Raw genomic sequence first — 54,401 nt, 5'->3', positions numbered from 1 at the left:
TCATGGCGGCAAGGGCCTCACGGCAGCGGTCGTGGTGGGCGCGTTCCTGGTCGAGGGCGTGCTGCGGTACGGAAACGTCAGACGTCATTCACCCGAGCGTAGCAAGAAAAGCAATCGAGTAACGTTTTTTACTCGGTCACCCATGCGGGCAGGCCCCGCGCCAGCGCCCCGAACGCCCGCTCCGCCGCGGTCACCGCCTCCTCGCGCACGTCGTCGAGGCGCTCGCCCGCCGCGATCCGCCGCCAGTTCTCCTGCGCGAGGATCCGCCGCACGGCGATGATCTGCCCGGCGGCCAGCCGGGCGTCGAGCCCGCCCCCGAGCGCCTCGGCCAGCGCCTCCTCGGTCCGCTCCAGTTGGCCGTACAGCCGGGCGACCAGGGAGGGTGTGCCGTACAGCAGCGTGTGAAAGGCGAGCACCTCGGGATCGTCGTTGAGCCCGGTGACGGGATCGCACCGCTCCAGCCCTTCCAGGAAGTGGCGCCGCAGCGCTTCGAGGGGCGTCGGCCCCTCCCGCACGACCCGCGCGGGCTCCTCCTCGTGGTCCGCGATCCGGTACAGGACGAGGTCCTCCTTCGCGGGGAAGTACCGGAAGAGCGTGGGCTTGGAGATCTCGGCCGCGGTGGCCACCTCCGCCACGGACACCGCGTCGAACCCCCGCTCCAGGAACATCCGGATCGCGATGTCCGACACCGTCCGGTACATCCGCCGCTTCTTGCGCTCCCGCAGGCCGATCTCGCTCATGCGGCGAGCCTACGCACCGCCAGGGCCGTGCCGGCCTCAGACCAGGGCGCGGGCAAGACAGGGATCGGCCGTGGCCCGGACCGGAAGGCCGAGCGCCCCGCTGGCGACCGCCAGGGTCACCGCGTACGAGGCGACCGCGCGGCGGACGTTCGGGGCGTCGAGGCTCGCTCCGGTGACGATGCGGTCGAGGTCGACGTAGGCGGAGCGGACGGTCTCCAGCCGCCGGTACACCTGCCAGTCCTTCCGCCAGCCGCGCGTGTACGCGGCCGGGAGGGTGCGTTCCCAGCGGCGGAACATGCGGTCCCGGATCTCCGGGCGGGTCGGGGTGAGGTGCATGTGCCGGACCAGGTCGTACAGGGGGTCCCCGATCAGCGCCATCTCCCAGTCGATGATGGTCAGTCCGCCGCCCCGGCGGACCAGGTTCCACGGGTTGAGGTCGCCGTGCAGCAGGGAGGCCTCCCGGTGGCTGACTTCCTGCCGGGACAGGATCTGGTGCAGCCGCCCGGCGTCCGGGAGCCCCAGTCGCCGGGCGATCCGCTGCGTCTTCTCGGGCAGTTCGTCCACGAGGCGGACCAGCTCGTCCTTGAGCCAGCGGTGGAAACCCGGCTCGCCCGCCGTCGGATCGAGCTGTCCGTAGTCCACCCGGGTCAGGGCGCAGAGCTGGTCCACCAGCCCGTCCGCCTCGTGCGGCAGCAGGCCGTGCACGGGGTGGTCCGGGGGACGGTCGACGTCCTCCGGGCCCATGTAGGTGTGGATGGCGAAGTGGTCGTTCGGGTACGTCTCACCGAGCGCCAGGGCCCTGGGCGCGTGCACGGCGACACCCGCCCGCTCGATGCCGCGCAGCACGGCGTGCTCGCTGAGGAAGTGCGGCTCCCGCCGGGTGACGTCGGGCAGCCTGCGCCGTACGACGACGGGGTGACGGACCCCTGGAACGCGCACGACGGTGTTGAGGTGGGCCGTGCCCTTGAACACCCGGCCGGCCGGCGCCGCGCCCTCCACCGACAGGGCGTCGAGGACCGCGCCCTCACCGAAGTCCTCCGGCAGAGGCAGGCGCCGGTCCGGGGACCACCCGGCGACCTCCGCGCCGCGCACCCCGCGTGACGCCAGCCAGCGGAACAGCGCCCGCTCGATCTCCTTCGGCCCGGGCACGCTCCGCAGGCCGAGCGGACGCGCGGCCGCGCGCAGCGCCCGGTCCACCTCCGCCGTCGCCTCGTCCAGGTTCTTCCGCGTGTACGCCTGTTCCAGGGACTGCGCCGCCCGCATCACGTCCGGGAACACGGACTGCGCGCGCTCGAAGTCGAGGTAGTGCGGGAGATCCTTGGCCAGCCCGTTGACGGCTGCCGGGCGGACACGGCGCACGGCCTCCTCCCAGGCGCCGATGACCTCCGGCCACTGACCCTCGGGGTAGTGCATGCGCACGAGGTGGGTCGCCAGGTCGTGGAGGGGATCGCCGTACGTCGCCAGCTCCCAGTCGACGCAGACGAGGGGGAGCGAGCCGCCGTAGGAGACGATCACGTTGTCGCGGTGCAGGTCGGCGTGGAGCAGGCTGTACGGCCGCCGTGTCATGGCGGGGGTGCGCTCGGCGAGCCGGACCAGGGCGTCCTCCGGGATGCCGAGCGCCGCGAACAGTCCGCCGAAGGCGGTCCAGTTGGGCCGGCGGATCTGCCGGTCCGCGAGGTGGGCGAGGGTGCGCAGGAAGGCCTGGCTGTCGGTGTCGTTACCGGGCCAGTGAGGCGGCAGGGGCGGCAGGGCGCTGCGTCTGACCCGTGTCAGCCGGGCGAGCTGTCCGACCAGCGCCCGCATGAGCAGGGTGTCCAGGGGCTTTCCGTTGGCGCAGACGCTGGACAGGGGAACGCCTTCCACATAGCTGTGGACGGCGAAGCCCGGGCCCTTCGCGAGGCACTGCGGCACGTGCGGCAGCACGCCCTCGAGCGCCCCGAGGATCTCGTCCTCGTCGTCCCAGGTCCTGATCACCACCGGCAGGGCCTCGGCCCGGCGGACGCGCACCGTCACCGGCGTCCCCGGCTCACGGCCCAGCAGGCGCGCCTCCGGCTCCCGCACCGGCAGCACGTGGTTCTGGTTGTGGTGACCGCTGGTGGTCGTACCGCACCAGGTGGCGCGTTCCACGAAGCTGCGGAGCCGCTCGTCCGGCGTGGTGGGCGCCCCGGGGGCCGGTCGGGGAAGAGGTGGTGCGCCCACTGGCCGCTCCGTGACGTACGAGGGAGACACAAATGACGGTAGGCACGCGGCCTCCGTTCCCGCACGCGGAAGTCAACCGCATGCTGTCCGGCGCCGGGCCGGGGGGTGTCACCCACGTGCCCGAAGGTACGGAAGCCCGTTCCGGTCGCCGATGTGCTCCCTGGTACGAACGGGGGAAGGGCTGGGCTCGATCGGTGGCCGGATCGTACAGCACCTCCGTCACGCGGGGAGGAAGCCGCGACGGACGCGCTCCGGCCGGAGCCGGACACGGGCGCCCGCCGCGCTGGTGCTTCAGACCCGGCCCGCCTCCCGCACCGCCTTCAGCACCGGCTCCAGCGAGCCGACGATCGCCCCCGCCCCCGCGTCCCGCAACAGCTTGTGCTTGCGGTCGTTGCGGGCGTAGCCCAGGAACGGCACGCCCACCGCCCGCGCCGCCTGGAGGTCGGACGGCGTGTCGCCGATCATCAGGGCGGCCGACGGGGCGGCGCCCATCGCGTTCAGGGCGCGGCGGAGGCAGTGCGGGTGCGGCTTGAGGTACTGGAGTTCCCGCGTGCGGCCGTAGAGGTGCGGGGCGAAGCACGGCAGGGCACCCCGCGAGGTGAGGTACTCACGCACCACGCGCGGGGAGTTGTTGGTGGTGACGGCCAGGCGGGCGCCCACCGCCGTCCAGGTGCGGACCAGCGGATCGGCATAGGGCGTGGGCCTCGCCGAGGCGGCGGCCTTCAGCTCCTCCTGGGTGAGACGTTCCTCCAGTTCCGCGACGAGGTCGCTGCCGGGGTGCCGGCGGTCCACGGCGCGCAGGACGGCGTGCGGGTCGAGGGACTCGCGTTCGGTCTCGTCGAGCAGGCCGTGCAGCCCCTGCCCCTCCAGCCACTCCACCAGGTCCCGCGCCACCCGCTCGGCGGAGTGGCCCGCGAACAGGCGGCAGACGGGGCCGTCGAAGTCCCACAGCACGACGCGGGCACCTTCGATCAGGTTCCGCAGGTCGTTCGGTTCCGTCTCGGTCCCGGCTGTCACCGCTTCGGTCTGCTGCGTCTCAGAAGTCACCAGGAGAGTGTCAGGTCCGTCGTGATGGTTTCCCAGAGGGCGTCGAACCACTTCTGGGATTCCTCCACGAACGCCTGGTCCCGCCGGCCGGCCCGCTTGGCGAAGGAGAAGAGGAGGGACGCGGAGCCGAGGGCGTCGTACATCTCCAGGGTCTGGCTCTCCCACTCCTCCTCGCGCCGGGTCAGCATGTAGTAACCGATCAGCGCCTCCTCGTCGTTGAGCAGGTACAGCTTGACCGGCGGGGTGAAGGGCAGCGCGCGGAAGGACACGTGCACATCGATGCCGTGCGTGGCGCGCAGGGCCTGCAGGTTGTGCTGGAGCACGCGGGCCTGGGAGTTGCGCTGGGCCAGCCAGCGCTCGTGGACCGGGTCCTCGTCGCCCGCGTCGCGGCCGTCGACCGGCACGGGGAAGGCGAGGTTGATCCGCCGGGACGGCAGCATGATGCGCACGTCGATCGCCTCGGGGCGGATGCGGCCCTCGTGGATGTGCCGGACCGGTTCGCCCACCGCCAGCATGAAGCTCTCCGCGGTGAGGCATACGGCGTCGATCCGCACGCGGGGCGTGGAGAACGCCTCCGTCAGCCGCGGCGCCAGCCCCGCCATCGTCGGCTGGGGCTCCTCCCGTGCCGGTGCGGGCGCGGCGATCCGGGGCGGGCTGCCCTTGCTGACGTTGCTGAGGAGCCCGTCGTCCTGGAGGGCGCGCAGGGCCTGGCGGACGGTGCCGCGCTCCACGCCGAACTCCTCGGCCAGCTCGGCCTGTGTGGGCAGCCGGTCGCCCGCCTTCAGGTCACCCCTGCGGATGCGTTCCCGCAGGATGTCGGCGATCTCCTGGGCCGAGAGCCTGCTGCTGCCGTTCACTGACACGTTCTCCTGGGCCACGGCCAAACGCTACAACTGTGATCCATCTAAAGGGAGTTGTTTGAAAGTTGTTTATGAGCAGGGGCCAAGTGGGGACAACTTCAGTGAAGTTGGTTGCCAACTTGGCGGAGTTGGCGGAAGTTAGCGTTCCGTTTGCTCGGCCGTCGGCCGTCGGCCGTCGCCGCCACGGGGCCGCCCGCACCGTCACCCCGTTCCACCGTCTCTGCCCGAAGGGGGTACACCATGCCCGTCATCGCCCTGATCTCCGCCGTCGTCGTCGTCACCGTCGAGCAGCTCGTCCAGTGGAGGTACGGCGCGGCCGGCCTCCTCGGCCTGCTGCTGGTCACCGTGGGCATCCACGCCAACCGGCCCGGCGTCAGCTCCGCCGGAGCGGTGCTGCTCGCACTGCTCGTGACCCGCCCCGCCCTGTGACCGGGCCGCCCCGGCCACCAGGGGGCCGCGGCCGGCCCGGCCGAACCGCTGCGGGAGACGTCAGTCCGTGAGCTCCAGCTCCGAACTGATCGTCTCCCACAGTGCGTTGAACCACAGCCGGGACTGCTCGACGAAGGCCGTGTCGCGCCGCCCGGCGCCCCGCTCGAAGGCGAACAGCATCGACCGCATGCCCTGCGTGTCGTACGTCGGCAGGCTCTCCCGGCCGATCTGCGCCTCGCTGCGGGCCACCGTGTAGTAGGCGAACAACGCCTCGGCGTTGTTGAGCAGGTACAGCTTCACCGGCGGGGTGAAGGGCAGCGCGCGGAAGGTCACGCGCACGTCGATGCCGTGCGTGGCGCGCAGGGCCTGCAGGTTGTGGCGGAGCACCTGCCCCTGGGCGTTGCGCTGGGCCAGCCAGCGCTCGTGCACCGGGTCCTCGTCCCCCCGCCGCCCGCCGACCGGCACCGGGAAGGCCAGGTCGATGTTCCGGCTGGGCAGCAGGACGCGGACGTCGACCTTGGCCGGTTTCAGTCGCCCCGTGTGGATCTGCCGCAGCGGTTCGCCGATGGCGAGGGTGAGGGAGACGGCGGTCAGGCAGACGGCGTCGATCTCCACGTGGTCCGCCTCGAAGGCGGCCGTCATCCGGGGCGCGAGCGCCACCGTGGTGGGCTGCGGCGGGGCGGCGGGGCCCGCCGGGGCCCGGTCGGCGCGGTCCGCGACGGTCGCGGGCGCCCCCTTGGAGACGTTGGTCAGCAGGTGTTCCGACTGGAGGATGCGCAACGCGCCCCGCACGGCCTGCCGCTCGACGCCGAACTCGGCGGCCAGCTGTGCCTGCGTGGGCATGCGCTGGCCCGGCCGCAGCGCTCCGGACCGGATCCGGGCGCGCAGCTCGTCGGCCACCTCACGATGCGTCCGCTGTGGCCGCTGCGGCTTCTTCCGTCCATGGACGGAGGCGTGTTCCGGCTCCACGGCCAAACACTACAACTTCCCGCCATCTTCCGGCAGTTCCTCAGAGGGTGGTTATAGGACTCCTCCAAGTGGAGATAACTAAAAGCAAGTTGGTCACCAACTTGCCCAACCTGGCAGACCCACAGAGGGGTTGGCTCACCAGGAGGGCGAGGGGGGAGGCCACCGGACAAAGGGGGACCGCCATGCCGCTCGCCGCCGTCGTCGTCGCCGCCCTGGCCATCGGGTTCGAGCAGCTCGTCCAGTGGAGGTACGGCCCGATGGGGATCATCGCCTTCGTCGCCCTCACCGTGGGCATCAAGGCACGGAACACCATGATCGGCGGCATCGGCGCGGTCATCCTCGTGATGCTCTTCGCCCAGTCCGGCTGACGGCACTCCGCACGGACCGCCGGCCGGGCTCCCTTCCGGAGGGGAGCCGGGAGCCCGCCGACGGCGCACCACCACCACAACCACAACTGAACAGCTCGCTACGGATGCACGACCACGCCCACCCGTCACCGGCGGAAGGAGGAAGCGGCAGCAGGAGCGCGCACGCGACCACGCACCGCGCGGCCACGCGACCGCGCCCGAACAACAACAGCGACAGCACTCAGAAGATGTCCGGGCACCACGGTCGCCTGGACGTACGCAGCAGGGCGTCGGCCTGACGGGCGGCGCCCGCTCGTCCTTCCCGGACCCGGCCCAGCGCAGCGAGCCGCACCGCCGACTCGTCGCCGAGCCACAGCGTCGCCAGGTCCGCGACGTCCAGGGAGAGATCCGGGTCCTCGGTGGTCGGCGCACAGGTGCCGGAGCCGTCCGCCGACGCCTCCAGCCGGTACCGTCCACCGGCCAGTCCGCCCGCGTCGGCCACCTCCAGCACCAGCGGCCCCGCCGCCCCGTACGTCCGCGCCTCCAGCGCCCGGACGACATCGAGGATGCGCACCCACAGCCAGTCGGCCTGTGTGGTGACGGCGGCGGCGCGCGGGTCGGGCAGGAAGTGCGGGAGCAGGTCGTCGGGGGCCCGGTAGCCGGTCCGGACCGCGACCACCCAGTCGATCGAGCAGAGGTACCGCCACAGCGCCCGCTCGGCGGCCGGGGTCACCCCGGTCAGCCACTTCACCCGGACCGTGTTCAACGGCTGCTTGCCGTCGCCCCACTTGCCGTCCGTGGTGTAGGCGGCCATGCCCTCGACCTCGCCGCCGGCCGAGCGGTGGATCACGTAGTACGGCTCGTGGAACGTCGCGTGGGAGCGCACGGCGCCGGTGGTGGTCCTCCACCACAGCTCGTCGCGGCTCACCGCGCCCGGCTGGGACCGGCGCAGCCGCTCGTGCAGTCCGGGGCCGTGCTTGCGGACGTCCTCGGCGTCCGCCAGGTCGATGCGGCCGCCGTCCTCCGGGCCCGCCCAGCGCGGGTCGAGCCCGGCGCGCGGCACGTCGACCGTCCACTCGGTGGTCCAGGTGGCCGGGCCGAAGCCGTACCGCCCGTAGATCGGGTACTCGGCGGCGATCAGCGTGGCGACGACGTCCCCCCGCTCCTTCGCCGCGGCGAGGTCCTGGGCCATCATCCGGGTCAGCAGCCCGCGCCGGCGGTGGGTCGGGGAGACGGTGACGTTGGTGACCGCGTCGGCCGGCACGACCGCCCCGCCGGCCACCGTGAGCTCCTGCGCGAAGGAGCGGAAGGTGGCGACGCAGCGCCCGCCGTCGAAGGCGCCCACCGAGCGGCCGGGCGTGAACTGCGCCCGACGCGCGTCGAGCACCTCCTCGGGCGTGGTCGGCTCGTGCAGGAAACCGATGTTCATGGCCCGGTTCCAGTCGGCGAACTCGGACTCGTCGATGGGGCGCACGTCGATGTCGGCACGGGAGGTCATGGGGCCACGTTAGGTCGGTCTCGCGGCGGGTGTCGACGCGGTTTCCCGGGCCTCGGACCTCACACCAGCAGGTCGTCGACCTGCGCCTCCCCCTCCCGGTACCGCCGGGTGATCTCCGCCCCGCACGCGTCGGCGGTGCGCTGCAGCCGCTGCCGCCGCCGCGACACCTGCTGCTCGTACCCCGTCAGCCGGGCCATCGCCGTGTGCAGCTCGCCGTCCGTGCGCGCGCCCAGGTCGGACAGCTCCACCTCGCCGAGCATCTCGGCGGCCAGCCGCCGGTACTCCTCGCCGCGCGGCGTGCCCAGCGTGAGGTGGCGGGCGGAGGACCGGTGGCGTGCCGGGGTGTCGCGCAGGATCTCCGGCAGCCGCTGCACGACGGAGGTCTCCCCCGGCGCGACGGCCGCGGGCGCCCCCGCCGGCAGGTCGCGCCGGGCCAGCTCCGCGCGCAGGATGTCGATCCGCCCCTGCAGCAGCCGCCGTACGTAGCTGAGGTCGGCCTCGTCGCGCTGCGCGTCCCGCCGTGTCGCGCGCAGCTCCGCCAGGCTCAGCCCGGTCAGACCGTCCTCCGTCCCGTCCCCGGGCAGCGCGGGGCTGTCCGTGCGTTGCGTGGGCGGCCGGCGGAACTCCCGTTCCCCCGCGCCCTCTTGGGTCAACGCGACAGCCGCAGACGGCTGCCCGGTCCCCGGTGTGCTCATGTGCCTCAACCGTCCCCTCGACCGGCATGTGCCAGCATGGTGCCACCCTGAGCGGCCGCAATGTATCCGAGTGGCCCCGATCCGCCCCAGATGGGCGCTAAGGAGTAAAAATAGCCCGACCGGGTCGTCCCGCGGGCCGCCGTCGGTCGTCTGTTCGCGGACCGGCATCATGGGCGTATGCGTGCGGTGGTGCAGAGGGTGGACGGCGCGAGCGTCGTCGTGGACGGCGAGACCGTGGGGGAGATCGAGGGCGAGGGTCTGTGCGTCCTGGTCGGCGTCACCCACGAGGACACCGAGGAGAAGGCGGCGCAGCTCGCCCGCAAACTGTGGTCGGTCCGGATGCTGAAGGACGAGAAGTCCTGCAGCGACGTCGGCGCCCCGCTCCTGGTGATCAGCCAGTTCACCCTCTACGGAGACGCCCGTAAGGGCCGCCGCCCCACCTGGAACGCGGCCGCCCCCGGCGACCTCGCCGAGCCGCTGGTCGACGAGGTGGTGGCGCAGCTGCGCGCGCTGGGCGCGACGGTGGCGACGGGCCGGTTCGGCGCGCAGATGCGGGTGTCGCTGACGAACGACGGCCCGTTCACCGTGCTGCTGGAGATGTGAGCTCCGCGTCCTGAGCCGCGCGGGTCAGGGTTCGACGACGGTCTCCTGCGCGGCGGCCGTGTCGCCGGCGAGCAGCCGGGCGTCCACCGGGACGTTCCGCTTCACCAGCGCGAGAGCGACCGGGCCCAGCTCGTGGTGGCGTACGGAGGTCGTGATGAAGCCGATCCTCCGGCCGTCCGGGCCGTCGTCCGCGAGGCGCAGCTCGGTGCCCGGCGCGGGCAGGTGCACCTCGCTGCCGTCCAGGTGCAGGAAGACCAGCCGACGCGGCGGCTTGCCCAGGTTCTGCACCCGGGCGACCGTCTCCTGGCCCCGGTAGCAGCCCTTCTGCAGATGCACGGCGGAACCGATCCAGCCCAGCTCGTGCGGGATGGTGCGGTGGTCGGTCTCGAAGCCGAGCCGCGGCCGGTGCTGCTCGACCCGCAGCGCCTCGTGGGCGAGGAGTCCGGCGGCCGGTCCCGCCTTCCGCGCGTACGCCTCCAGGTCACCGCGGGGCAGGAACAGGTCCCTGCCGTACGGCGTCTCGCGCACCACCGCGCCCTCCGGCACCTCGGCGATGGACCCGGCGGGCAGGTGCACCACCGCGATGTCCTCGGTGCGGTCGGCGACCTCGACCCGGTAGAAGAACTTCATCGACTCCAGGTACGCGATCAGCGCCTCCTGGGTGCCGGGCTCGACGTGCGCCCAGGTCGTCCCGCCGTCGTCGACCAGGTAGAGCGCGTGCTCGATGTGGCCGTTGGCGGACAGGATCAGCGCCTCGGTGGCCTGGTGCGGCGGCAGCTCCTGGACGTGCTGGGTGAGGAGCAGGTGGAGCCAGCCGAGCCGCTCGGGTCCGGAGACGGTGACGACCCCGCGGTGGGACAGGTCGACGAAGCCGGTGCCGTCGGCGAGGGCGCGCTGCTCGCGGAACAGGTCGCCGTAGTGGGCGGCCACGCCTTCGTCCACGCCCTCGGCGGGGACGGCGCCGGGCAGGGTCAGCAGAGGGCTTTTCATACGCCTAGCCTACGACTCGGCAGGTGACGCCTTCAGGGAGCAGTCCTGGCACCGGCCGAAGATCGCGAAGTGCTTCATGTCGGTGTCGAAGCCGAAGACGTCCCGCAGCTTCTCCGTGAACTCGGCGGCCACCTCCACGTCCGCCTCGATCACCTTGGTGCAGTCCCGGCAGACCAGGTGCAGGTGGTGGTGGCGGTCGGCGAGGTGGTAGGTCGGCGCGCCGTGCCCGAGGTGGGCGTGGCTGACCAGGCCCAGCTCCTCCAGCAGTTCCAGCGTGCGGTACACGGTGGAGATGTTGACCCCCGACGCCGTCTTCCTCACTTCCACGAGGATGTCGTCGGGGGTCGCGTGCTCCAGGGTGTCGACGGCTTCGAGCACGAGCTGGCGCTGGGGCGTCAGCCGGTAGCCGCGCTGCCTGAGGTCGCTCTTCCAGTCGGTGCTCACCACACCACGAGTCTAGGGCCTGGCCCCCGAAGCGTTCGGGGGCCGGGCCGACCGGGTCCGGACGCGTCCGGTGCGGCCTACTTGAAGAACGCGATGCCGTCGTCCGGCAGGTCGTCGGGCAGGGCCTTGGCCCAGCGCTCGACCTCCTCCGGGGTGACGACCTTCTTCAGGTGCGCCGACATGTAGGGACGCAGCTCCACCTCGGGGGTCTGCTTCTCGCCGACCCACATCAGGTCGCTCTTGACGTAGCCGTACAGCCGCTTGCCGCCGGTGTACGGGCCGGAGGCGGCCGTGCGCGCGACGGCGTCGGTCACCAGGTCGATCTGCGGCTTCTTGTCGGCCATCTCGCCGTACCAGACCTCGACGACGCCGTCGTCGCGGACCATGGTCACCTCGACCTTGCGGTCGGCGTCGATGCGCCAGTAGCCGTGCTCCGACTCCAGCGGGCGGACCTTGTTGCCGTCGCCGTCGAGCACCCAGGTGCGCGAGGAGTACTCCAGGAAGTCCCGCCCGTCATGGGTGAAGGTGACCTCCTGGCCGAAGTTGCACTTCTCGGCGCCGGGGAAGTCGTGCACGCCCGCACCCGCCCAGTTGCCGAGCAGGAACGCGAGCGGGACGAGGTCCTTGTGCAGGTCGGACGGAATTTCGATCATGAGCGGAACTTCCTGGCGTCGGTGATCAGCGCTGGCCCTGGTACAGCTTCTTCACGGTCAGCCCGGCGAAGGCGAGAACGCCGACGGCGACGAGGACCAGCAGAATTTCGAAGAAGAGGATCACGGGGTGCTCCTTGAGCGGGGGTGCGAGGGTGTGCACAGGACCGGCCCCCAGCTTACGCGGCGGGGGACGGCACCCGTCGTGGGAGGTGGTCCCCTGACTACCATGCGGTCATGGCGAAGAAGCTCGTGATCAAGGTGACCGCCGGGGCCGACGCACCCGAGCGCTGTTCTCAGGCGTTCACGGTGGCCGCGGTGGCGGCGGCCAGCGGCGTCGAGGTGTCCCTGTGGCTCACCGGGGAGTCGGCGTGGTTCGCGCTGCCGGGGCGGGCCGCCGAGTTCGACCTCCCGCACGCCGCTCCGCTGCCCGATCTGCTGGACTCCGTCCTCGCGGCCGGCCGGGTCACGCTGTGCACCCAGTGCGCGGCCCGCCGGGACATCACGGAGCAGGACGTCCTCGAGGGCGTGCGGATCGCGGGCGCGCAGGTCTTCGTGCAGGAGGCCATGACGGACGGCGTCCAGGCGCTCGTGTACTGACGGGCCTACCGGGGCCCCTTCTTCCCGTCCAGCTCGTCCCACCACTCGTCGGACTGCGGGTCGCCCGAGGGGGCGTCCCACCAGCGGTCCTCGGGGCCCCGCCGGTTGGCGACCACCGCGGCGACCGGCGGGATCACCATGGCGACCAGGCACATCGCCACGGCGGCCGGCACCGACCAGAGCCGTACGACGCCCCAGGCCAGGACGAACAGCCCGATGCAGCCGCCCATCAGCACGAAGTAGGCGTGGCGCCTGCGCGCGTACATGTCTCCAGCGTAGATCCGGACATGCCGAAGGGCCGCGTCCTCGAGGACGCGGCCCTTCGTACGAGCCTCGCTCAGACCGCGATCGCGACCTCGGCCAGGCCGCCCTGCTGGGCGACGACCGTGCGGTCGGCGGTGCCGCCGGGCACCAGGGCGCGGACGGTCCAGGTGCCCTCCGCCGCGTAGAAGCGGAACTGTCCGGTCGCGGAGGTCGGGACCTCCGCGGTGAACTCGCCGGTCGAGTCGAGCAGGCGGACGTACCCCGTCACCGGCTCGCCGTCGCGGGTCACCTGACCCTGGATGGTGGTCTCACCGGGCTTGATCGTCGAGGCGTCCGGGCCGCCGGCCTTCGCACCGCACATGTCTTAACTCCTGAAGGGGTCGGGAGGGTTACTTGCCGGGGCCGAGCTCGATCGGCACGCCGACGAGGGAGCCGTACTCGGTCCAGGAGCCGTCGTAGTTCTTGACGTTCTCCACGCCGAGCAGCTCGTGCAGCACGAACCAGGTCAGCGCGGAGCGCTCACCGATGCGGCAGTAGGCGATGGTGTCCTTGGCCAGGTCGACGTCCTCGGCGGCGTAGAGCTCCTTGAGCTCCTCGTCCGACTTGAAGGTGCCGTCGTCGTTGGCGTTCTTGGACCACGGGATGTTCTTGGCGCTCGGCACGTGGCCCGGGCGCTGCGACTGCTCCTGCGGCAGGTGGGCCGGGGCGAGCAGCTTGCCGGAGAACTCGTCGGGCGAGCGCACGTCGACCAGGTTCTGCGCGCCGATGGCGGCCACGACGTCGTCGCGGAAGGCACGGATGGACGTGTCCTGCGGCGTGGCCTTGTACTCGGTCCTCGGCCGCTCCGGCACCTCGTCGCCGGGGACCAGCTCGCGGGCGTCGAGCTCCCACTTCTTGCGGCCGCCGTCGAGGAGCTTGACGTTCTCGTGGCCGTACAGCTTGAAGTACCAGTACGCGTACGAGGCGAACCAGTTGTTGTTGCCGCCGTAGAGGACGACCGTGTGGTCGTTGGCGATGCCCTTGTCGGACAGGAGCTTCTCGAAGCCGGCCTGGTCGATGAAGTCACGGCGGACCGGGTCCTGCAGGTCCTGGGTCCAGTCGATCCGGATGGCGTTCTTGATGTGGTTCTTGTCGTAGGCGGACGTGTCCTCGTCCACCTCGACGATCACGATGGTCGGGTCGTCCAGGTGCTCCTGGAGCCAATCGGCGTCGATCAGGACGTCGCTGCGGGCCATGCTGTTCTCCTCCGGGGCAGGTGCGGGGGGCGTGCGGGTACGAGGGTGCGTACGCGCCCGGACCGGGGCGGCGCACGGGTCCCCTCGACGGGAATGCGGACGGAAGACGCGTCCGCTCAGAAAGTGCGACAGAGCATGGCGGCGACACGGCACAGGTCCACTGCCCGCCGCTTCGTGAGATCCGCCTGTCCCCTCGAACGGAGGACGCTCGTCTGACACTGCATGGGGACGATCGTAGGGACGGACCGGTGCCCCTGTCACCGACGTGTCGCATGCTGAGACGAGATCGTCCACGGGTCGATACCATGACCGGAAAAACCGCCCGCCGCACCGGGACCGCGTCCACCGTCCACGCCGTCCCATCTGTCCAGCGGACGTCTCCGTCTCGCCCACCGGACACCCGTCACCCGGCCAGCCGCACGTCCGTCCCCGTCACCGTGACGTCCACGCCGTCCGCGGCCGCCTGCACCTTCTCCAGCCGGATCCCGCCCGGCAGCCCGTCGATGCTCTGCTCGAAGTCGGTGATCCGCCGCACTCGCGACTCGGCGGCCTCCACCCCGCCCAGCACCGGCAGCGCGTCGGCCCGCACGCGCACCGTGTTCCCGTCGACGACGGTCACCGAGCTGAGCACGGGCACCGGCCCGGGCAGCTTCTTGCCGAACACGGTGGCCTCCAGCGTGACCTCGATCTTCCCGTTCCCCCCGTCGGACAGCGCCACCACCTCGGCGGTGATGCCGGGCGCCACCTGCCGGGGCTCGGCCTTCGCGGCCTTCAGCAGCTCGTCGTAGGCCAGGGTCGCCGTACCGGTGGCGCTGTCCGCGACGGCGGAGCCGAAGTCACCGGAGAACTCGACGCCCCGCAGATCGGCCCGCAGATCGGCGATCCGGATCGTCCCGCTTCCCTCCCCGGTGCCGGCCTCGTAGTCCGAGATACCGACCCGCACCTCGTCGAACGAGCCGCCGAGCACCTGGGTGAGGAAGGGGAAGCCCGTGATGTCCACGTCGGGGGTGGAGGCCAGGCCCTCGGTGGCCCGGAGGCGGTCGGCGACCTCGCCCTCGGCGACGTGAACGGCGACGCGGTCGACGGCGACGAAGATGCCGCCGAGTATCACGGCGATGACGAGCAGTGTTCGCAGTGCGCGCATGCGGAGTTCCCCACCTGACGTGTGCCCGGCGACCGGCGGCCGCCCTCACGCGAGCGTAATGCGGGGACCGTGGGGGAGCGGAGGATTGTGGATCACCTGTGACAGGGACGCCTCAGACCCGCTCGACGCGAGGCACGAAAGCCCACGGAGGGCCGGGCCGGCGCACACCATGCACGGTGGTGCGGGCGCGCGCGGCGGGGAGGGGACGGGGGCGGAGCGGGCGCCCGCACAGCGGCCGGCGCGTCCCCGCCCCCGGCATCGGGCGGCCTCAGGCGAACAGGCGGCCCAGGACGTGGACGGCCGGACCCGCCGCTGCCAGAGGCAGGGCGACGCCCGCTGTGAAGTGGACGAAGCGGGACGGGTAGTCGTAGCCGGCCACCCGGTGGCCGATCAGCGCGCAGACCGCCGCCCCGGCCCCCGTCAGGGCCCCGTCCGTCGACATCCCGCCGGCCACGTATCCCGCACCGGCCGCCGCCGCCAGCGCGACCACCACCGACGCCGCCGTCGCCACCGGCAGCGCCCGCGCGACCATCGCCGCCGCCACCGCGACCGCCCCCACGACCACCGCGTCCGCGTCCGCCGCGAGGTAACCGCCCGCCGCGATCGCCAGCGCCGCCGCGACCACCGTCGCCATCAGGCCGTACATCCGCTCGTCGGGGTCCGCGTGCGACCGCAGCTGCAGCGCCAGCGACAGCAGCACCCACACTCCCAGCGCCCCCAGGATCGCCGCGGGCGACCGGTCCGCGACCAGCATCGCCGCGTCCGCGACCAGCGCCCCCAGGAACCCGAGGGCGATGCCCTGCCGCGCCGGCCACATCCCGTTGAGCCGGAACCACCCCGCCGCGGTCACGCCCTGCAGCACCACCAGCGGCACGAGCAGCGCGTACGTCCCCAGCGCGGCCCCGCCGGCCAGCAGCAGACCGAGCACCGCCGTCAGCACCGCGGGCTGCATCCCGGGCTCGATGATCGGCGACCGTCCCTCGGCCCGAGCCCGCTGCGCGTCGGTCACGCGGGAGTTCCCGGCGAGGGTGGCCGGACCGTATTCGGGCTCGCCCTCCCCCACCGGAGCGGGCTCCGGCGCCTGCGCGGGAGCAGCCGCAGGAGCGGTCGCGGGAGCAACCGCGGGGGCGATCCCCTGCGGAGGCAGACAGGACGTCTCCTCAGCCGCCGCCACCGGCGGCTGCATCTGCGTCTCCCACGTCTGCCCCTGCCACTGCTGCGTGTGCTGCTGGTCCACGTACGGATCGTCGTACTGCTGCCCCGGCCACGCCTGCGGCTGGGACTGCGGCTGCTGGTAAGGCGCGTACGGATCCGGCGCCCCGTAGGTCCCGTAGGTCCCGTGAGTCCCGTGAGTCCCGTGAGTCCCGTAGGCCCCGTGGCCCTCCGGAGCCTCATAGTCCCCCTGGCCCCCGGGAACCTCGTGCCCCCCGTGGCCATGGCCCTCATGGCCCCCGTACGACCCGTACGGCTGGTTCGTCATCCCTCACCCTCCTGCGAACGGCGGAAGCACCTCGACCGTGCCGCCGTCGGCCAGCCGTACCGTCTCATGCGCGCGCTTTCCCACGGGATCACCGTCGACGAGGAACGAGCACCTCAGCAGCACGCGAGTGAGCTCGCCGGGATGCCGTTCGCGCACGGCGGCGAGCGCGTCGGCGAGCGTGCCCGCCTCGTACGGCTCCTCGGCCACCCCCGCCGCGGCCTTGGCGGCGGCCCAGTACCGCACCGTGACCTTTGCCATCTGCTGGTTCCTCGATCGGTTGACGGTGAACACGGTCAGGCTAGCCCGCCCGGGCGGCCGCCCAGTCCCCGATGCGCCCCAGCAGCGGCTCGGGCGCCGCGTTCTCCGCGTGCCCCATGCCGTGCTCGACCCACAGCTCCCCGTGCTCCCCGGCGGCATCCGCCAGCATCCGGGGATGGTCGAGCGGGAAGTAGGCGTCCCGGTCCCCGTGCACGACCAGCAGCGGCGTCGGCGCGATCCGGGGGACGGCCTCGACGGGGGACAGCGGCACGGGGTCCCACTGCCGGTGGTGGATGCGGGTGCGCAGCCCGTACCGCCCGACCAGCCGCCCGGAGGGCCGCGTCACCAGCCAGTGCAGCCGCCGCATGGGCGGGGTCCCCCGGTAGAACCAGCGCGCCGGCGCGCTCACCGAGACGACGGCGTCCACCCCGCCGGCCTCCAGCGCGGCGTGCCGCAGCACCACCGAGCCGCCCATGGAGAACCCCACGGTCACCACCCGTGTGTGCCCCAGCTCCCGCGCCCACCCGACCGCCGCGGCGAGGTCGAGCACCTCACGGTCGCCCACGGTGGAGTGTCCGCCGGACCGCCCGTGCCCCCGGAAGGAGAACGTGACGACGGCGCCGTACCGCGCGAGGACCCGTGCGACGCGCCGCACGTGGGGCCGGTCCGCGTCCCCGGTGAACCCGTGCGCGACCACGAGAGCGAGCCCCGGGGAATCATCCCGGACCCCCTTCCCGTCACCGTTCCCGGAACCTTTTCCGGAACCGTTCGGTGAACCGCCCTCTCCCCGTTCGTATACGGAATCGATCGCCACGCCGTCCGCCGTGCGCAAGAACGTCCGCATCGACGCACCACCCTGCGTGACACTCCGCGTCCCGGGATGTGGACCCGTGGTGGATCGCGCCACATGACCTGCCGCATCGGTGCCCATGTCAGCTATTCTGCTGCGAAGAGGACTCGGGCAGTGAAGCCCCCGGGTCCTTTTGTGCTTTCGGAAGCGTTGTATACGAAGGCGGGAAACCGCCCGGTGTACGGGCCGTCGAACGCACGCGGCAAGGCCGTGAACTCCCCCGCTGCCTCCATGGCGCGGGAGGTGCCCCATCGCAGGGACCCAGGAGGAACCAGACGTTATGGGCGAGCGAACCGTGCACGAACGCAGGACGGCCGCGTTCCGGGAAACCACGATCCGAGCAGGTGAGACGACCCGATGAGTTCCCTGCTGCTCCTGACCAACGCGCTCCAGCCGTCGACGGAGGTGCTCCCCGCCCTCGGTCTGCTCCTGCACAACGTCCGGGTGGCGCCCGCGGAGGGCCCGGCGCTGGTGGACACCCCCGGCGCCGACGTGATCCTCGTCGACGGCCGCCGCGATCTTCCCCAGGTCCGCAGCCTGTGCCAGCTGCTGCGCTCCACGGGCCCCGGCTGCCCGCTGCTGCTGGTGGTGACCGAGGGGGGCCTGGCCGCGGTCACCGCGGACTGGGGCATCGACGACGTGCTGCTGGACACCGCCGGCCCCGCGGAGGTCGAGGCACGGCTGCGCCTGGCGACGGGCCGCCGGCAGATCGTCGACGACGACTCGCCGATGGAGATCCGCAACGGCGACCTCTCCGTGGACGAGGCGACCTACTCCGCGAAGCTCAAGGGCCGGGTCCTGGACCTGACCTTCAAGGAGTTCGAGCTGCTCAAGTACCTCGCGCAGCACCCCGGCCGGGTCTTCACCCGCGCCCAGCTGCTCCAGGAGGTCTGGGGCTACGACTACTTCGGCGGCACCCGTACGGTCGATGTGCACGTGCGGCGTCTGCGCGCCAAGCTCGGCCCGGAGCACGAGTCGCTGATCGGCACCGTGCGGAACGTCGGTTACCGATTCGTTACGCCGGAGCGGGGGGAGCGCGCGTCCGAGGAGGCCAGGGCGAAGGGCGCCCGGCAAAAAACGGCGGAAGCGGACGAGACGGCCACACGGGACGCCGACGCCCTCCGGGCGAAGGCCTGACGGCCGCACGCCTGAGCGTCGCGTGCGCGCACACGAGCCGTTCCCCCCGGTTCACCACCTCCGGCACGCCCTGCCCGGAGGGAATATATCCGCGTAGACTCCGCGCGTGGCCAAGGTAACCAGGGATGACGTGGCGCGACTGGCGGGGACGTCCACCGCCGTCGTCAGCTATGTCATCAACAACGGACCCCGGCCGGTCGCCCCGGCCACGCGCGAGCGGGTGCTCGCAGCGATCAAGGAACTGGGGTACCGGCCCGACCGCGTCGCCCAGGCGATGGCGTCCCGGCGCACGGACCTCATAGGCCTGATCGTGCCGGACGCCCGCCAGCCGTTCTTCGGGGAGATGGCGCACGCGGTCGAACAGGCCGCGTCCGAGCGCGGGAAGATGGTGCTGGTCGGCAACTCCGACTACATCGGCGAGCGCGAGGTCCACTATCTGCGCGCCTTCCTCGGCATGCGGGTCTCGGGGCTGATCCTGGTCAGCCACGCGCTGAACGACCTGGCCGCCGCGGAGATCGAGGCGTGGGACGCCCGGGTGGTGCTGCTGCACGAGCGGCCGGAGGCGTTCGACGACGTCGCCGTCGTCACCGACGACATCGGCGGCGCCCAGCTCGCCGTGCGCCACCTGCTGGAGCACGGCTACGAGTACGTCGCCTGCGTCGGCGGCACCGCGGAGACCCCCGCCGTCGGCGACCCGGTCTCCGACCACGTCGAGGGCTGGCGGCGCGCGATGGAGGAGGCCGGCACCGCCACCGAGGGCCGGCTCTTCGAGGCCCCGTACAACCGCTACGACGCCTACCGGGTCGCCCTGGACATCCTGTCGGGGCCGCGGCGGCCGCCCGCGATCTTCTGCTCCACGGACGACCAGGCCATCGGTGTGCTGCGCGCCGCCCGGGAGCTGCGCATCGACGTGCCGGGCGAGCTGGCGGTCGCCGGGTTCGACGACATCAAGGAGGCGGCGCTCGCCGACCCGCCGCTGACCACGGTCGCCTCCGACCGTCCGGCGATGGCCCGTGCGGCGGTGGACCTGGTGCTCGACGACGGCCTGCGGGTGGCGGGCTCGCGCCGGGAACGTTTCAAGATCTTCCCGTCCCGCCTGGTGGTCCGCCAGTCCTGCGGCTGTTCCTAGCCCCCGGGGTCCGGGGGCCGGCCGGGACCCGTCGCACCGGATCTGCGGCCGCGCCGGGTCTCATACCGGGCATACGCACTTCTGCCGGACTTCTCAGCGAGGACTCAGGCAGCTCTCATCGACGGGCGGGACGCTCAGGAGCATGAGCGAGAACTCCCGCCCGAGCGGCGCCCCCGAGTACGGCCCGTCCCAGGTGAACCCCGAGTGGCCGCCCCCGTCGGCCTACGCGCCCCCGGCCCCGCGGCCCGCGGACGGCCCCGCCGCCGCGGCCCCGGCGCACCGGCGGAACCGGGGCCCGGCCAAGCTGCTGGTCGCCGTGGCGATCGTCGCCGCCGCGATCGGCGGTACCACCGCCTACGGAGTGCAGGAGCTGGCCGGCGGCTCCACCACCGGCGTCAGCGCGTCCTCCGCCGCCGGGACCGACGTGGTGCCGGCGTCCCTCGAGGGGACGGTGGCCGGGGTCGCCGAGGCGGTCGGCCCGAGCATCGTGGAGATCACGGCCGCCTCGTCGTCCGGTTCGGCCACCGGGTCCGGTGTGATCGTCACCGAGGACGGCGAGGTCGTCACCAACCACCACGTGGTGGCCGGCGCCTCCCGGATCCAGGTGCGCACCGACGACGGCAGGACCTACGACGCACGGATCGTCGGCACCGACAGCAGCAAGGACCTGGCGCTGATCGAGCTGGAGGACGCCTCCGGCCTGAAGGCCGCCACGCTCGGCGACTCCGACGGCGTGCGGGTCGGCGACCAGGTCGTCGCGATCGGCTCCCCCGAGGGCCTGACCGGCACGGTGACCAGCGGCATCGTCTCCGCCCTCGACCGTGACGTCACGGTGTCCACGGACGAGAGCCAGGGGCAGCGCGACGGCGGGTGGCCGTTCGAGTACGGCGGCCGGCAGTTCAACGGCGACACCGGCGACTCCACGACCACGTACCAGGCCATCCAGACCGACGCCTCGCTGAACCCGGGCAACTCCGGCGGCGCGCTGATCGACATGAACGGCGCCGTCATCGGCATCAACTCCGCGATGTACGCGCCGAGCGGCGCCGAGTCCTCCGCCGCGGGCAGCGTGGGGCTGGGCTTCGCCATCCCGGTGAACACGCTCAAGGCGGACCTGCCGGACCTGCGGGCCGGTGCGACGAACTGACGCACCGGACGGGAAACGTGCGACGCTGAGGATCCGACAGCCCCTCCCCTCCCCCGCCGCGCCCGCCGCGCGGCGCGCAGACGAAGGACCCGCCACCCGATGAGCCCCGCAGACGGCGACCGTGCCCCGCAGCGCATCCTGATCGTCGACGACGAGCCGGCGGTGCGCGAAGCACTCCGGCGCAGCCTGGCCTTCGAGGGATACGACACCGAGGAGGCCGTCGACGGCGTGGACGCCCTGGAGAAGACGGCGGCCCACCGCCCCGACCTCCTCGTCCTCGACATCCAGATGCCCCGGATGGACGGTCTGACCGCCGCCCGCCGCATCCGCGCCACCGGCGACACCACGCCGATCCTGATGCTGACGGCCCGGGACACCGTCGGCGACCGGGTGACCGGTCTGGACGCGGGGGCGGACGACTACCTGGTGAAGCCGTTCGAGCTGGACGAGCTGTTCGCCCGGATCCGCGCCCTGCTGCGGCGCAGCTCGTACGCGGCGGCGGTGGCCGCCTCCGCCGGGACCGACGACGTCCTCACCTTCGCCGGCCTGACCATGAACCTGGCCACGCGGGAGGTGACCCGCGCCGGACGCCCGGTGGAGCTGACCCGCACGGAGTTCACCCTGCTGGAGATGTTCATGGCGCACCCGCGCCAGGTGCTCACCCGTGAGCAGATCCTCAAGGCGGTCTGGGGCTTCGACTTCGAGCCGTCGTCCAACTCGCTGGACGTGTACGTCATGTACCTGCGCCGCAAGACCGAGGCGGGCGGCGAGCCGCGCCTGGTGCACACGGTGCGGGGGGTGGGGTACGTGCTGCGGCAGGGCGGCGCGGAGTGACCGGACCGGTACGCCGTTTCCGTGCCCTGCCGATCCGGGCGCGGCTGTCGCTGCTGGTCGCCGCGGCCGTGGCGTTCGCGGTGGCCGCGGTGTCGGTGACCTGCTGGTTCATCGTGCAGGGCAAGCTGTACGAGCAGGTCGACGAGGATCTGAAGAAGGCGACCGTGCTGCAGGGCCCGCAGCGGGTGGACGAGATCCGCAGCGCCCTCACCGACTGCACGCAGACGCCCCGCGACAGCGGCGCGGGCGGTTTCCAGTACACGTACTCGCAGGTGGTCAAGGAGGACGGCACGGTCTGCCTGTTCCCCAGCTCGGTGGGGAGCGTGAAGGTCACCGCGTCGGACCGCAGGGTGATCGAGAACGCGGGCAGCGGCTCGCGGGGCATCTTCCGCGACGGCGCCGACCAGGACGGCGGCGACGTCCGCGTGCTGACCCTGCCGCTGGTCATCAACGACCCCGCCACGCTGACCAGCACCCACGCGGCCGTCATCGTGGCGGTCCCGCTGAAGGGCACCCGTTCCACGCTCAACGACCTGGCGCTGATCCTGCTGCTGGTCTCCGGTGTCGGGGTGCTCGGCTCGGCCGCCGCGGGTCTCGCCGTGGCCCGCGCCGGACTGCGCCCGGTCGACAAGCTCACCGAGGCCGTCGAACACGTCGCCCGCACCGAGGACCTGGGCGTCCGCATCCCCGTGGAGGACGAGTCGGAGGACGAGATCGCCCGCCTGTCGCGCTCCTTCAACTCCATGACGTCCGCCCTCGCCAGCTCCCGCGACCTGCAGCAGCAGCTCATCGCGGACGCCGGGCACGAACTGCGCACCCCGCTCACCTCGCTGCGCACCAACATCGAACTGCTGACCCGCAGCGAGGACACCGGGCGGCCCCTGCCGCCCGCCGACCGCAAGGCGCTGCTGGACTCGGTGAAGGCGCAGATGACGGAGCTGGCCGCGCTCATCGGCGACCTCCAGGAGCTGTCCCGCCCGGACCCGGGCCACCAGGCGGGCCGTGCGGAGATCGTCGCCTGGCAGGACGTGGTGGAGGCGGCCCTGCGCCGGGCCCGGCTGCGCGGCCCGGAGCTGACCATCACGGCCGGCCTGAGCCCCTGGTACGTGCGGGCCGAACCGGCGGCGCTGGAACGGGCGGTGGTCAACGTGCTGGACAACGCGGTGAAGTTCAGCCCGCCGGGCGGCACGATCGAGGTGCGGCTCGCCGACGGGGTCCTCACCGTCCGGGACCACGGTCCGGGCATCGCGGCCGACGAACTCCCGTACGTCTTCGACCGCTTCTGGCGCTCCCCCGGCGCCCGCGCCCTGCCCGGCTCGGGCCTCGGCCTGTCCATCGTGGCGCGCACGGTGCAGCAGGCGGGCGGCACGGTCGCCCTCACCCCGGCGGAGGGCGGCGGCACCACCGCCACCATCCGCCTCCCGGGCGCCCCGACCCCGCCGCCCGAGGTGCCCGGCGGCCCGTGACACCCTGGGGCGCATGGCGAACCCACCGGACGGGCTGCCCGTCTACCGCGTCCTGACCGGCCCCGACGACGCCGCGTTCTGCCGGCGGGTCAGCGAGGCGCTCGAGCTGGGGTACCGGCTGCACGAGGGGCCCGCCGTGACCTTCGACGGGGAGCGGGTCATCGTCGCGCAGGCGGTCGTGTGGGACGTGGAGGGCTGAGAACGGAAAGGGCCGGTGCACGGCACCGGCCCTTTCCGTGAACGGGTCACTGCACGATCGTGATGCGGTCCGCCGCCGGCGGGGCCAGCGGGGAGCCGGCCGAGGAGTTGGCCGTGAGGTACTGCTCCAGGGCCGTCAGGTCGTCCTCGCCGACCAGGTCGTCCGTGCCTTCGCCCAGGGTGGGGAAGCCGTCGCCGCCGCCCGCGAGGAAGCTGTTCGTCGCGACGCGGTAGTCGGCCGACGGGTCGACCGGCTCGCCGTTCAGCCGGATCGAGTCCGTGACGACCCGGTCGGCGCCGGTCCTCGTCAGGTCCAGCGTGTAGGTGAGACCGTCGGACACCTGGAGGATCTTCGGCGCGGCCTCGTTCGGGCCGCTGACCTGCTCCTTGAGGGCCTGGATCAGCTGCTCGCCGGTGAAGGTCCGCAGGTTGACCGTGTTGGCGAACGGCTGGACCGTGAAGGCCTCCGCGAAGGTCACCACGCCGTCGCCCTCACCGCCGCTCGCCGCGTAGGTGAGCGGGGCGCGGATGCCGCCCGGGTTCATCAGGGCGAGGTCGGTCTCCGGGTCCAGCGTGCGGGCGTACTCCAGCTGCGCGTCGGCGATCAGGTCGCCCAGCGGGGACTCGGTGCCGTCCTTGACGATGTCGCCGGAGATGTAGCCGATCGGGCGGTTGCCGATCGGGGCGGCGAGGGTGTTCCACTTGTCGATCAGGCGGGTCATGTCGGGCGCCTTGGGGACGTCCCGGGTCACCACGTGGTTCGCGGACTTCACGGCCGTACGGGCGATGTCGCCGGTCCGGCGGTCGTACGTCAGCGTGGTGTCGGTGTAGAGCCGGCCGAAGGACGCGGCGGAGGTGACCATGCGGGGCTTGCCCGCCGGGTCGGGGACGGTGCAGACGTACGCGTTGTGGGTGTGGCCGGTGACCAGCGCGTCCACCTCGGGCGAGACGTTCTTCGCGATGTCCGCGATCGGGCCGGAGATGCCGTCGCCGGCGCCGGGGGCGTCGCAGTCGTAGTTGTAGCTCTGCGAGGCCGGGAAGCCGCCCTCGTGGATCAGCGCCACGATGGACTTCACGCCCTTGCGGCGCAGCTCCTCGGCGTACTTGTCGATCGTCTCGACCTCGTCCTTGAAGGCGAGGCCCTTGACGCCCTCGGCGGACACGATGTCCGGGGTGCCCTCCAGGGTCACGCCGATGAAGCCGACCTTGACGTCCTTCTTCTTCCACACCCAGTACGGCTTGAGGAGCGGCTTCCTCGTCCTCTCGTCGAGGACGTTGGCCGCCAGGTACGGGAAGTCGGCGCCCTTGAACTTCTTGTCCGTGTAGCAGCCGTCCGTCGGGTGGCAGCCGCCGTTCTGCAGGCGGGACAGCTCCTTCGCGCCCTCGTCGAACTCGTGGTTGCCGACCGAGGTGACGTCCAGTTCGAGCTTGTTCAGCGCCTCGATGGTGGGCTCGTCGTGGAACAGGCCCGAGATCAGCGGGGACGCGCCGACCATGTCGCCGCCGGCCGCGGTGATGGAGTACGGGTTGCCCTTGCGGGCCTGGCGCAGATGCGTCGCCAGGTACTCCGCGCCGCCCGCGTCGATCGTCCTCGTCGTGCCGTCCGGCTGGAGTTCGGTGACCCGGCCGGAGGAACCGGCGGGCGGCTCCAGGTTGCCGTGCAGGTCGTTGAAGGACAGCAGCTGCACGTCCTGGTAGCGGCTCGGCCGGTGGCCCTCGCCCTTGCCGTGCTGCTCGCCCGCGCTCGCCGCCCCGGGCAGGGCCGCGGCGGCCAGGGCGCCGACGGTGAGGACGCCGGCGGCGGTCACGAGGAGACGGTTCGTACGGCGTCTGCGGCGCGGGTGCGCCGGGGATGTGGCTGGCATACGCCCCCCTGTCGGTGCGAGTGGGTACCGGCGCAGCCTAGGGTCAACGCGCGTAGCGCGACAGGGCTTCCGGGTCACAGCCTGGTTTATCTTTCGCCGCGACCGCCGCCGTCGCCCGTGCGGCACGCTGCCGCCCCCTCGCCGCGCCGTCCCTTTACCCTCGTACGCATGACCAGCGACGCGTTCTCCCGGCCCGGCCGCCCCCGTTCGCTCCAGACGTGCACCGCGCTCGACCAGGCGCAGGCCGACGCGGTCCTCGCCCTGCTCGACGAGGCGGCGCGCGACGACGGCCGGCAGGCCGTGTCCGAGCAGGGCCGGCTGCAACTGCGCGGCGGCGAGCGGGAGGGCGTCTCGCACCTGCTGCTGACCGTCGGCGAAGAGCTCGCCGGGTACGCCCAGTTGCAGGACACCGACCCGGTGGAGCCGCCGGCCGCTGAGCTGGTGGTGCGCCCCTCGTACCGCGGGCAGGGGCACGGGCGGGCGCTCGGCACGGCGCTGCTCGCCGCGTCGGGCAAGCGGCTGCGGGTGTGGGCGCACGGCGGGCGCTCCGCCGCCCGGCACCTGGCGCAGGTGCTCGGTCTGACGCTGTTCCGCGAACTACGGCAGATGCGGCGGCCGTTGGCGGGCCTCGACCTGCCCGACCCGGTGCTGCCGGAGGGCGTGACCGTGCGCACCTTCGAGCCCGGCCGGGACGACGCGGCCTGGCTCGCGCTGAACGCCGCCGCGTTCGCCCACCACCCCGAGCAGGGCTCCCTCACCCAGCGGGACCTCGACGACCGCAAGGCCGAGCCGTGGTTCGACCCCGAGGGCTTCTTCCTCGCCGAGCGCGACGGACGGCTGATCGGCTTCCACTGGACCAAGGTGCACGCCGACGAGGGCCTCGGCGAGGTGTACGTCCTCGGCGTCGCCCCCGGCGCCCAGGGCGGCGGACTCGGCAAGTCCCTGACGACGATCGGGCTGCGCCACCTCGCCGACCGGGGTCTGCCCACCGCGATGCTGTACGTCGACGCCGACAACAAGGCGGCGGTGTCCGTCTACGAGCGGCTGGGCTTCGTCACCCACGAGACGGACCTGATGTACCGGACGGAGACCTGAGCGGACGGAGCGCGCGCCGCCGGACCGGTTCGGCGCGGCGCACCGCGACCGCGAGCAGCGCGGCGCACAGCAGCGCCCCGCGGTCGTGGGCGTCCGCCCGGCACGGGTCGCCCGGCGCGGTGAACAGCGCCCGGTCCGCGGGGCTCAGCAGCGGCGCGAGCACCGCCGCCACGAGCAGGGACCCGGCGGCCGCCTGACCCGGCCGGGGCGGCCCCGGCGGCGCACCGCGGGGGCCGCCCCGGCCGGGGCGAGGACGGCCGCCGCCCCCACCGTGACGTCCCCGGCCGGCCGCGAGGCACGCGCTCCTCCGCCGGCGCCTCGCCGCGGTGGCGCAGCCGCCCTCGTGCCCCGGCCCCGCGCAGGGCGTCGACCGGCCGGCGCGTACCGCCGGTACCGCTCCCCGAAGGCGCGCCGGCCGCCGTCGGCGCGACGGTGCGCAGCGGCGCGCCGTCGCTCCTCCTCCCGCTCACGTCCCCTCGTCGCACGGGCCCCGCCGACCGGTTCACGGATCGGCGGTTGACTTTCGCACCCCCTTGCATCACCCTTTCACTACTCAATTAGTGAAAGGGTGGTTGTCGAGTGGTCGACTACCGCATCGACCGGCGCAGCGGCGTGGCCACCTACGTCCAGATCGTGCAGCAGACCAAGCAGGCGCTCCGCCTGGGACTGCTGGCCCCGGGCGACAGGCTGCCCACGGCCCGCGAGGTCGTGGAGGCCACCGCCGTCAACCCGAACACCGTGCTGAAGGCGTACCGGGAACTGGAGCGCGAGGGACTGGTCGAGGCCCGGCGCGGCCTCGGCACCTTCGTGCGCCGCTCCCTCGGCGCCGCCCCCGCCGACTCCCCGCTGCGCGCCGAGCTGGAGGACTGGGCCGCCCGGGCCCGGGAGTCCGGTCTGGAGCGGGAGGACGTCGCCGCGCTGTTCACCGCCGTACTCGAGACGCACTATCCGGAGCAGGACGCGCGCCCCGCGCCTGCGCACACCCCACAGGGAGACCCCTCATGACCGTCCCGGCCCTCGAGGCGGACGCGCTCGGCAAACGCTTCGGCCGGCGCGCCTGGGCGCTGCGCGACTGTTCCTTCCGGCTGCCCGCCGGACGTGTGTGCGCCGTCGTCGGCCCCAACGGCGCGGGCAAGTCCACCCTGCTCGCGCTCGCCGCGGGACTGCTCGCCCCCACCGAGGGCACGGTCCGCGTGCTCGGCGCCGCCCCGGCCGAAGCCCGTCCCCGGGTGGGCTTCGTCGACCAGGGCAAGCCGCTGTACTCGCAGCTCACGGTCGCCGAGACGCTGCGCATGGGCGCCGACCTCAACCCCGGCCACTGGGACGCCGGCACCGCGCTGCGGGTCGTGGCCGGCGGCGACCTGGACCCGGACCGGCGGATCCGCGCGCTCTCCGGCGGCCAGCGCACCCGTGTCGCGCTCGCGCTCGCCCTCGGCAAGCGGCCCGAGCTGCTGCTCATGGACGAACCGATGGCCGACCTCGATCCGCTGGCCCGGCACGAGCTGACGGGCGTCCTGATGGGGGAGGCGGCCGCCCACGGCACCACCATCGTGATGTCCTCGCACGTGGTCGCCGAGCTGGAGGACTCCTGCGACCACCTGCTGCTGGTCGGCGGCGGCCGGATCCGGCTCTCCGGCCCGATCGACGACCTGCTGGCCGCCCACAGCCGGGTGGCCGTCCCCGCCGCGGCGGACCTCGCGCCGCACGAGGTCGTCGAGTCCCGCACCACCGGCCGCCAGCTCAGCGCGCTGATCCGCCCGGCCGGCCCGCTGCCCGGCGACTGGCGCACCGGCACGCCGTCCCTGGAGGAACTCGTCCTGTCCTACCTGCGCAACCCCACGGCCCCGGCCCTGGTTCCCGCGCCCGAGTCCACGGAGGCCGCCGTATGACCGCCGCCCTGACCACCCCGGCCGCCCCCGCCACCGGCCACACCGCCCGCGCCCCCCGCCAGTGGCGCTGGCTGGTCCGGCTGCACCGCCCGGCCCTGATCGGCGGCGGCGTGCTGGTCCTGCTGACCGCGGCGGCACTGCTGTGGCTCGGCGGGCCCCTCACCGACTCCTCGGCGGCGGCCTGGCAGACGTACAAAGCCTGCGAGTGGGGATCGGCCTGCCGTTACGACCAGGACGCGATCGTCCGCTTCAAGGCCGTCTACACCTGGACGACGGTCGCCGTGCTCGCCGTGCCGTTCCTGGTCGCCGCCTGGGCGGGCGGCGCGCTCGTCGGCCGTGAGACGGAGTCCGGCACGGTCCGCCTGGCCTGGACCCAGGGCGTCTCCCCGGCCCGTTGGCTGGCCTCCCGGCTGGCCCTCCCCGCCCTGCTCGCCGTCGCCGCGGCCGGTCTGCCGGCGGCGCTGCACCGCTGGGCGTGGACGGCGGCCGACGGCCGCGTCGACAACACCAAGTCCTGGCACGTCTCCGCCACCTTCCACGCGGGCGGCACCGTCCCCGTGGGCCTGGCGCTGGCCGGTCTCGCGGCGGGCGTCTTGGCCGGGCTGGTCCTGCGCCGCACCCTGTCCGCCCTGGTCACCGCCGTCGCCGCCCTCGGCGCGCTGTGGGCGGGCGTCCATGCGGCCCTGCCGTACCTGTGGCCGTCCGTGACCCGGCTCAGCGCCCTGCACGAGGGGCCGGCGGGGAGCGGCCTGCACGTCCGTGAGGGCGTGCTGACCGACGGCGGGGGCCGGGCCGCGGCCCCGTGCCTCAACAGCCGGCTCTCCGACTGCGGTGACACCCTGGCCGACCTGGGCGCGACCGCCTTCTACCGCGACTTCCACCCCGCCTCCCACTACTGGCCGCTCCAGCTGGTCGCCACCGGCGTCCTGCTCACCGTCGCCGCCCTGCTGGCGTACGCGGCCTTCCGGGTGGTGCGGCGCACCACCGGGACGGCGCGCGGCTGACGCGTCCGGCCACCGGAGGGGGCGTGCCCGCACGGGTACGCCCCCTCCGCCGTGTCCCGGCGGGCCACCACCCGCTGTCCCGGACGTCATGTCGCCGTAACCACGGGTTCAGACGGCCTTGCGACGCTCGGCCCATGCATCCCGCCGCGCCAGAGCCCTCACCCGGCAGGGTGAACGGGAGGCACGGGAGCGCCTCAGGGCCACCACCGCTCCCACCCGCGCTTTCCGACGCGCCCGTGACACCGTCCGCGCGGAAGAATGGGGTCATGAGCCAGCCCGACACCCAGGCACAGGTCCAGCACTCGCAGCCCTCCGTGGGCTCCATCGCCGCGCACCGGCCGCACACCGTGGCCGGAGTGGTCTCCGACCTGGAACCCGACATCGACGCCGACCTGGACGGCTACGAGGAGGCGCACACGGACGGCGTCGCCCCGCTGCCGCGAGGCCGTTTCCTCGACCGCGAGCGCAGTTGGCTGGCGTTCAACGAGCGTGTGCTCGAACTGGCCGAGGATCCCGAGACCCCGCTGCTGGAGCGGGCGAACTTCCTCGCGATCTTCGCCAGCAACCTGGACGAGTTCTTCATGGTCCGGGTGGCGGGACTCAAGCGCCGCATAGCCACCGGCGTGGCCACCCGTTCCGCCTCCGGCCTCCAGCCGCGCGAGGTGCTGGAGATGATCTGGGCCCGCTCCCGCGAGCTGATGGCCCGGCACGCCGCCTGCTACCACGAGGACGTCGCCCCCGCCCTCGCGGAGGAGGGCATCCACCTGGTCCGCTGGAACGAGCTCACGGAGAAGGAGCAGGCCCGCCTCTTCACCCTGTTCCGGCACCAGATCTTCCCCGTGCTCACCCCGCTCGCGGTGGACCCGGCGCACCCCTTCCCGTACATCTCCGGCCTGTCGCTGAACCTGGCCGTGGTGGTGCGCAACCCGGTCACCGGGCACAAGCACTTCGCCCGGGTGAAGGTGCCGCCGCTGCTGTCCCGCTTCCTGGAGCCCTCCCCGGGCCGCTACGTCCCCGTCGAGGACGTCATCGCCGCCCACCTGGAGGAGCTGTTCCCGGGCATGGAGGTGCTGGAGCACCACGCCTTCCGGCTCACCCGCAACGAGGACCTGGAGGTCGAGGAGGACGACACCGAGAACCTCCTTCAGGCTCTGGAGAAGGAGCTGATGCGGCGCCGCTTCGGGCCGCCGGTGCGCCTGGAGGTGGAGGAGTCCGTCGACCGCGAGGTCCTCGACCTCCTCGTGCGCGAGCTGAAGATCTCCGAGGCCGAGGTGTACCCGCTGCCCGGCCCGCTCGACCTGACCGGCCTGTTCCGCATCCACAGCCTGGACCGGCCGGAGCTGAAGTACCCGAAGTTCGTCGCCGGCACCCACCGCGACCTGGCCGAGGTGGAGTCGGCGTCCGCGCCGGACGTCTTCGCCGCCCTGCGCAGCCGGGACGTGCTGCTGCACCACCCGTACGACTCGTTCTCCACGTCGGTGCAGGCGTTCCTGGAGCAGGCGGCGGCCGACCCGGACGTGCTGGCCATCAAGCAGACCCTGTACCGGACCTCCGGCGACTCCCCGATAGTGGACGCCCTCATCGACGCCGCCGAGTCCGGCAAGCAGGTCCTCGTCCTGGTCGAGATCAAGGCCCGCTTCGACGAGCACGCCAACATCAAGTGGGCGCGCAAGCTGGAGGAGGCCGGCTGCCACGTCGTCTACGGCCTGGTCGGCCTGAAGACCCACTGCAAGCTGTCGCTGGTGGTCCGCCAGGAGGGCGAGACGCTACGGCGTTACAGCCACGTCGGCACCGGCAACTACCACCCGAAGACGGCCCGGCTGTACGAGGACCTGGGGCTGCTCACCGCGGACCCGCAGGTCGGGGCGGACCTCTCCGACCTGTTCAACCGCCTCTCCGGCTACTCGCGGCGCGAGACCTACCGGCGGCTGCTGGTCGCTCCCAAGTCCCTGCGGGACGGTCTGGTCTCACGGATCGACAAGGAGGCCCAGCACCACCGTGCCGGGCGGCCCGCGTACGTCCGCATCAAGGTCAACTCGATGGTCGACGAGGCCGTCATCGACGCCTGCTACCGGGCGTCCCAGGCGGGCGTTCCGGTCGACATCTGGGTGCGCGGCATCTGCGCGATCCGGCCGGGCGTGCCGGGGCTGTCGGAGAATGTGCGGGTACGGTCCGTCCTCGGCCGCTTCCTCGAGCACTCCCGCGTGTTCGCCTTCGGCAACGGCGGCGAGCCCGAGGTGTGGTTCGGCAGCGCCGACATGATGCACCGCAACCTCGACCGGCGGATCGAGGCACTGGTGCGGGTCACCGACCCGGCCCACCGGGCCGTCCTCAACCGGCTGCTGGAGACCGGCATGTCCGACACCACGGCGTCCTGGCACCTCGGCCCGGACGGCGAATGGACCCGGCACTCCACGGACGCGGACGGCCAGCCGCTGCGGAACATCCAGGAGACGCTCATTGACGCCCGGAGGCGCCGGCGTGGCACAGCAGCCCCATGACCCGACGGCCGGTCCGGTGCCGGCGGACGTCCTGGCCCGTCATCTGCGGGAGAGAGCGACCGAGTTCCTCCGCGCGCTGCGCCTCCACCGGGAGTCCGGTGCGGGCGCGGCGTCGGAGGACTCCGCCGAGGCGGCCCGCGCGCTGAGGCGCGCGGCCCGCCGCATCAGCGCCGGGCTGTACACCTTCCAGCCGGTCCTGGACCCCGTCTGGTCCCAGGCCCTGGGCCCCGAACTGGCCTGGGTCTCGGGGACCCTGTCCCTGGAGGACGCGTGCGCGAACCGCCTCGACCGTCTCCTCCAGGCCCTCCACCGCCTCTCGGGCCCCGCGGCCCCGGACCACCCGCCCGGCACCCGGCTCGCGTCCCGCGTCCCCGACGCGCCCGCGCCCGCGCCCGCCGACGGCGCCCCGCCCGGCGTGCCCCGCCCCGCCGCGGCCCGCCGCGCCACCACCGGCACCGTGATCGCCACCGTCCCGGCCCCGGACGGCCGCCGCGCCGCCGACCGGCGCACGGAGGAGACTCCCCCTCCTGCCGGCCCCCGCTCCTCCCGCCCCGCCGCCGACCGGGGCCCCCTCGCCTTAGGCGCCGCCAAGGCCGGGGCCCTGCTGGACCGGCAGCTCACGCTCGCGCGGACGCGGGCGCACTCGACCGCGTTGCGGGCGCTCGAGTCGGCCCGGTTCCACGCCGTGGCCGATCAGGTGGCCGTGCTGGCCAGCGAGGTACCGCTGACGCCGGCGGCCGAGGGCGCCGACCTGCGCCCGCTGGCGGACGCGGCGCGGGAGCGGCTCGCGGACGCCGTCGCCGCACTGCCCCTGCTCACCGCGGGCAGCCCGTACAACGCCGAGGCGCTGGCGCACGGCCTGTCCCCGGACTCCGCCCCGCACCCGCAGGACACCCCCTGGCACCAGGTGCGGCTCCTGCTCCGCCTGCACCGCTACGCCCGCGAGGCCCTGGACCCGGCCGCGGGCGACGACCCCCGGCTGCGCGCCGCCGGCGAGGCGCTGGACCGGCACCGTGACGCCGCCGAGGCCGCGGCCGCCGCCGCGCAGGCGGCCCGCACGCCGCGGATCGCCCCGGCCACGGCGTACGCGCTGGGCGTGCTCCACGCCGACCAGCGGCATGAGGTGGAGGCGGCGCGGTACGCGTTCCAGCGCGCCTGGCAGAAGCCGGCCGCCGGCGCGCCGTAGCCGTAGCCGTACGGAACCGAGGAGGCACCCGGTGCGTACCCCCCGACCCGCCCGGAGCGGCGCCCTCACCGTCGAGGCCGCCGGCTGCGTCCTGTGGCGCCGCTCGCCCGTCACCGGTGAGCTGGAGCTGTGCCTGGTCCACCGGCCCAGGTACGACGACTGGTCCTGGCCCAAGGGCAAGCTGAAGCACGGCGAGGACCCGCTCGCCGGCGCCCTGCGCGAGGTCGCCGAGGAGACCGGGCACACCGCCGTGCCGGCCGCCGAGCTGCCCAGCACCCGCTACCTCGCGCACGGCCGCCCGAAGCGGGTCCGCTACTGGGCGGCCGAGGCCGTCTCCGGCACGTTCACGCCCGGTGACGAGGTCGACCGGATCCTGTGGCTCCCTCCGGACGCCGCCCGCCGCCACCTCACCTCGCCGATGGACGCCGGCCTGGTGGACGCCCTCCTCGCCACCCTCCGCCCGGCCGGCTGAGAGCGCCCGCTCCACGGCCTCACCGCACCGTCCACAGGGGTTCACCCCTCGTTCATGTACGTCCATCGACCGCTTCACCTGTTCTGCCTAATTTCGGCCTTACGCGGTGCGGATCGCCCGGACACGAACCCTTACAGGACGAGGCGACCGCCTCACCCACACTTCGCACGCCGCCGAATTCAGGACGGCGGCCACTGGAAGGAACAAAAGTGAAGCTTCAGCGCATGAACCGGCGGGCCCTCGCTCTCGGTGCTCTCGCCGTCTCCGGCGCCCTGGCCCTCACGGCGTGCGGCTCCGACGACACCGGCAACAACGACGGCGGCGGCGCCTCGGCGACCGCGCAGGCCGGCAACATCGACTGCGGCGACGCCAAGGGCCAGCTCCAGGCGTCCGGCTCCTCCGCCCAGAAGAACGCGATCGACGCCTGGGTGAAGCAGTACACCGCGGCCTGCAAGGACGTGCAGATCAACTACAACCCGACGGGTTCGGGCGCCGGCATCACCGCGTTCACCCAGGGCCAGACCGCGTTCGCCGGCTCCGACTCCGCGCTGAAGCCCGAGGAGATCGAGGCGTCGAAGAAGGTCTGCACCGACGGCCAGGGCATCGACCTGCCCATGGTCGGCGGCCCGATCGCGGTCGGCTTCAACGTCCCCGGCGTGGACACCCTCGCCCTGGACGCCTCGACGCTCGCGAAGATCTTCGACAACAAGATCACCAAGTGGAACGACCCGGCGATCGCCAAGCTCAACCCCGACGCCGACCTCCCCGACCTGAAGATCCAGGCCTTCCACCGCTCCGACGAGTCCGGCACCACGGACAACTTCACCAAGTACCTGAAGGCCGCCGCGCCCAAGGACTGGGCGTACGAGCCGGGCAAGTCCTGGGAGGCCGAGGGCGGCCAGTCCGCGCAGGGCTCCTCCGGTGTCGCCCAGCAGGTGAAGCAGACCTCCGGCGCCATCTCGTACTTCGAGCTGTCCTACGCCTCGGACGGCATCAAGACCGTCGACATCAAGACCGAGGCCGCCGAGCCGGTCAAGGCGACCATCGAGAACGCCACCGCCGCCATCGGCGCCGCCAAGGTGGTCGGCACCGGCAAGGACCTCGCGCTGGAGCTCGACTACACCCCGTCCGCCGACGGCGCCTACCCGATCGTCCTGGTGACGTACGAGATCGTCTGCGACAAGGGCAACAAGGCCGACACCCTGCCCGCCACCAAGTCCTTCCTGAACTACATGGCCTCCGAGGAGGGTCAGGGCCAGCTGGCCGACGCCGGCTACGCCCCGATGCCGCAGGAGATCATCACCAAGGTCCGCGAGACCATCTCGAGCCTCAGCTGACCCGAGTGTGCGGCCCGGCCCCGGCCGGGCCGCACCGTCCGGTGCACCGCCAACAGGAGCCCTCCGGGCCGGACGGCTCCGACCGAGCCGCCCGGTCCGGCGGCTCCGCAGACCGGAGAACCCGATGGACATCACCACGCAGAAACCCGCCGCACCGCCGGCGCCCGCCCCGGCCGCGCCCGTGGACAGCGGCGCCGCGCGCGGCGTCACCCGCCCCGGCGACCGGATCTTCCTCGGGCTGTCCCGGGGGTCCGGCATCCTCGTCCTGGTCCTGATGGCCGCCATCGCGGCCTTCCTCACCTACCGCGCCTCGCTGGCCATCGCCAAGGACGAGGCCAACTTCTTCACCACCTTCGAGTGGAACCCCAGCGGCTCCCCGCCGGAGTTCGGCATCGCGGTCCTGGCCTTCGGCACCGTCGTGTCGTCGATCATCGCCATGGTCATCGCCGTGCCGATCGCCGTCGCGATCGCCCTGTTCATCACCCACTACGCCCCGCGCCGCCTCGGCGGCCCCATCGGCTACGTGATCGACCTGCTCGCCGCCGTCCCGTCCATCGTCTACGGCCTGTGGGGCGCCCTCGTCCTGGTGCCGCACATGGACGGCCTGTACGGCTGGCTCGACGACTACCTCGGCTGGACCGGGATCCTGGAGTGGAACGAGGGCGCCCCGCGCTCGCTGTTCACCGTCGGCATCCTGCTCGCGGTGATGATCCTGCCGATCATCACCAACGTCAGCCGTGAGGTGTTCCGCCAGGTCCCTCAGACGCACGAGGAGGCCGCCCTGGCCCTCGGCGCCACCCGCTGGGAGGTCATCCGCATGTCGGTGCTGCCGTTCGGCCGCTCCGGCGTGATCTCCGCGTCGATGCTGGGCCTCGGCCGTGCTCTCGGCGAGACCATGGCCGTCGCCATGGTGCTCTCCCCGAGCTTCACCATCAACGCCAGCCTGCTCGACCCGGGCGGCGGCACCTTCGCCCAGAACATCGCCAGCAAGTTCAACGAGGCCACCGAGATGGGCCGGGACGCGCTGATCGCCTCCGGTCTCGTGCTGTTCGTCATCACGCTGCTGGTCAACGGCGCGGCCCGGCTGATCATCGCCCGCCGCAAGGAGTACTCGGGGGCCAACGCATGAGCCACGCACCGCACGCCACCCTCCCGTCCGGCTCGCTGCGCGGGGCGACCCTGCCGAAGTGGTTCCCCTGGGCGGTCGCCGGCGCCTCCGCCGCGCTCGGCTACGGCATCAGCGCCGCGGCCGGGCTGCAGAGCGACATCCAGTGGGCGCTGATCGCGGCGCTGCTGTTCGTCGGCGGCTCGTACGCCGTCTCCGCCAAGGTCGAGGGGCGCCGGCAGGCCCGGGACCGCACCGCGACCAGCCTGGTGTGGGTGGCGTTCCTGCTGGCGGTCATCCCGCTCGCGTCGCTGACCTGGGACACCGTCAAGCGGGGCATCAAGGTCCTCGACGGCTACTTCCTCACCCACTCGATGGGCGTGGTCGCCGACACCGAGCCCGGCGGCGGCATCTACCACGCCCTGCTGGGCACCCTGGAGCAGGTCGGCCTCGCCACCGCGATCTCGGTGCCGGTCGGCGTGCTCACCGCGATCTACCTCGTCGAGTACGGCCGCGGCCGGCTCGCCAAGGCCGTGACCTTCTTCGTCGACGTCATGACGGGCATCCCGTCCATCGTCGCGGGCCTGTTCGTCCTCAGTCTGTGGATCCTGATCCTCGGCATGGGCTACTCGGGCTTCGCCGGCTCGATGGCGCTGTCCATCCTGATGATCCCGGTGGTCGTGCGCTCCACGGAGGAGATGCTCAAGCTCGTCCCGAACGAGCTGCGCGAGGCGTCCCTCGCCCTGGGCGTCCCCAAGTGGCGCACCATCCTCAAGGTGGTCCTGCCCACGTCCGTCGGCGGCATCACCACCGGCGTGATGCTCGCGATCGCCCGTATCACCGGTGAGACGGCCCCCGTGCTGCTCCTGGTCTGGGGCACGAACTTCATCAACGCCAACCCGTTCCAGGACCCGCAGGCCTCGCTGCCGATGTACATCTACCTGCAGTACACCAACGGCTCCGAGGCGGCGTACGACCGTGCCTGGGCGGCGGCCCTGACGCTCATCGCGTTCATCATGATCCTCAACCTGGTGGCCCGCGGCATAGCCCGCTGGAAGGCCCCGCAGACCGGTCGCTGACCGGCCCCCCCCACAGTCGTCGGCGACCCGAAAGAAGCAGTGATACCCATGGCCAAGCGCATCGACGTCAGCGGCCTCAACGCCTACTACGGTTCCTTCCTGGCCATCGAGGACATCTCGATGACCATCGAGCCCCGCTCCGTGACAGCCTTCATCGGCCCCTCCGGCTGCGGCAAGTCGACCTTCCTGCGCACCCTCAACCGCATGCACGAGGTGACCCCGGGCGGGCGGGTCGACGGCAAGGTCATGCTCGACGACGAGAACCTCTACGGCCCGGGCATCGACCCGGTGGCCGTGCGGCGCGAGGTCGGCATGGTCTTCCAGCGCCCGAACCCGTTCCCCACCATGTCGGTCTACGACAACGTGGCGGCGGGCCTGCGCCTGAACGGCAAGTACCGCAAGTCCCAGCTGGACGACATCGTCGAGAAGTCCCTGCGGGGCGCCAACCTGTGGAACGAGGTCAAGGACCGGCTGAACAAGCCCGGCTCGGGCCTCTCCGGCGGCCAGCAGCAGCGTCTGTGCATCGCGCGGGCCATCGCGGTCGAGCCGAACGTGCTGCTGATGGACGAGCCCTGCTCCGCCCTGGACCCGATCTCCACCCTGGCCATCGAGGACCTGATCGGGGAGCTGAAGGAGCGCTTCACGATCGTCATCGTGACGCACAACATGCAGCAGGCGGCGCGCGTCTCGGACCGCACGGCGTTCTTCAACCTGGCGGCGGTCGGCAAGCCCGGGAAGCTGATCGAGATCGACGAGACGGAGCGCATCTTCTCCAACCCGTCCGTGCAGGCCACCGAGGACTACATCTCCGGCCGCTTCGGCTGACCGGTCCCCTCGCGGTGCTGCATGGCGGTGCCACCGCGAGGTACGAAGGGCCCGCCCCCACTCGACGGGGGCGGGCCCTTCCGCATGCTTGCCGTACGGGGACCCCGGCGTGCCGCCGTACGCGGTCCTCGGCTACAGCGCGATCAGATGCACCAGTCCGAAACAGGCCGCGGCCACCAGGGCGGCGGCCGGCATGGTGATGAACCAGCCCAGGACGATGTTCTTCGCGACGCCCCAGCGCACGGCGTTGACCCGCTTGGTGGCGCCCACGCCCATGATCGCGGAGGTGATCACGTGGGTGGTGGAGATCGGCGCGTGGAAGATGAACGCCGAGCCGAACATGATCGAGGCGCCGGTGGTCTCGGCGGCGAAGCCCTGCGGCGGGTCCAGCTCGATGATCTTCCGGCCCAGGGTGCGCATGATGCGCCAGCCGCCCGCGTAGGTGCCGAGGGACAGCATCACGGCACAGGCGATCTTCACCCACACCGGGATCGGGTCGCCGTAGTCCTCGACGTCGGCGATGACCAGGGCCATCACCACGATGCCCATCGTCTTCTGGGCGTCCTGGAGTCCGTGGCCCAGGGCCATGCCGGCCGCGGACACCGTCTGGGCGATGCGGAAGCCGCGCTTGGCCTTGTGCGGGTTGGCCCGCCGGAAGATCCACATGATCGCGGTCATCACCAGGTAACCGGCGATCAGACCGACCACGGGCGACACGAACATCGGAATGACGATCTTGTCGACGACGCCGTGCCAGTAGACGGTCGTCCCGCCGGCCAGCGCGGCGCCCACCATGCCGCCGAACAGGGCGTGGGACGACGACGAGGGCAGACCGAAGTACCAGGTGATCAGGTTCCAGGTGATGGCGCCCACCAGCGCGGCGAAGAGGATCCCCATCCCCGTCGACCCCTCGGGCGTCTCGATCAGCCCCTCACTGACGGTCTTGGCCACCCCGGAGCCCATGAACGCACCGGCGAGGTTCATCACGGCCGCCATCGCGAGCGCCACCCGGGGCGTGAGCGCCCGGGTGGACACGGAGGTGGCGATCGCGTTGGCCGAGTCGTGGAAGCCGTTGGTGTAGGTGAAGAAGAGCGCGACCCCGATGGTCACGACCAGAGCGAAGGTGTCCATGAAGTGCTCAGGACTCCTTGACGGCGATGGTCTCCACCGTGTTCGCCACGTGCTCGAAGGCGTCGGCCGCCTCCTCCAGTACGTCCACGATCTGCTTGAGCTTCAGCACCTCGATCGCGTCGTACTTGCCGTTGAAGAGGTGGGCGAGCAGCTTGCGGTGGATCTGGTCGGCCTGGTTCTCCAGCCGGTTGACCTCGATCCAGTACTCGGTGAGGTTCTCCATGGTGCGCAGGTGCGGCATGGCCTCCGCGGTCAGCTCCGCCGCCCGCGCCAGGACCTCGATCTGCTGCTCGACGCCCTTGGGCAGCTCCTCGACGTTGTAGAGGACGACCAGGTCGACGGCCTCCTCCATGAAGTCCATGATGTCGTCGAGGGAGGACGCCAGGGCGTAGATGTCCTCGCGGTCGAACGGCGTGATGAACGAGGAGTTCAACTGGTGGAAGATCGCGTGCGTGGCATCGTCACCGGCGTGTTCCGCGGCCCGCATACGCTCTGCGATCTCGGCCCGGGCGGAGGGGTCCGCCCCGAGCAGTTCCATCAGGAGCTTCGAGCCCGTGACGATGTTGTCCGCGGACGCGGCGAACATGTCGTAGAAGCTCGTCTCCCTGGGGGTCAGACGAAAGCGCACGTGGGGTCCTCGGTATGCGTCGGTTTCGGTCAGGCTGATGCTAGGCACATCATCCGGCCACCAATAACGGCCGCCCCCCAGTGTCGCCCATCAGGCACAGTGATGAGTACGGGGGCGGCGGGTGCGTCCCACCGGAGAGCGGCCCTGGCGCGGACCGGCCGTCCCCGGACCGGCGACGTTCGGTAACATATACCCACCAGGGGTATATAGCGCCCATCAGGACACCAGGAGGACGCGATGACCACCACCGGAACCGGCGCGCACGCGCCCTCCTCCCCGGAGACGGCCGACGCCGCGGGGACGGCGCCCGCCGTGGACACGACGGATGTGACGGACGTTACGGACATCGTGACCGATCACGACCGCGGCATCCACGGCTACCACCACCAGAAGCAGGAGCACCTCAAGCGGCTGCGCCGCATCGAGGGCCAGATCCGCGGACTGCAGCGGATGGTCGACGAGGACGTCTACTGCATCGACATACTCACCCAGGTGTCCGCCTCCACGAAGGCGCTGCAGTCGTTCGCGCTGCAGTTGCTGGAGGAGCACCTGCGCCACTGCGTCGCGGACGCGGCCGTCAAGGGCGGCGACGAGATCGACGCGAAGGTCAAGGAAGCCACGCAGGCCATCGCCCGCATGCTGCGGACCTGACCCTCTCCCCGTGGCCGGGGCCTCAGGGCCCGGCGGTGTCCGTCCGCGCCTCGGCCACCCGCAGCACCTCGTCGATGCTCTCCAGGCTCAGCCGGTCCTCGGCGTTGGACGCGGCGATGATCAGCTCGCCGCACAGTTCGATCTCGGCGAGCGCCACGTGATCCTGGACCGGGACCGTCCCCCTCCCGAGCGGAGCCACGCGCCTCACCTCACTCTGTCGTCACCGCCTTCCTAGAGTAGGGAGCGCCCTACGCACCGCGCATGGCACGGAAGGGCTAGTTCGGCCCGGCCACTGTGGGCCCCGTGCCCCATCCGCGCGCACCGCTCACTCCTGCGTGATCCGCCCGGCGTAGATGTCCTCGTCGGCGGGGAGCCGCACGTCGGCCGGGGCGCCGAAGGCGTACAGCAAGGTGGTGGAGGCGACCGCGACGGGCTCCCGCCGCTCGCCGTTCACGAAGCTGAACCGGTGCCGGACCTTGCGGATCCGTCCCTCGTCGTCGAGGTACACGTCGAACGGCACCCGCGCGGTGGCGAACCCTTTCGCCGCCGCGTCCAGGAGGCCCCGGTTGACCACCGACGCCGCCCGCGCGGCCGCCTCCAGGTCGGCGGTGCCGCGGTAGTGCCGCACCCGGGCCCCCGCCACCTCGGTCCGCCCGACGAACGTCGCCGAGCGCGTGCCGCGCAGCACCTCGGCCGCGGTGAACGGATCGGTCGCCCCGCCGGTGACCAGGTTCCCGTCGGACAGCGTCGCGGTGTCCACCCGCACCCACTTGTCGGCGGGCACCCCGGCGCCCCGGTTCTTCATGTACAGCGCCCCGGGGGCGAGCAGTTCGGTGATCGGCCGGCCGTCGACGGCGCCCGCGGGGTCCTGCGGCAGCAGCACCTCCAGCCGCCCGAGCCGCTTGCGGTAGTCGTAGACCCCCTCGCCCCGGATGGTGACCCGGGTGCCGCCGGTGGCCATCTCCAGCGAGGTGCGCGTCCGGGAGCTGCCGGCCTCCACCAGCGCGTCGGCGGCGGTGCGCAGCACCTGCACCGGATCGCCGGCGGGCGGCCCCTGCGCCACGGCGTCGCTGCGCGCGCACCCGGCGGCCCCGAGCCCGAGACAGCAGACGACCCCGACCGCGGCCGTCACGCCGTGCGTCCGCCTGTGCTGTCGCCGTCGCGCCATCCCTGCCTACCCCTGCTCCGTCCGACACGGGCCGCTGTCAGTGGCGTTAACGACCGGTCAAGAGCCCCGTCACGCGGCCCGGCGGGCGTTACCGTGGGCCGCGTGCCGCATCAGGACGACGCGCCGGCCCCCCGGCCCCACCTCACGACCACCACCGAGCAGGGACCCTTCTGCATGGCCCGCTGCACCTGCGGATGGCGCGGCCCGGCCCGCAGAGCCAGGAGCCAGGCCCGCAAGGACGCCGAGAACCACACGGGGGAGTGACGCCACCCGGGCAAGGCGCCCAGAATGGCCCCCGCACGACCACGGCACCCGGAAGGAACGTCGCGGCCGCACGCCGGTCCGCCCCGGACCCGTGACAGGCCGCCCCCCGTCCGACGTCCGGAAGGCCGACCGTGAACCGCCGCACCTTCGTCGCCGGCACCGCCGCCGCGCTCACCACCGCGGCCACCGCCTCCGCCTGCACCTCCGCGGAGCCCCGGCCCGCACCCGCCCCCTCACGCACCCCGTCGTCCCCCGCCCCGCCGAGGACCCCGCGCCCCGCGACACCCGCCGACTGGACCACCCTGGCCGGGCACCTCGACGGCCGCCTGGTGCGCCCCGGCGACGCCGACTGGACCACGGCGCACCGCCTCTACAACACCCGCTTCGACACCCTGCGGCCCGCCGCCGTCGCCTACGTCCGGCACGCCGACGACATCCGCACCACCCTCACCCACGCCCGCGAGCACGCCGTCCCGCTCGCCGTGCGGGGCGGCGGCCACTCCTACGCGGGCTGGTCGTCCGGCGACGGCCGTCTGATCGTCGACGTGTCCGAACTCGGTCACGTCCGCGTCGACGGGGACACGGCCGTCGTCGGCGCCGGCGCCCGGCTGATCGACGTCTACCGCACCCTCGCCGCCCGCGGGCTCACCGTCCCCGGCGGCTCCTGCCCCACCGTCGGCATCTCCGGCCTCACCCTCGGCGGCGGCCACGGCGTGACCTCCCGCGCCTACGGCCTGACCTGTGACAGCCTCACCGGGGCCACCCTGGTCACCGCCGACGGCACGCGGCTCACCGCGTCCGACACCGAGAACCCCGGCCTGTTCTGGGCCCTGCGCGGCGCGGGGCACGCCCAGTTCGGGATCGTCACCGAGTTCCGCTTCCGCACCCACCCCGCCCCGCAGGGCGTCACCGGCCATCTGACCTGGCCGTGGGAGCGGGCGGCCGCCGTGGTCGCGGCCTGGCAGGACTGGGGACCGGACCAGCCCGACGAGATCTGGTCCGCCCTCCACCTGGACACCACCGGTGCCGACCCCTCCGTCTCCGTCACCGCCTTCTCCCTCGGCACCTACGGAGAGCTGCAGAACGCCGTCGACCGCCTCGCCGGCCGCATCGGCGTCTCCGCGAGCAGCGTCCTGCTGCGCCGGCGCTCCCACCAGGAGTCCATGGAGCTGTACGCGGGCTGCGCCTCGTTCGCCGGCGACGCGTGCCGGCTGCCCGGCGGGACGCCCGGCCGCAGCCCCGAGGGCGCGCTGACCCGCGAGACGTACGCGGCCCGCTCCGACTTCTACGACCGCCCCCTCGACGACGCCGGGATCGCCACCCTGCTCGACCGGATCCGGGCGGCCCGCGGCGGCTCGGCGAGCATCGCGCTCACCGCCCTCGGCGGCGCCGTCAACCGGGTCGCGCCCACCACGACGGCGTTCGTCCACCGCCGCTCCCGCGTGCTCGCCCAGTACCTCGCGTCCTGGGACCCCGGCGCCTCGGACGGCACCGCGATCCGCGCGTGGCTGACGGGCACTCACCGGGCCCTGCGCCCGCACGCGTCCGGCGCCGCCTACCAGAACTACCCGGACCCCGGCCTCGCCGACTGGCGCCGCGCCTACTACGGCGCCGCCGCCCCGCGCCTGTCCCGCCTGAAACGGCGCTACGACCCGGAGCGCGTCCTCACCCACCCGCAGGCCCTCTGAGCCGGTCCCGGACGCACCGGGGGCCCGTGACCGTCCGCCCCTCGGGGGACGGGGGTCACGGGCCCTCGCCGGGTCGTCGTCAGGCCGCCAGGTCCCGCTCCCCGGGGCCGGAGCCCGCGGCCCTGCCCCGGCTGCGCTCGGCCACCTTCCGCCGCCCGCCCTGCGGCCGGGCCGCGACCAGCCAGCCGGCCTTCGGCGACCGCTCCACCGCCCGCGCCAGCGGCGTCAGCATGGCCATCGCGAGCGGCGACAGCAGCAGCGCGACCGCCGTGCCCAGCGCCAGTCCGCCCACCACGTCCGTCGGGTAGTGCACGCCCATGTAGACGCGGATGAAACCGCCGATCAGCCCCAGCACCAGCGCGACCAGGCCGTAACGCCGGTTGGCCAGGAACAGCCCCACCGCCAGCGCCATGCAGAGCGTCGCGTGGTCGCTGACGAAGGAGTAGTCATCCTTGCCGTCGACGAGCACCTCGAGCCCTTCGTGATCGTTGAACGGCCGTGGCCGCTCGACGAATCCGCGGATCGGCACGTTCACCAGGACCGCGACGCCCGCCGCGAGCGGCGCCCACGCCAGCGCCGCCACCGACGGCGCCGCGTCGGGTCCGCCCCGCTTGCGCACGCCCCACCAGCACCAGAGCACCATGCCGATGAGACCGAAGAGCACGCCGTACTCACCGACGAACTCCATGACGTGGTCGAGCCACGGCGGGGCGGCCTTGGCCAGGCCGTTGATGTCGTAGAGCAGGTCGACGTCGGGGTTCGACCCGGATTCGGCGAGTCCAGCCATGGTGCTGCGGCCCCTTCGTCATGTCGTCCGGCGCGCGGACGCGCGCCGGGTCTGCCACCCCCGTGGTCCGTAGATCCGCTCGTCCGCTCGGCTACGACAACAGGAACGCACGGTTCCCGCTTCCACGTTCCACCCTCCACCGAAAGATCACGCAGACGTTATCGAAGAGAGATACGTCTTCGCAGCTCACGGGGGGCGTTTGTCGTTTCGCTCACACCGTCATGGGGAGCGCTTTCGCGCCATCTTCCGTGACGCGGGTGGCACCAAAGTAGTCAGGAGTGTCGATCGGGTCGAATCGGATCACCGCGCCGGGGCGCGGCGCGTCGATCATGTAACCCCCGCCGACGTAGATGCCCACATGCCGGATGGCCCGTGAATCGGTGAGATCGTCGGAGAAGAACACCAGATCGCCCGGCAGCAGTTCGTCCCGGTCCGGATGCGGCCCCGCGTTGTACTGGTCGTTCGCCACCCGCGGCAGCGTGATCCCCACACTCTCGTACGCGGCCTTCGTCAGACCCGAGCAGTCGAAGCGTCCGCCCTGGTCGGCGGTGCCGTTGCCGCCCCAGAGATACGGCGTGCCGAGCTTCTTCTGCGCGAACGCGATCGCCCCCGCGGCCTGCCGCGACGGATCCACCCGCCCCACCGGCGCGGCGAACGACTTCTCCAGCTCCCGGATGCGCTTGACGTAGTTCTGCGTCTCCTCGTACGGCGGCACGCCCCCGTACTTGATGACCGCGTACGCCCCCGCGTTGTACGAGGCCAGCATGTTGGCGGTCGGATCCCCGCCGACGTCCTTCACGTAGGACGCCAGCGCGCAGTCGTAGGTCGCCGCGGACGGGATCGCGTCCGCCGGGTCCCACACGTCACGGTCGCCGTCCCCGTCGCCGTCGATCCCGTGCGCGGCCCAGGTGCCGGGGATGAACTGCGCGATGCCCTGCGCCGCCGCGTGGCTCTGCGCCCGCGGGTTGAACCCGCTCTCCTGGTAGAGCTGCGCGGCGAGCAGCGCCGGGTTGATGGCGGGACAGAGATTTCCCCACCGGGCGATGAGCTGCTGATAGGCCGCCGGCACGCTCCCCTTGGCGAGGGTCTTGGCGGCGCCGCCGCCCACCCCGTTCACCAGGTTCCCGGCGACGACGTACACCCCGACGACGAGCAGCATCACGAAGGCGAGCGCGGAGCCGACGGCGAGAGTCGCACCGACCCAGACCTTACGCACCGTCAACCACTCCTCGCAGTCCGGCAGTCCACCGCCGACCGACAGTGTAGAGGCGGGACCGCCGAACGGAAGTGATCAGATACGACGACATGCACGGTCCACGCCACCGGAGTGAGCCGCGCTTCATTGCCCGGCGTTACCCAGCGTGATACACAGAGTGACGATACGACTCTTCACCCGTCGGAGCGCGCCCCTCCCGGAGTCCGGCGCGCGCCGGTGGCAAGCTATTCCTACGAAACCCGCCAAGAGATGACGCCAAGTCGACATACGACAGCGGCATCGTCGGCGACAATGAGGTCTGACCTCTGCACCCCCGCAGAGGAATCGGAACTACCCATACAGGGGCGGTGACTTACATGCTCTTCGCGGCCGACGAGGGAGACATCAACACCATTATCGGCGGAATCGCTCCGGATTGGGGCCCCTTCGGGGGTCTGGGCAACGAGGCGAAGGTGATGATCGAGGTGGTCATGGCGGTCGCCATCCTCATCTGTCTCGGCATCGCCATCTGGGGGGCGGCCAAACAGCGCATCGGCGCCACCGCGCTGCGGGACACGTTCTCCGCCGAACAGGGCAAGGGCCTCATCATCGCGGGTCTCACGGGCGTCTTCATCATCGGGTCGCTCGGCACCCTGTTCACCATCGTGTACGGCATGGCCGTCTGACCCCGCACCATCGGTCCCGACCGGGCACGCCCGGCATCCCCTCCATCCCACCCGCCCGTCGTGCCCACCGGCTGAGGTTGCGTTTCCCTGATGTCCAGTCACCACACCACGCCCGAGCGGCGGCCGGTACGGCTACCGTCGTACGTGGAGTACACGGAGTACGCGGAGTACGAAGTGTTCCCGCACGACGCTGAGGGGGCGTACGCGGCATGAGTCTCGGAGACGACACGGGCCAGACCCGCACCCGCCTGCCCGAAGGGAGCGGCGACCCGTACGGAGGCGCGCGCAGACACGGCCGGTCGTCGTCGCGCAGCCTGGTCACGGTCGTCGGCGTGGTGGTCCTCCTCATCGCGGCGATCGCCTTCGCGAACCGCGGAGGCGGGGATTCCGACGCGGAGGAGGGCAGCGACTCGCCCAAGGCGGCGGCGACGGCGCCCTCGGGCGAGAAGCCGGTCTCCACGAAGGCGGCCGGCATCCCGACGGGCTTCACCCACGACCGCCGGGGGGCGGAGAGCGCGGCGGCCAATTACGCGGTGGTTCTGGGGTCGGACGGCATGTTCAAGAAGGACAGTCGGCACACCATCGTCGGGACCATTTACACCTCCGACGCGGCCGACACACTCCGCCCGGCGATGGATCAGGCCTACTCCGCGGACTTCCTGAGCAAGTTGGGTCTCGATGCGAACGGCAACCCCCCGCAGGGCAACACCTTCGTCTCGCGCACCATCCCGGTCGGCACCAAGGTCGAGCAGTACAACAACAACAGCGCCCGCGTGGCGGTCTGGTACATGGGCCTGATCGGCATGTCGGGAGAGAAGTCGACCGACCCGGTGACCACAACCTGGAAGACCTGGACCTTCGAACTCCAGTGGACCGACGGGGACTGGAAGATTTCCGCCGACACCCAGAAGGACGGCCCGGCTCCGGTCCCCGGGGACGACAAGGCCGCCAGCTCTGAAGAGATCAGCAAGGCTGTCGAGGAGTACGGAGGGTTCACATATGCCCGGTAGCCCGCGTCACGTACTCAAGCTCGCTGCGGTGGCCGCCGCTGTACCAGTGGCCGCGATCGGGCTGGCCGGTCGCGCCGTCGCGGCGCCCACTCCCGCGCCGAGCGACGACCCCTGCGACCTTCTCATCGGCCCTGCGAAGCAGTACTGCGAGCGGGACGAGGGCGGCGGCTCCTCCGGAGGAGGAGACCCCGCCCCCCTCAACGACCCCACCTCCGCCCTCGACCCCCTCGCCTCCCTCGCCCGCGGCTGCGCCGACGCCGCGGCCTGGACGGTCAAGCAGCTCAGCGCCGCCGTCGAGGACACCGCGAAGGTGGACTTCACCAACGACACCTTCCTCCAGCAGTACGCCGTCGTCTTCGCCGCGTCGACGATCCTCACGCTCCTCCTCTGGCTGCTGGCGGTCGCCAAGCGGGCCGTCCGCGGCGTGCCGCTCACCACCGCCCTGTCCGAGGCGATCGGCTTCCTCTGGCTGACCGTCCTCGCCTCCGCCTTCACGCCGCTGATCCTCTACACCGTCGTCTCCGCGACCGACGGCGTCACCGACGTGCTGGCGAAGGCGACCGGCGACCAGACGGACGCGTTCTTCGGGACGTTCTCCGCCGCTCTGGAGAAGGGCAACGACATCGGCGGCGGCCCGATCATGCTGATCGTCGTCTCCCTGGTCTCCATCCTCGCCGCCGGCATCCTCTGGCTGGAGCTGGTCATCCGCGCCGCCCTGCTCTACGTCGGCGCCCTCCTCGGCACCGTCGTCTACGCGGGCCTGGTCGACAAGAACCTGTGGGGCCACGTCCGCCGCTGGGCGGGCATCATGATCGCCGTGATCATGGTGAAGCCGGTCATCGTCATCGTGCTCGGCCTGGCCGGCGCGCTCTCCGCCGACGACGGCCCGGACGCCTTCTCCGCCGTGGTCTCCGGCCTGGCGATCATCCTGCTCGCCATCTTCGCCTCAGCGATGATCTACCGCTTCGTCCCCGGCTTCGGCGACGAGATCGCCGGCTCCCGCAACAACCGCCTCATGCAGGGCGCCGAGGGCAAGGCCGCCGCCGTCATCAGCTCCCCGGCCACCCTGGTCGCGCAGGGCATCAAGACCCACAGCACCCGTACCGACAACCACGGCGGCGGCGGTGGCCAGTCCTCCGCGCCCCGCCCGTCCAACCCCGCCTCCGGGGGAGTCGCCGCACACAGCTCCCGCTCGTCCGGCGGCGGCGGATCCGTCCCCTCCGCCGCGCCCCCGCCCCGGACGGGCAGCCCGGTGAACACCCCGCACGCCAGCACCCGCAACAGCAGTACCAACCGCACGGGAGGTGAAGGGCGTTGACGACCGAGTCCCACCTGTCCCCCACGGTCACGCCCCGCCGTACGTATCTGATCGGCCGCGCCCGGCCGAACGCGATCGTCGGCCGCAATCGCGAGACCGGTGAGATCGCGCTCATCGTCGTCGGCGCGTTCCTCGGCATGATGTGCGGGCTCCTCGTCCCCGTCCTGTCCGTGCGGATCGTGCTGCTGGTGGGCCTGCCGATGCTCGCCCTGGCCGCCGTGTACGTGCCGTACAAGCACCGCACGTTCTACAAGTGGTTCGAGATCAACCGCAGCTACAAGCGCACCCTGCGCCGCGGCGCCGCCTACCGGTCCGGGGTCGTCGAGGCCGGCACCCGGCTCGACGGCCGCGAGGTGGAGGTCGGGCCGCCGCCCGGCATCGGCAGGATCACCTGGCTCTCCGCGCCGTTCGGCCCCGACGAGATCGCCGTCCTGCTGCACGCGGACCGCAAGACCGTCACCGCCGCCATCGAGATCGAGGGCCCCGGCGTCGGCCTGCGCGACTCCGAGGACCAGGAGGCCCTCGTCGACCGCTTCGGCACGCTGCTCAAGCACGTGGCGAACGGCGACGGCTTCGTCACCCGCCTCCAGATGCTCGCCCGCACCCTCCCCGCCGACCCCGACGCGCACGCCAAGGACGTCACCGTGCGCGGCGACGACAGGGCGCCCGCCTGGCTGCAGCAGTCGTACGACCAGCTGCAGTCGATGGTGTCGACCAGCAGCGAGCAGCACCGCGCGTACCTGGTCGCCTGCATGCACTACAACCGCGAACTGGCCGCCGAGGCCGCGGCCATGGCCCGCGCCATGCGCGGCCAGGGCGGCGGCCGGGTCGACCGGGACGCGGGGCTCGCCGTCGTCATGGCCCGTGAGCTGACCGACATCTGCTCCCGGCTCCAGGAGGCCGACATCCGCGTACGCCAGCCGCTCGGCCAGAGCAGGCTGTCCTCGCTGATCCACTCCATGTACGACCCGGACCACCCGATCGACCACATCCAGGCGATGTCCCAGCGCAACGCCTGGCCGGCCGAGCTGGACGCCACCGAGCCCACGTACCTCCAGGCCAAGACCCGCGAGTCCGCCACCCGCGCCCCCTGGTGCCACGCCACGGCCTGGGTGAAAGAGTGGCCGATGACCCCGGTCGGCGTGAACTTCCTCGCGCCGCTGCTCGTCCACACCCCGGACGTGATCCGCACGGTCGCCGTCACGATGGACCTCGAACCCACCGAGGTCGCCATCGAGCGCATGCTGACCGAGAAGACCAACGACGCGGCGGAGGCGTCCCGCGCCGCCAAGATGAACCGCACCGTCGACCCCCGCGACATCGCCGCGCACAGCCGCCTCGACCAGCGCGGCGAGGACCTCGCCAGCGGCGCCGCGGGCGTCAACCTGGTCGGCTACATCACCGTCTCCTCCCGCACGCCCGAAGCCCTGGCCCGCGACAAGCGGACGATACGGGCCTCGGCCGGAAAGTCGTACCTGAAGCTGGAGTGGTGCGACCGCGAGCACCACCGCGCGTTCGTGAACACTCTCCCGTTCGCCACCGGCATTCGTAGGTAGGGGCTGAGCTGAAGATGCGGGATCCGCTGTCCGTCGTCACCGACGCCTTCACGTCCTTCCTGTTCGGGAAGGTCGAGACGACCCGGCTGCCGGTGCGCACGTCCACCGGCCAGGCGCAGGCGGTGTACCTGCCGACCGCCGCGCCCGGCCTCGGCGACTCCGGCGTCATCATCGGCCGCGAGGTCTACTCCGGGAAGGGCTACATCTACGACCCCTTCCAGCTCTACGGCCAGCAGCTCCCGGCCCCCCACTGGCTGGTCCTCGGCGAGTCCGGCAACGGCAAGTCGGCGCTGGAGAAGACGTACGTGCTGCGCCAGCTCCGCTTCCGCGACCGCCAGGTGGTCGTGCTGGACGCGCAGGGCGAGGACGGCGTCGGCGAGTGGAACCTCATCGCGCAGGAGCTGGGCATCACGCCCATCCGCCTGGACCCGATGGCCGCCCTGAACCACGGCATCCGGCTCAACCCGCTCGACCCGTCCATCACCACGACGGGCCAGCTGGCACTGCTGCGCACCATCATCGAGGTCGCCATGGGGCACGGCCTCGACGAGCGCTCCGGCTTCGCCCTGAAGGTCGCGCACGCCTACGTCAACGAGACCATCGTGGAGCGCCAGCCGGTCCTGTCCGACATCGTCGAGCAGCTCCGCCACCCGGAACCGGAGTCGGCGGAGGCGATGAACGTCGCCATAGACGACGTCCGGGCGTGGGGCCTGGACGTCGCCCTGGTCCTCGACCGCCTGGTCGACGGTGACCTGCGCGGCATGTTCGACGGCCCGACGACCGTCGGCATCGACCTGGACGCCCCGCTCATCGTCTTCGACCTGTCCCACATCGACCGCAACTCCATCGCCATGCCGATCCTCATGGCGATCGTCGGCGTGTGGCTGGAGCACACCTGGATCCGCCCCGACCGGAAGAAGCGCATCTTCCTGGTCGAAGAGGCCTGGCACATCATCAACAGCCCCTTCGTGGCCCAGCTGTTCCAGCGGCTGCTGAAGTTCGGCCGCCGCCTCGGCCTGTCCTTCGTCGCGGTCGTCCACCACCTGTCCGACGTGGTGGACGGAGCGGCGGCGAAGGAGGCCGCGGCGATCCTGAAGATGGCCTCGACCCGCACCATCTACGCCCAGAAGGCGGACGAGGCGCGGGCCACGGGCCGGGTACTGGGCCTGCCGAGGTGGGCCGTGGAGATCATCCCGACGCTCACCCCGGGCATCGCGGTCTGGGACGTCAACGGCAACGTCCAGGTGGTCAAACACCTGGTCACCGAGACGGAACGCCCCCTGGTCTTCACCGACCGCGCGATGACCGAGTCGTCCGCCGACCTCCTCGCCGACGACGCCCTGCGCGCCGCCGAGCTGGAGGCGGAGGAGCGGGCGGCGGCCTTCGTGGAGCAGCACGTCGGGGACTCCGAGTCGACGGTGGCGTAAGAGCGGCAGGAGGGGGACGCGTGAGACCGGACGAGCAGCGCGGGCGCAGTGGCGGCCAGGGCGGCGGCATCCCGGACGGACTGCTGGTCGGCGTCCTCGCGTTCCTCCTCGGCATGACGGCGATGGTGTGGACGGCCACCGGCCTCGCGGGCCTCTTCTCCCACGGCCACTGGCCGTCCGGCCTCTCCTTCACCCGCACTCCGCCGGCCCTGCGCCACCTGGTCGCCGAACCGCGCGACCTCCCCGGCGCCTGGCCCGACGCCCCGCCCGGGGACCTCTCCGGCCCCGGCCTCTTCTGGGGCCTGCTCATCGGCCAGCTGATGGTCCTGGTGGTCCTCACCGTGTTCGTCCTGGGCACGGTGGCCCGCTGGCGGGCGGTACGGGCCCGCCGCCGCACGGAGGGACGGATCACGGAGGCGCCCCCTCCGCCCGAACCGACGCCGCAGCCGGTCCGGAAGCCGGCACCGGCACCCGAGCCCAGGCCCGAGCCGTCACCGGTGCCGGTGCACGAGGTTCCCGCCCCCAGGCACCCCGAGCCCGTCCCCGCCCCGTCCCCTCAGCCCTCCGAGCGGGCGACCGCCCCCGGCCTCCACTACGGCCCCCCGGCCGCCCGCCACACCACCGCCGCCCAGGCCGTACGCGACGCCGAGGGCCCCGCCCTCGTCCTCACGTCCAACCCGACCCTCTGGTACGACACCAAGGACGCCCGCACCAAGCTCGGCCCCGCCCACCTCTACGACCCGACGCACCTCTGCGACACTCCGGCCCGCCTCCACTGGTCGCCCACCGCCGGCTGCGAGGACAGGGACACCGCGACCGCCCGCGCCGCCGCGCTCCTCGCCCCCGTCCGCCCCGCCTCCCGGCTCGACCAGGCGGTCGGCGACACCGCCGAACTGCTGCTCCGCAGCTACCTGCACGCGGCCGCCGTCGACGGCCGCACCGTCCGCCACGTCCACCGCTGGGCCCAGGGCCTCCAGGTCCAGGACGCCGTACGGGTCCTGCGCACCCACCCCAAGGCGGCCTCCGGCTCCGCGGGCGAACTCGAGGCGGCGCTCACCGCGCACCCCGAACGCCGGGACATGGCCCAGCAGCTGACGGCACGTGCGCTGGCGGCCCTCTCCACGGTCAACGTCCGGGAAGCCTGCACTCCGCACCGAAGTGATGCCCTCGCCTTGGATTCCTTCATCCACGAAGGGGGAACGCTTTACGTCGTGGGGGAATCCATCGAGGATCCCCGCACCGGTCCGGGCGCCATGCCTCTGCTCACGGCGCTCGTCTCGCACGTGGTCGAGCACGGCCGGCGCATGGCCGAACGGTCATCCTCCGGTCGGCTCGACCCACCACTCACCCTCGTCCTCGACGACGTGGCAGCGGTGGCCCCCCTCCCCCAGCTCCCGGAGCTCCTCGCCGCCGGCCCCGAGCGCGGCATGCCCACGGTGGCCCTCCTCCGCTCCCGCGAACAGGCCCGCGCCCGCTGGCCGCACGCCGACCTACCGGTCTGACTCCTCGTCCGGCCGCTCCACGGCCAGCTCCAGTTCCCGCTCACCCGCGTCGGGGCCCAGTGCCGTGGTCACCCCGGTCTCGGCGAACCCGGCCCTGCGGTAGGCCCGGAGCGCACGCGCGTTGTCCTCGTGCACGAGCAGCCGCACCCACTCGGCACCCTGCGCCCACGCCCACTCGAGACCGGCGTCGAAGAGCACCTCGGTGAGTCCGATCCCCCGGTGCCCCGGCTGCACGTACACCGCCACCAGATGCCCCTGGAGCCGCTCGACGGGCAGCCCGGCCCAGTCCGTGGCCCCCGGCTCCTCCATCAGCACGGTCAGCGTCCCGACCCACTCCCCGTCCGGCCCCTCGGCGATGATCTGCTGCGCCCCGGTGGCGCCTTCGGCGCTGCGCTCCGCCCGGTCCCGCCAGAAGGAGTCGGGCCGGGCCGCGGCGGACTCGTAGGCCTCCATGAAGGCGATGGGCGCCACGGGATCCCGCAACGCCTCCAGCCGCAAGGCCTTGGCCCGGGGCCACTCGTCGACGCGCAGGGAACGGACCTTGTAGCTCATGCGGCCACGGTAGTACCGGGGTACCACGGCCTCCCAAGGAATAAGGCCGCCGTCCGACGCCCGCCGCCCCCGCGGCGACGAGCATCGACCCATGATCACGGCGCAGCACCTGAGGAAGCGCTACGGCGGCAGGAACGGCAAGACGGCCGTCAGCGACCTCTCCTTCACCGTCCGCCCCGGCACCGTGACCGGCTTCCTCGGCCCGAACGGCGCCGGCAAGTCCACCACCATGCGGATGATCCTCGGCCTGGACGCCCCGACCTCGGGCCTGGTCACCGTCGGCGGCCGCGCCTACGCCGCCCACCCCGCGCCCCTCACCGAGGTCGGCGCCCTGCTCGAGGCCCGCTCCGCCCACCCGGGCCGCACCGCCCGCCACCACCTGCGCGCCCTCGCCCTCACCCACGGCATCCCGAAAAGCCGCGTCATGGAGGTCCTGGACCTCACCGGCCTCACCGAGGCGGCGGACCGCCGGGTCAAGGGATTCTCCCTCGGCATGAGCCAACGCCTCGGCATCGCCGCCACGTCGCTCGGCGACCCGGCCACCCTCGTCCTCGACGAACCGGTCAACGGCCTCGACCCCGAGGGCGTCCGGTGGATCCGCACCCTCCTCACGTCCCTGGCCGCCGAGGGCCGCACGGTCCTGGTCTCCTCCCACCTGATGAGCGAGATGGCCCTCACCGCCGACCATCTGATCGTCATCGGCCGAGACCGCCTCCTGGCGGACACCACGGTCGCCGGCTTCGTCCGGGACTCCGGGGCGGCCTCGGTCCGCGTGGTCACACCCGAGCCGGAAACCCTATCGAGGCCACCCGCCGCATCACCGCCTCCGGCGACCGCACGCGCGTCCTCATCCTCACCACGTTCGACCTGGACGAGTACGCCTACGCCGGACTCCGCGCCGGAGCCTCCGGTTTCCTCGTCAAGGACGCCCAGCCGGAGGACCTCCTCTCCGGCATACGCGCGGTCGCTTCCGGAGACGCCGTCGTGGCCCCCAGCCTCACCCGCCGCCTCGCCGAATCCACGGTGAAGACCCACGTGGGCCGCGTCCTCGCGAAAACGGGCTCGCGGGACCGGGTCCAGGCGGTGATCTGCGCGTACGAGACGGGATTGGTACAGCCCTAAAAACGCAGAGAGCCCCCGTGCCGAATGGCACGGGGGCTCTCCCTATCAAGAATTGTTCGGCGGCGTCCTACTCTCCCACAGGGTCCCCCCTGCAGTACCATCGGCGCTGTAAGGCTTAGCTTCCGGGTTCGGAATGTAACCGGGC

At 72.4% G+C, this 54,401-nt stretch carries 59 protein-coding genes and 1 rRNA gene (1 of these 60 running past the window's edge); 32 read left to right on the top strand and 28 right to left on the bottom strand.

The genetic code is table 11. The features are described from left to right. From ACIQ8B_RS08070 to ACIQ8B_RS08050, 5 genes are all read right to left on the bottom strand, one after another. On the bottom strand, positions 1–88 hold the 5' portion of the coding sequence (locus tag ACIQ8B_RS08070) for a HelD family protein (protein ID WP_403546125.1). Its footprint begins 1,952 nt before the window's first position; 88 of the gene's 2,040 nt are visible here — the first part of the coding sequence; the start codon lies at positions 86–88; its stop codon lies beyond the left edge, outside the window. A 40-nt stretch (positions 89–128) separates the two neighbouring features. Continuing rightward, a complete protein-coding gene (locus ACIQ8B_RS08065) occupies positions 129–740 on the bottom strand; it encodes a TetR family transcriptional regulator (RefSeq protein WP_403546123.1) in 612 nt (203 codons plus the stop codon). 36 nt (positions 741–776) lie between these two features. Continuing rightward, positions 777–2,939, bottom strand: coding sequence for an aminoglycoside phosphotransferase family protein (locus ACIQ8B_RS08060; protein ID WP_403546121.1), 2,163 nt, complete (start codon positions 2,937–2,939; stop codon positions 777–779). A 291-nt stretch (positions 2,940–3,230) separates the two neighbouring features. Next, positions 3,231–3,986 carry an HAD family hydrolase gene (locus ACIQ8B_RS08055; RefSeq protein ID WP_403546119.1) on the bottom strand — a complete coding sequence of 252 codons (756 nt, stop codon included), beginning with the start codon at positions 3,984–3,986 and terminating at the stop codon, positions 3,231–3,233. Then, the gene (locus ACIQ8B_RS08050) at positions 3,983–4,870 is read right to left on the bottom strand and encodes a GntR family transcriptional regulator (RefSeq protein ID WP_403546117.1); all 888 of its coding nucleotides are present in this window, start codon (positions 4,868–4,870) and stop codon (positions 3,983–3,985) included. Before ACIQ8B_RS08050 ends, ACIQ8B_RS08055 begins: the two co-directional genes overlap by 4 nt. A 216-nt stretch (positions 4,871–5,086) precedes the next feature. Between ACIQ8B_RS08050 and ACIQ8B_RS08045 the strand changes: the two genes are divergently transcribed. Further along, positions 5,087–5,275 carry a hypothetical protein gene (locus tag ACIQ8B_RS08045; RefSeq protein WP_290001693.1) on the top strand — a complete coding sequence of 63 codons (189 nt, stop codon included), beginning with the start codon at positions 5,087–5,089 and terminating at the stop codon, positions 5,273–5,275. 60 nt (positions 5,276–5,335) lie between these two features. Here ACIQ8B_RS08045 and ACIQ8B_RS08040 read toward each other — a convergent pair whose 3' ends face one another. Further along, positions 5,336–6,250, bottom strand: coding sequence for a winged helix-turn-helix domain-containing protein (locus ACIQ8B_RS08040; protein WP_403546114.1), 915 nt, complete (start codon positions 6,248–6,250; stop codon positions 5,336–5,338). A 176-nt stretch (positions 6,251–6,426) separates the two neighbouring features. Between ACIQ8B_RS08040 and ACIQ8B_RS08035 the strand changes: the two genes are divergently transcribed. Next, on the top strand, positions 6,427–6,612 hold the full coding sequence (locus ACIQ8B_RS08035; RefSeq protein WP_403546112.1) for a hypothetical protein: 186 nt from the start codon (positions 6,427–6,429) through the stop codon (positions 6,610–6,612). Positions 6,613–6,832: 220 nt separating this feature from the next. On the opposite strand, the gene ACIQ8B_RS08030 is transcribed toward ACIQ8B_RS08035, so the two are convergent. Together ACIQ8B_RS08030 and ACIQ8B_RS08025 are read right to left on the bottom strand one after the other, a co-directional pair. Beyond that, a complete protein-coding gene (locus tag ACIQ8B_RS08030; RefSeq protein ID WP_403546110.1) occupies positions 6,833–8,089 on the bottom strand; it encodes a GNAT family N-acetyltransferase in 1,257 nt (418 codons plus the stop codon). A 59-nt stretch (positions 8,090–8,148) separates the two neighbouring features. Further along, positions 8,149–8,784: an aerial mycelium formation protein gene (locus ACIQ8B_RS08025; RefSeq protein WP_403546108.1), complete on the bottom strand. Its 636-nt coding sequence runs from the start codon at positions 8,782–8,784 to the stop codon at positions 8,149–8,151. Positions 8,785–8,961: 177 nt separating this feature from the next. On the opposite strand from ACIQ8B_RS08025, the gene dtd reads away from it, so the two are divergent. Next, positions 8,962–9,387, top strand: a complete 426-nt coding sequence (gene dtd, locus ACIQ8B_RS08020; RefSeq protein WP_290001706.1) for a D-aminoacyl-tRNA deacylase — start codon at positions 8,962–8,964, stop codon at positions 9,385–9,387. Positions 9,388–9,411: 24 nt separating this feature from the next. Here dtd and ACIQ8B_RS08015 read toward each other — a convergent pair whose 3' ends face one another. From ACIQ8B_RS08015 to ACIQ8B_RS08005, 3 genes are all read right to left on the bottom strand, one after another. Then, a complete protein-coding gene (locus ACIQ8B_RS08015) occupies positions 9,412–10,377 on the bottom strand; it encodes a folate-binding protein YgfZ (RefSeq protein WP_106413589.1) in 966 nt (321 codons plus the stop codon). Between the two features lie 9 nt (positions 10,378–10,386). After that, positions 10,387–10,824 (bottom strand): Fur family transcriptional regulator, encoded by a 438-nt coding sequence (locus ACIQ8B_RS08010; RefSeq protein WP_106413588.1) that lies wholly within the window; start codon positions 10,822–10,824, stop codon positions 10,387–10,389. 74 nt (positions 10,825–10,898) lie between these two features. Beyond that, positions 10,899–11,474, bottom strand: a complete 576-nt coding sequence (locus ACIQ8B_RS08005) for an FABP family protein (RefSeq protein ID WP_403546105.1) — start codon at positions 11,472–11,474, stop codon at positions 10,899–10,901. Between the two features lie 234 nt (positions 11,475–11,708). Here ACIQ8B_RS08005 and ACIQ8B_RS08000 point away from each other — a divergent pair, with 234 nt between their 5' ends. Next, complete coding sequence (locus ACIQ8B_RS08000) at positions 11,709–12,071, top strand: DsrE family protein (RefSeq protein ID WP_290001723.1); 363 nt, start codon at positions 11,709–11,711, stop codon at positions 12,069–12,071. A gap of 5 nt (positions 12,072–12,076) precedes the next feature. On the opposite strand, the gene ACIQ8B_RS07995 is transcribed toward ACIQ8B_RS08000, so the two are convergent. The 8 genes from ACIQ8B_RS07995 to ACIQ8B_RS07960 form a co-directional block, all read right to left on the bottom strand. Next, the gene (locus tag ACIQ8B_RS07995) at positions 12,077–12,337 is read right to left on the bottom strand and encodes a DUF3099 domain-containing protein (protein ID WP_106413583.1); all 261 of its coding nucleotides are present in this window, start codon (positions 12,335–12,337) and stop codon (positions 12,077–12,079) included. A gap of 71 nt (positions 12,338–12,408) precedes the next feature. Next, on the bottom strand, positions 12,409–12,696 hold the full coding sequence (locus ACIQ8B_RS07990) for a DUF1416 domain-containing protein (protein ID WP_004986406.1): 288 nt from the start codon (positions 12,694–12,696) through the stop codon (positions 12,409–12,411). A 28-nt stretch (positions 12,697–12,724) separates the two neighbouring features. Next, entirely contained in the window at positions 12,725–13,570 is an 846-nt protein-coding gene (locus tag ACIQ8B_RS07985) for a sulfurtransferase (protein ID WP_403546102.1), read from the bottom strand. Between the two features lie 116 nt (positions 13,571–13,686). Next, positions 13,687–13,794: a putative leader peptide gene (locus ACIQ8B_RS07980; protein WP_351998383.1), complete on the bottom strand. Its 108-nt coding sequence runs from the start codon at positions 13,792–13,794 to the stop codon at positions 13,687–13,689. A gap of 179 nt (positions 13,795–13,973) precedes the next feature. Further along, positions 13,974–14,714 carry a DUF2993 domain-containing protein gene (locus ACIQ8B_RS07975; RefSeq protein ID WP_106413581.1) on the bottom strand — a complete coding sequence of 247 codons (741 nt, stop codon included), beginning with the start codon at positions 14,712–14,714 and terminating at the stop codon, positions 13,974–13,976. Positions 14,715–14,982: 268 nt separating this feature from the next. Continuing rightward, positions 14,983–16,194, bottom strand: a complete 1,212-nt coding sequence (locus tag ACIQ8B_RS07970; protein ID WP_403546100.1) for a hypothetical protein — start codon at positions 16,192–16,194, stop codon at positions 14,983–14,985. Positions 16,195–16,197: 3 nt separating this feature from the next. Beyond that, a complete protein-coding gene (locus ACIQ8B_RS07965; RefSeq protein ID WP_106413580.1) occupies positions 16,198–16,452 on the bottom strand; it encodes a MoaD/ThiS family protein in 255 nt (84 codons plus the stop codon). 40 nt (positions 16,453–16,492) lie between these two features. Next, a complete protein-coding gene (locus ACIQ8B_RS07960; protein ID WP_290001744.1) occupies positions 16,493–17,383 on the bottom strand; it encodes an alpha/beta hydrolase in 891 nt (296 codons plus the stop codon). 276 nt (positions 17,384–17,659) lie between these two features. Between ACIQ8B_RS07960 and ACIQ8B_RS07955 the strand changes: the two genes are divergently transcribed. The 6 genes from ACIQ8B_RS07955 (at position 17,660) to ACIQ8B_RS07930 (ending at position 23,214) form a co-directional block, all read left to right on the top strand. Further along, complete coding sequence (locus tag ACIQ8B_RS07955) at positions 17,660–18,439, top strand: winged-helix domain-containing protein (RefSeq protein ID WP_403546097.1); 780 nt, start codon at positions 17,660–17,662, stop codon at positions 18,437–18,439. 106 nt (positions 18,440–18,545) lie between these two features. After that, positions 18,546–19,568, top strand: a complete 1,023-nt coding sequence (locus tag ACIQ8B_RS07950; RefSeq protein ID WP_403546095.1) for a LacI family DNA-binding transcriptional regulator — start codon at positions 18,546–18,548, stop codon at positions 19,566–19,568. Positions 19,569–19,710: 142 nt separating this feature from the next. Beyond that, entirely contained in the window at positions 19,711–20,715 is a 1,005-nt protein-coding gene (locus tag ACIQ8B_RS07945; RefSeq protein ID WP_403546093.1) for a S1C family serine protease, read from the top strand. Positions 20,716–20,814: 99 nt separating this feature from the next. Beyond that, positions 20,815–21,549, top strand: a complete 735-nt coding sequence (locus tag ACIQ8B_RS07940; protein ID WP_403546091.1) for a response regulator transcription factor — start codon at positions 20,815–20,817, stop codon at positions 21,547–21,549. Further along, positions 21,546–23,015: an ATP-binding protein gene (locus ACIQ8B_RS07935; protein ID WP_403546089.1), complete on the top strand. Its 1,470-nt coding sequence runs from the start codon at positions 21,546–21,548 to the stop codon at positions 23,013–23,015. Before ACIQ8B_RS07940 ends, ACIQ8B_RS07935 begins: the two co-directional genes overlap by 4 nt. Positions 23,016–23,028: 13 nt before the next feature. Next, entirely contained in the window at positions 23,029–23,214 is a 186-nt protein-coding gene (locus ACIQ8B_RS07930; RefSeq protein WP_106413573.1) for a DUF1737 domain-containing protein, read from the top strand. A 46-nt stretch (positions 23,215–23,260) separates the two neighbouring features. Here ACIQ8B_RS07930 and ACIQ8B_RS07925 read toward each other — a convergent pair whose 3' ends face one another. Further along, entirely contained in the window at positions 23,261–25,078 is a 1,818-nt protein-coding gene (locus ACIQ8B_RS07925) for a bifunctional metallophosphatase/5'-nucleotidase (protein ID WP_403546086.1), read from the bottom strand. A gap of 168 nt (positions 25,079–25,246) precedes the next feature. Here ACIQ8B_RS07925 and mshD point away from each other — a divergent pair, with 168 nt between their 5' ends. From mshD to pstB, 11 genes are all read left to right on the top strand, one after another. Continuing rightward, positions 25,247–26,173 carry a mycothiol synthase gene (gene mshD / locus ACIQ8B_RS07920; RefSeq protein WP_403546084.1) on the top strand — a complete coding sequence of 309 codons (927 nt, stop codon included), beginning with the start codon at positions 25,247–25,249 and terminating at the stop codon, positions 26,171–26,173. Positions 26,174–26,752: 579 nt separating this feature from the next. Then, positions 26,753–27,178, top strand: a complete 426-nt coding sequence (locus ACIQ8B_RS07915) for a GntR family transcriptional regulator (protein ID WP_290001760.1) — start codon at positions 26,753–26,755, stop codon at positions 27,176–27,178. Further along, on the top strand, positions 27,175–28,062 hold the full coding sequence (locus ACIQ8B_RS07910; RefSeq protein ID WP_403546082.1) for an ABC transporter ATP-binding protein: 888 nt from the start codon (positions 27,175–27,177) through the stop codon (positions 28,060–28,062). Before ACIQ8B_RS07915 ends, ACIQ8B_RS07910 begins: the two co-directional genes overlap by 4 nt. After that, a complete protein-coding gene (locus tag ACIQ8B_RS07905; RefSeq protein WP_403546080.1) occupies positions 28,059–29,066 on the top strand; it encodes an ABC transporter permease in 1,008 nt (335 codons plus the stop codon). The genes ACIQ8B_RS07910 and ACIQ8B_RS07905 overlap by 4 nt, the downstream gene beginning before the upstream one ends. A 134-nt stretch (positions 29,067–29,200) precedes the next feature. Continuing rightward, complete coding sequence (locus ACIQ8B_RS07900; RefSeq protein WP_403546078.1) at positions 29,201–31,567, top strand: RNA degradosome polyphosphate kinase; 2,367 nt, start codon at positions 29,201–29,203, stop codon at positions 31,565–31,567. After that, positions 31,548–32,753 carry a CHAD domain-containing protein gene (locus ACIQ8B_RS07895; RefSeq protein WP_403546076.1) on the top strand — a complete coding sequence of 402 codons (1,206 nt, stop codon included), beginning with the start codon at positions 31,548–31,550 and terminating at the stop codon, positions 32,751–32,753. Before ACIQ8B_RS07900 ends, ACIQ8B_RS07895 begins: the two co-directional genes overlap by 20 nt. Positions 32,754–32,784: 31 nt before the next feature. Further along, the gene (locus tag ACIQ8B_RS07890) at positions 32,785–33,225 is read left to right on the top strand and encodes an NUDIX hydrolase (RefSeq protein WP_106413566.1); all 441 of its coding nucleotides are present in this window, start codon (positions 32,785–32,787) and stop codon (positions 33,223–33,225) included. Positions 33,226–33,434: 209 nt separating this feature from the next. Then, positions 33,435–34,562: a phosphate ABC transporter substrate-binding protein PstS gene (gene pstS, locus ACIQ8B_RS07885; RefSeq protein ID WP_290001777.1), complete on the top strand. Its 1,128-nt coding sequence runs from the start codon at positions 33,435–33,437 to the stop codon at positions 34,560–34,562. Between the two features lie 124 nt (positions 34,563–34,686). After that, on the top strand, positions 34,687–35,691 hold the full coding sequence (gene pstC / locus ACIQ8B_RS07880; RefSeq protein ID WP_403546073.1) for a phosphate ABC transporter permease subunit PstC: 1,005 nt from the start codon (positions 34,687–34,689) through the stop codon (positions 35,689–35,691). Then, positions 35,688–36,746 carry a phosphate ABC transporter permease PstA gene (pstA, locus tag ACIQ8B_RS07875; protein WP_290001783.1) on the top strand — a complete coding sequence of 353 codons (1,059 nt, stop codon included), beginning with the start codon at positions 35,688–35,690 and terminating at the stop codon, positions 36,744–36,746. Before pstC ends, pstA begins: the two co-directional genes overlap by 4 nt. A gap of 48 nt (positions 36,747–36,794) precedes the next feature. Further along, positions 36,795–37,571, top strand: coding sequence for a phosphate ABC transporter ATP-binding protein PstB (pstB, locus tag ACIQ8B_RS07870; protein WP_290001788.1), 777 nt, complete (start codon positions 36,795–36,797; stop codon positions 37,569–37,571). A gap of 132 nt (positions 37,572–37,703) precedes the next feature. Here the strand turns inward: pstB and ACIQ8B_RS07865 are convergent, their stop codons facing one another. Together ACIQ8B_RS07865 and ACIQ8B_RS07860 are read right to left on the bottom strand one after the other, a co-directional pair. After that, on the bottom strand, positions 37,704–38,702 hold the full coding sequence (locus ACIQ8B_RS07865) for an inorganic phosphate transporter (protein WP_106413562.1): 999 nt from the start codon (positions 38,700–38,702) through the stop codon (positions 37,704–37,706). A gap of 7 nt (positions 38,703–38,709) precedes the next feature. Then, positions 38,710–39,330, bottom strand: a complete 621-nt coding sequence (locus ACIQ8B_RS07860; protein WP_290001794.1) for a DUF47 domain-containing protein — start codon at positions 39,328–39,330, stop codon at positions 38,710–38,712. Positions 39,331–39,567: 237 nt separating this feature from the next. Between ACIQ8B_RS07860 and ACIQ8B_RS07855 the strand changes: the two genes are divergently transcribed. Continuing rightward, complete coding sequence (locus tag ACIQ8B_RS07855) at positions 39,568–39,981, top strand: metal-sensitive transcriptional regulator (RefSeq protein ID WP_365417141.1); 414 nt, start codon at positions 39,568–39,570, stop codon at positions 39,979–39,981. A 22-nt stretch (positions 39,982–40,003) separates the two neighbouring features. Here ACIQ8B_RS07855 and ACIQ8B_RS07850 read toward each other — a convergent pair whose 3' ends face one another. Beyond that, positions 40,004–40,189 (bottom strand): hypothetical protein, encoded by a 186-nt coding sequence (locus tag ACIQ8B_RS07850; RefSeq protein WP_189408818.1) that lies wholly within the window; start codon positions 40,187–40,189, stop codon positions 40,004–40,006. A 117-nt stretch (positions 40,190–40,306) separates the two neighbouring features. Continuing rightward, the gene (locus ACIQ8B_RS07845; RefSeq protein ID WP_403546069.1) at positions 40,307–41,149 is read right to left on the bottom strand and encodes a hypothetical protein; all 843 of its coding nucleotides are present in this window, start codon (positions 41,147–41,149) and stop codon (positions 40,307–40,309) included. 102 nt (positions 41,150–41,251) lie between these two features. Here ACIQ8B_RS07845 and ACIQ8B_RS07840 point away from each other — a divergent pair, with 102 nt between their 5' ends. After that, on the top strand, positions 41,252–41,413 hold the full coding sequence (locus ACIQ8B_RS07840; RefSeq protein ID WP_290001873.1) for a hypothetical protein: 162 nt from the start codon (positions 41,252–41,254) through the stop codon (positions 41,411–41,413). Between the two features lie 131 nt (positions 41,414–41,544). Continuing rightward, positions 41,545–43,101, top strand: a complete 1,557-nt coding sequence (locus tag ACIQ8B_RS07835; RefSeq protein WP_403546067.1) for an FAD-binding oxidoreductase — start codon at positions 41,545–41,547, stop codon at positions 43,099–43,101. 79 nt (positions 43,102–43,180) lie between these two features. Here ACIQ8B_RS07835 and ACIQ8B_RS07830 read toward each other — a convergent pair whose 3' ends face one another. Then, positions 43,181–43,888, bottom strand: coding sequence for a phosphatase PAP2 family protein (locus tag ACIQ8B_RS07830; RefSeq protein WP_403546065.1), 708 nt, complete (start codon positions 43,886–43,888; stop codon positions 43,181–43,183). A 211-nt stretch (positions 43,889–44,099) separates the two neighbouring features. Then, complete coding sequence (locus tag ACIQ8B_RS07825; RefSeq protein WP_403546388.1) at positions 44,100–45,047, bottom strand: NlpC/P60 family protein; 948 nt, start codon at positions 45,045–45,047, stop codon at positions 44,100–44,102. A 413-nt stretch (positions 45,048–45,460) separates the two neighbouring features. On the opposite strand from ACIQ8B_RS07825, the gene ACIQ8B_RS07820 reads away from it, so the two are divergent. From ACIQ8B_RS07820 to ACIQ8B_RS07790, 7 genes are all read left to right on the top strand, one after another. Continuing rightward, entirely contained in the window at positions 45,461–45,769 is a 309-nt protein-coding gene (locus tag ACIQ8B_RS07820; protein ID WP_106413556.1) for a hypothetical protein, read from the top strand. Between the two features lie 90 nt (positions 45,770–45,859). Then, positions 45,860–45,982 carry a hypothetical protein gene (locus tag ACIQ8B_RS07815; RefSeq protein ID WP_274543355.1) on the top strand — a complete coding sequence of 41 codons (123 nt, stop codon included), beginning with the start codon at positions 45,860–45,862 and terminating at the stop codon, positions 45,980–45,982. Then, positions 45,979–46,779 (top strand): hypothetical protein, encoded by an 801-nt coding sequence (locus ACIQ8B_RS07810; RefSeq protein ID WP_403546063.1) that lies wholly within the window; start codon positions 45,979–45,981, stop codon positions 46,777–46,779. Before ACIQ8B_RS07815 ends, ACIQ8B_RS07810 begins: the two co-directional genes overlap by 4 nt. Continuing rightward, positions 46,769–48,097, top strand: a complete 1,329-nt coding sequence (locus ACIQ8B_RS07805) for a hypothetical protein (protein WP_403546061.1) — start codon at positions 46,769–46,771, stop codon at positions 48,095–48,097. The genes ACIQ8B_RS07810 and ACIQ8B_RS07805 overlap by 11 nt, the downstream gene beginning before the upstream one ends. Further along, positions 48,094–49,653 carry an SCO6880 family protein gene (locus tag ACIQ8B_RS07800; protein ID WP_403546059.1) on the top strand — a complete coding sequence of 520 codons (1,560 nt, stop codon included), beginning with the start codon at positions 48,094–48,096 and terminating at the stop codon, positions 49,651–49,653. Before ACIQ8B_RS07805 ends, ACIQ8B_RS07800 begins: the two co-directional genes overlap by 4 nt. 14 nt (positions 49,654–49,667) lie before the next feature. Beyond that, entirely contained in the window at positions 49,668–51,080 is a 1,413-nt protein-coding gene (locus ACIQ8B_RS07795) for an ATP-binding protein (protein WP_403546057.1), read from the top strand. Positions 51,081–51,100: 20 nt separating this feature from the next. Then, complete coding sequence (locus tag ACIQ8B_RS07790) at positions 51,101–52,582, top strand: type IV secretory system conjugative DNA transfer family protein (RefSeq protein WP_403546055.1); 1,482 nt, start codon at positions 51,101–51,103, stop codon at positions 52,580–52,582. Here ACIQ8B_RS07790 and ACIQ8B_RS07785 read toward each other — a convergent pair. Next, positions 52,571–53,134, bottom strand: a complete 564-nt coding sequence (locus ACIQ8B_RS07785; RefSeq protein ID WP_403546053.1) for a GNAT family N-acetyltransferase — start codon at positions 53,132–53,134, stop codon at positions 52,571–52,573. The two genes, ACIQ8B_RS07790 and ACIQ8B_RS07785, sit on opposite strands and share 12 nt — an antisense overlap. Positions 53,135–53,225: 91 nt before the next feature. On the opposite strand from ACIQ8B_RS07785, the gene ACIQ8B_RS07780 reads away from it, so the two are divergent. Further along, positions 53,226–54,161, top strand: a complete 936-nt coding sequence (locus ACIQ8B_RS07780; RefSeq protein WP_403546051.1) for an ABC transporter ATP-binding protein — start codon at positions 53,226–53,228, stop codon at positions 54,159–54,161. 149 nt (positions 54,162–54,310) lie between these two features. Here the strand turns inward: ACIQ8B_RS07780 and rrf are convergent. Beyond that, positions 54,311–54,401: ribosomal RNA gene (gene rrf, locus ACIQ8B_RS07775) — 5S ribosomal RNA — on the bottom strand; the annotation flags it as partial.

Origin of the sequence: Streptomyces sp. NPDC096105, from assembly GCF_044763335.1 — a bacterium.
GTDB lineage: Bacteria > Actinomycetota > Actinomycetes > Streptomycetales > Streptomycetaceae > Streptomyces.
This window is presented reverse-complemented; position numbering and strand designations above follow the sequence as displayed.

What these genes read in the sequence shown, in the direction of transcription:
- ACIQ8B_RS08065 (WP_403546123.1), bottom strand. Translation starts at nt 740, where the DNA reads ATGAGCGAGATCGGCCTGCGGGAGCGCAAGAAGCGGCGGATGTACCGG.
- ACIQ8B_RS08045 (WP_290001693.1), top strand. Translation starts at nt 5,087, where the DNA reads ATGCCCGTCATCGCCCTGATCTCCGCCGTCGTCGTCGTCACCGTCGAG.
- ACIQ8B_RS08035 (WP_403546112.1), top strand. Translation starts at nt 6,427, where the DNA reads ATGCCGCTCGCCGCCGTCGTCGTCGCCGCCCTGGCCATCGGGTTCGAG.
- ACIQ8B_RS08030 (WP_403546110.1), bottom strand. Translation starts at nt 8,089, where the DNA reads ATGACCTCCCGTGCCGACATCGACGTGCGCCCCATCGACGAGTCCGAG.
- ACIQ8B_RS08025 (WP_403546108.1), bottom strand. Translation starts at nt 8,784, where the DNA reads ATGAGCACACCGGGGACCGGGCAGCCGTCTGCGGCTGTCGCGTTGACC.
- dtd (WP_290001706.1), top strand. Translation starts at nt 8,962, where the DNA reads ATGCGTGCGGTGGTGCAGAGGGTGGACGGCGCGAGCGTCGTCGTGGAC.
- ACIQ8B_RS08015 (WP_106413589.1), bottom strand. Translation starts at nt 10,377, where the DNA reads ATGAAAAGCCCTCTGCTGACCCTGCCCGGCGCCGTCCCCGCCGAGGGC.
- ACIQ8B_RS08005 (WP_403546105.1), bottom strand. Translation starts at nt 11,474, where the DNA reads ATGATCGAAATTCCGTCCGACCTGCACAAGGACCTCGTCCCGCTCGCG.
- ACIQ8B_RS08000 (WP_290001723.1), top strand. Translation starts at nt 11,709, where the DNA reads ATGGCGAAGAAGCTCGTGATCAAGGTGACCGCCGGGGCCGACGCACCC.
- ACIQ8B_RS07995 (WP_106413583.1), bottom strand. Translation starts at nt 12,337, where the DNA reads ATGTACGCGCGCAGGCGCCACGCCTACTTCGTGCTGATGGGCGGCTGC.
- ACIQ8B_RS07990 (WP_004986406.1), bottom strand. Translation starts at nt 12,696, where the DNA reads ATGTGCGGTGCGAAGGCCGGCGGCCCGGACGCCTCGACGATCAAGCCC.
- ACIQ8B_RS07985 (WP_403546102.1), bottom strand. Translation starts at nt 13,570, where the DNA reads ATGGCCCGCAGCGACGTCCTGATCGACGCCGATTGGCTCCAGGAGCAC.
- ACIQ8B_RS07980 (WP_351998383.1), bottom strand. Translation starts at nt 13,794, where the DNA reads ATGCAGTGTCAGACGAGCGTCCTCCGTTCGAGGGGACAGGCGGATCTC.
- ACIQ8B_RS07975 (WP_106413581.1), bottom strand. Translation starts at nt 14,714, where the DNA reads ATGCGCGCACTGCGAACACTGCTCGTCATCGCCGTGATACTCGGCGGC.
- ACIQ8B_RS07970 (WP_403546100.1), bottom strand. Translation starts at nt 16,194, where the DNA reads ATGACGAACCAGCCGTACGGGTCGTACGGGGGCCATGAGGGCCATGGC.
- ACIQ8B_RS07965 (WP_106413580.1), bottom strand. Translation starts at nt 16,452, where the DNA reads ATGGCAAAGGTCACGGTGCGGTACTGGGCCGCCGCCAAGGCCGCGGCG.
- ACIQ8B_RS07960 (WP_290001744.1), bottom strand. Translation starts at nt 17,383, where the DNA reads ATGGGCACCGATGCGGCAGGTCATGTGGCGCGATCCACCACGGGTCCA.
- ACIQ8B_RS07955 (WP_403546097.1), top strand. Translation starts at nt 17,660, where the DNA reads ATGAGTTCCCTGCTGCTCCTGACCAACGCGCTCCAGCCGTCGACGGAG.
- ACIQ8B_RS07945 (WP_403546093.1), top strand. Translation starts at nt 19,711, where the DNA reads ATGAGCGAGAACTCCCGCCCGAGCGGCGCCCCCGAGTACGGCCCGTCC.
- ACIQ8B_RS07940 (WP_403546091.1), top strand. Translation starts at nt 20,815, where the DNA reads ATGAGCCCCGCAGACGGCGACCGTGCCCCGCAGCGCATCCTGATCGTC.
- ACIQ8B_RS07930 (WP_106413573.1), top strand. Translation starts at nt 23,029, where the DNA reads ATGGCGAACCCACCGGACGGGCTGCCCGTCTACCGCGTCCTGACCGGC.
- ACIQ8B_RS07925 (WP_403546086.1), bottom strand. Translation starts at nt 25,078, where the DNA reads ATGCCAGCCACATCCCCGGCGCACCCGCGCCGCAGACGCCGTACGAAC.
- mshD (WP_403546084.1), top strand. Translation starts at nt 25,247, where the DNA reads ATGACCAGCGACGCGTTCTCCCGGCCCGGCCGCCCCCGTTCGCTCCAG.
- ACIQ8B_RS07910 (WP_403546082.1), top strand. Translation starts at nt 27,175, where the DNA reads ATGACCGTCCCGGCCCTCGAGGCGGACGCGCTCGGCAAACGCTTCGGC.
- ACIQ8B_RS07905 (WP_403546080.1), top strand. Translation starts at nt 28,059, where the DNA reads ATGACCGCCGCCCTGACCACCCCGGCCGCCCCCGCCACCGGCCACACC.
- ACIQ8B_RS07900 (WP_403546078.1), top strand. Translation starts at nt 29,201, where the DNA reads ATGCATCCCGCCGCGCCAGAGCCCTCACCCGGCAGGGTGAACGGGAGG.
- pstC (WP_403546073.1), top strand. Translation starts at nt 34,687, where the DNA reads ATGGACATCACCACGCAGAAACCCGCCGCACCGCCGGCGCCCGCCCCG.
- pstA (WP_290001783.1), top strand. Translation starts at nt 35,688, where the DNA reads ATGAGCCACGCACCGCACGCCACCCTCCCGTCCGGCTCGCTGCGCGGG.
- pstB (WP_290001788.1), top strand. Translation starts at nt 36,795, where the DNA reads ATGGCCAAGCGCATCGACGTCAGCGGCCTCAACGCCTACTACGGTTCC.
- ACIQ8B_RS07865 (WP_106413562.1), bottom strand. Translation starts at nt 38,702, where the DNA reads ATGGACACCTTCGCTCTGGTCGTGACCATCGGGGTCGCGCTCTTCTTC.
- ACIQ8B_RS07855 (WP_365417141.1), top strand. Translation starts at nt 39,568, where the DNA reads ATGACCACCACCGGAACCGGCGCGCACGCGCCCTCCTCCCCGGAGACG.
- ACIQ8B_RS07845 (WP_403546069.1), bottom strand. Translation starts at nt 41,149, where the DNA reads ATGGCGCGACGGCGACAGCACAGGCGGACGCACGGCGTGACGGCCGCG.
- ACIQ8B_RS07830 (WP_403546065.1), bottom strand. Translation starts at nt 43,888, where the DNA reads ATGGCTGGACTCGCCGAATCCGGGTCGAACCCCGACGTCGACCTGCTC.
- ACIQ8B_RS07825 (WP_403546388.1), bottom strand. Translation starts at nt 45,047, where the DNA reads ATGCTGCTCGTCGTCGGGGTGTACGTCGTCGCCGGGAACCTGGTGAAC.
- ACIQ8B_RS07820 (WP_106413556.1), top strand. Translation starts at nt 45,461, where the DNA reads ATGCTCTTCGCGGCCGACGAGGGAGACATCAACACCATTATCGGCGGA.
- ACIQ8B_RS07815 (WP_274543355.1), top strand. Translation starts at nt 45,860, where the DNA reads ATGTCCAGTCACCACACCACGCCCGAGCGGCGGCCGGTACGGCTACCG.
- ACIQ8B_RS07810 (WP_403546063.1), top strand. Translation starts at nt 45,979, where the DNA reads ATGAGTCTCGGAGACGACACGGGCCAGACCCGCACCCGCCTGCCCGAA.
- ACIQ8B_RS07805 (WP_403546061.1), top strand. Translation starts at nt 46,769, where the DNA reads ATGCCCGGTAGCCCGCGTCACGTACTCAAGCTCGCTGCGGTGGCCGCC.
- ACIQ8B_RS07795 (WP_403546057.1), top strand. Translation starts at nt 49,668, where the DNA reads ATGCGGGATCCGCTGTCCGTCGTCACCGACGCCTTCACGTCCTTCCTG.
- ACIQ8B_RS07785 (WP_403546053.1), bottom strand. Translation starts at nt 53,134, where the DNA reads ATGAGCTACAAGGTCCGTTCCCTGCGCGTCGACGAGTGGCCCCGGGCC.
- ACIQ8B_RS07780 (WP_403546051.1), top strand. Translation starts at nt 53,226, where the DNA reads ATGATCACGGCGCAGCACCTGAGGAAGCGCTACGGCGGCAGGAACGGC.